This window comes from Mesorhizobium sp. FG116 (assembly GCF_057809835.1).
The window spans coordinates 1-44,636 of record NZ_JBMDKS010000033.1 but is presented as its reverse complement, the minus strand read 5'-3'; the positions used below and the strand labels follow the sequence as shown (position 1 = coordinate 44,636).

The following is a 44,636-nucleotide window of genomic DNA, read 5'->3' as shown; positions in this document are numbered from 1 at the left end:
CCGTTTGGACGAAAATCACCCCTTGAACAGGGTCCTAATTCCACGAAAAAACACAAACAGTGGCACCAGCCTGACGCGATGTCGGGGTGAGGTCTCACCGCCGCCGAAATCCAGGATCGTCATCACATTGCGGCGCGTGGTGCCGGTCAAGATCGTCCCTCAGGTCGACATTGACCGGCAATTCGAGCCATCAGACTGCAACGCCGAGTCCTAGGATTTCGTTCAGTAGGTGCTGACTAGGCCGATCGCCGCGTGATCAGTGCCCGATCTACGCCATCCCGAGAGCGGCCTTGTACAAGTCCAGGATAGCCTCTTCCTCTTGCCGCTCCGCCGCATCCTTTTTGCGGAGACGGATGATGGTTCTTACTGCCTTGGTATCGAAGCCCGTTCCCTTCATCTCCGCAAAGATCTCTTTTATGTCCTCTTGGATCTGGGACTTCTCCTCTTCGAGGCGCTCGACCCTTTCGATGAATGCACGAAGCTGCCCTGCCGCGACAGTCTGGCTGGTCTCTGTGATCTCGTCTGCCATGTAAACTCCACTCGATGCTTGTGTGCCCTTCTAATCATCCGGTTTATCAGGAGGGCTCCCGATAGCGAATCTTTAGGCTATCCCTAAGAAAACTCTGCTTAATTGCCTTTCGGGAGACCTAGCCAAACGTGTGAAAATCGTCGGCGATGGTCTTCTTTTCTTCCTCGAGCCGCTCGATGCGCTCGATAAAGGCACGCAACTGGCCGGCAGCAACGGTCTGGCTGGTTTCGGTGATGTCGTCGGCCATTTCATTCTCCGCGTTGTTTGGAATTGCCGCGACTCGCGAGAGCAGCAGCCACTTTTCGTGGGGTTCGATGCCCGACAAGGTGCTGGCTGGTCAAGCTGTTTGTGAGGCACTGGCAGGCTTGTTGAGAAGCCTGCCTTACCTGGTCTGGTGGCTGGCGCTAGCCGAACACGACAAGCAGATCCTTGGCATCGATCTGGTCGCCGGTGCGCACGAGTACTTCGGCAATGACGCCGTCGCGTTCCGCATGCAGCGCGGTTTCCATCTTCATGGCTTCGATGGACAACAGTACATCGCCTGCCTTGACCGCCTGCCCGGCCGCCACGGCGACCGTCGAGATAACCCCAGGCATCGGCGCGCCGACATGGATGTCGCTGCCCGGTTCGGCCTTGCGCCGGGCCTTGACGGCGGAAGCACCGTGCGCCCTGTCCGGCACCTTGACCCTGCGGGGTTGCCCGTTCAGTTCGAAGAACACCGTCACCATGCCCTTGTCATCGACATCGCCGATGGCCAGGCAGCGGATGACCAGCGTCTTGCCCTTCTCGATATCAACGAAGATCTCGTCCGTTGACTGCATGCCGTAGAAGTAGGTCGGCGTCGGCAGCACGCTGACGGGGCCGTAGGTCTCCTGTGCTGCCGCAAAGTCGGTGAACACTTTCGGGTACATCAGCCATGAGGCGAATTCGAATTCGGAAAGCTTGCGGCCGAGCTTCGCCTCGACCTCCTTGCGGCTGGCGGCAAGGTCGGCCGCCTTGAGCAACGAGCCTGGCCTGGCCGTCACAGCCTTGCCACCCTTCAGCGCCTTCTTTTGCAACTTCGCAGGCCAACCGCCCGGGGACTGGCCAAGATCGCCGCGCAGCATGGCGACGACCGAATCCGGGAAGGCGATGTCCTTGGCCGGGTTCTCGACGTCCGCCACGGTGAGGTCTTGGCTCACCATCATCAGCGCCATGTCGCCCACGACCTTCGATGAGGGCGTCACCTTGACGATGTCACCAAACATCAGGTTCACGTCGTGATAGGCCTGCGCCACTTCGTGCCAGCGCGTTTCCAGCCCGAGCGAGCGAGCCTGCTCCTTCAGGTTAGTGAACTGGCCGCCCGGCATCTCATGCAGATAGACTTCTGAGGCCGGCCCCTTGAGATCGCTTTCGAAGGCGGCGTACTGGTTGCGTACTGCTTCCCAGTAGAACGAGATTTTCCTGATCCAATGCGGATCGAGACCGGGATCGCGATCTGTGCCGCGCAGAGCCTCAACGATGGAGCCGAGGCATGGCTGCGAGGTGTTGCCGGAGAAGGCGTCCATTGCGGCGTCGATGGCATCGGCACCGGATTCCACCGCGGCCAACACCGTAGCGGCCGAGAGGCCCGAGGTGTCATGCGTATGAAAATGGAGAGGAAGGTCGGTTGCTTCGCGCAGAGCCTTGAACAGGACCTTGGCGGCCGCCGGCTTGAGCAGGCCGGCCATGTCCTTGACCGCGATGATATGCGCGCCTGCCGCTTCCAGTTCCTTGGCAAGCGAAACATAGTATTTGAGATCGTATTTGGCGCGGGCAGGGTCGAGGATGTCGCCGGTGTAGCACATCGCCGCTTCGCACAATTTGCCTTCGGCGACGACTGCATCCATCGCGACGCGCATGTTGTCGACCCAGTTCAGACAGTCGAAGACGCGGAACAGGTCGATGCCGCCCCTGGCGGCCTGCTTGACGAAATGTTGGACGACATTGTCGGGATAATTGGTGTAGCCGACGCCGTTTGCTCCGCGCAGAAGCATCTGCAGCAGAATGTTCGGCGCCCGCTCACGGATCAGCGACAGCCGCTCCCATGGGTCTTCGGTCAGGAAGCGCATCGCCACGTCGAAAGTCGCTCCGCCCCAGCATTCGAGCGACAGAAGTTGCGGCAGCGCGCGCGCATATGTACCGGCGATACGGGTTATGTCATGCGTGCGCACACGGGTGGCGAGCAAGGACTGGTGGCCGTCGCGCATCGTCGTATCGGTCACCAGAACCTGCTTCTGCTCGCGCATCCATTGCGCGAACTTCTGCGGTCCGAGCGTGTCGAGCTTCTGAAGCGTGCCGTCAGGAACTGGACCCGTGAACCACGGAATAACGGGCGCCGCCGCGTCCGGGTTAGGCTTGGGGCGGCCGCGCGCTTCCGGGTGTCCGTTGACCGAAACGTCGCCGAGATAGTTCAGCAACTTGGTGGCGCGGTCCTGCCGCTTCACATGCGTAAACAGTTCAGGCGTCGTATCGATGAACTTCGTCGTATAGGAATTGTCGCCGAAGCGCGGATGATTGATGATCGCCTCGAGGAAGGTGAGGTTTGTCGCCACGCCGCGGATCCGGAACTCGCGCAAGGCCCGGTTCATGCGTGCGATGGCCTCACCCGATGTCGGTGCCCATGCTGTAACCTTCTCAAGCAGCGGGTCATAAAAGCGCGTAATGACCGCGCCTGAATAGGCGGTGCCGCCATCAAGGCGTATGCCGAAGCCGGTCGCCCCGCGATAAGCGGTAATGCGCCCATAATCCGGTATGAAGTTCTGTTCCGGGTCTTCCGTGGTGATGCGGCATTGCAAGGCATGGCCGTTGAGACGGATGTTTTCCTGCGCCGGCACGCCCGATTGCGTTTGGCCGATTGCAAACCCGTCAAGAATGTGGATCTGCGCCTTGACGATATCGATGCCGGTCACCTCCTCGGTGACTGTGTGCTCGACCTGGATGCGCGGGTTAACCTCGATGAAGTAGAACTTGCCGGTATTGACATCCATCAGGAACTCGACGGTGCCGGCTCCGATGTAGCTGGTCTCATCGGCGATCTTCAGCGCATAGCCGCACAGTTCCTGGCGCTGTGCCGCATCGAGGTAGGGGGCAGGGGCGCGCTCGACGACTTTCTGGTTGCGGCGCTGGATGGAACAATCGCGCTCAAACAAATGCACGGCGTTGCCATGGGTGTCGCCCAGTATCTGCACTTCGACATGGCGCGCGCGTTCGACCAGCTTTTCGAGATAAACCTCGTCCTTGCCGAAGGCCGCCTTGGCTTCGCGCTTGCCTTCCATCACCTCGCGGGAGAGATCGCTCTCCGAGCGAATGGCGCGCATGCCGCGTCCGCCACCGCCCCAGGAGGCCTTGAGCATGAGCGGGTAGCCGATATCGGCCGCGAGCTTCTTTACGGCATCCATATCGTCGGGAAGGGGATCGGTTGCGGGAACGACTGGTACCCCAACTTCGATGGCAAGATTGCGCGCGGCGACCTTGTTGCCGAGACGGCGCATCGTATCCGCCTTCGGGCCGATGAAGGTGATGCCAGCCTCGGCGCAGGCGTCAGCGAATTCAGGGCTTTCCGAAAGAAGGCCGTAGCCCGGATGGATTGCGTCGGCTCCGGAAAGCTTGGCGACGCGAAGGACTTCCTCAATCGAGAGGTAGCTCTCGATCGGACCCATATCCTTGGCAAGATGTGGGCCACGCCCCACCTGGTAGCTCTCGTCGGCCTTGAACCTGTGCAGCGAATACTTGTCTTCTTCCGCCCAGATCGCCACGGTTTTCAGGCCGAGTTCGTTGGCCGCACGGAAAATGCGGATGGCGATTTCAGAGCGGTTGGCGACAAGGATCTTCGCGATGGGCAATGGGGCACTCCGCAAGCAAGGGGTCAAAAGGCGCGCATGAATAGCGCGAAATTGCTGCGGCGCAAACGGGAATGACGCATCGTAAGGGATATATCATTCCAAAACGAAAATGCCCGGCGCGGAGCGCCGGGCATTTCCTGCAGGTTTGCTTCTTCCAGGCTTATTTCAGCTGGAAGTAGTTGTACTTGCCGTCGTCGCCCTTCTTCCACTGGTAGACGACATAGTCAGCGTCGGTGCGGTCACCCTTTTCGTTGAAGGACAGGTCGCCGAGAACGGTCTTGAACGGACCCTTCTCCTTGATCGCCTTGGCAACTTCCTGGGCGTCGTTGGTGCCGGCTGCTGCTGCTGCCTGTGCAATCACCTGCGTGGCTGCATAGGAATACAGCGTGTAGGCTTCAGGCTCGAAGCCGGCAGCGCGGAACTTCTCAACAACGTCCTTAGCGGCCGGGTTCTGGCGCGGGTCGGGACCGAAGGTGTTGTAGGTGCCGGCAACGGCGTCGCCAGCGATGGAAGCGAGCTCGTTCGACACGATGCCGTCGCCCGAGAACAGCGGAGCCTTCAGGCCCTGGTCAGCCGACTGGCGGATGATCAGGCCGGCTTCGGTGTGCAGGCCACCCCAATAGATCAGGGTCACGCCGGCTTCCTTCATCTTGGCGATGAGGGCCGAGAAGTCCTTGTCGCCGATGTTCACGCCTTCGTACATGACTTCCGTCACGCCGGCAGCGTTCAGCGCCTTCTTGGTCTCGTCGGCAAGGCCCTGGCCGTAAGGCGTCTTGTCGTGGATCACGGCAACCTTGGCGTCCTTGAAGTTGGCGGCGATATAAGCGCCGGCAACCTGGCCCTGCTGGTCGTCACGGCCGCAGACGCGGACGGTGTTCCACAAGCCACGCTCGGTGAAGGTCGGGTTGGTAGCAGCCGGCGTCACTTCGAGGATGCCATTCTCGGCATAGACTTCCGAAGCAGGAATCGACACGCCCGAGTTGAAGTGGCCGACCACGAACTTGATGCCGTCGGCAACGAACTTGTTGGCAACCGAAATGCCCTGCTTGGGGTCGGAAACGTCGTCGCCGACGCTGACCTTGATCTGCTCGCCGTTCATGCCGCCCGCAGCGTTGATGTCTGCAGCAGCCATCTCCGCACCCTTCTGCAGCTGAGCGCCGAACGCGGCGTTCGGGCCGGTGATCGGGCCAGCAACGCCGAGCAGAACGTCAGCCCACGCCGAGCCGCTGAACGCGACCAGCGCGGTCAGGGCTACCGCGGACAAGAGTGATTTCTTCATTTAAACGCTCCCATTTACGGGGTGGGCGTGGATGATACTTTCATGCGATGCCCACCCTAATCGCAGAAAGCCAACTTTGCCGATTTTCAGGCGGTTGTCACGTCGATTCATCTTCGAAACGACGTTAATGGTGAACCTTAACTCTTTGATTTCCAGCTAAGGGGCGACACTTTCTCGTAAAGCCAATTGTATTGCGTAACCATCTGGTTAGTGCGCTTGTACTGGTATCCGAGAAAGGCCAGGATCATCAGAACGACGGTGTCGACGACATAGTACTGCGGCGAAAACATCGTGCCGTTGAAAAGGGCATGATGGATGAAGCGGATCCCGATACCGAGGCCGAGAACGTAGAAGAAAAGGGCCACCTGCGATCGCCATGTCTGAGCGCAGGCTTTGCCTGTCATCCACGCAGCCCATCCGCCGAGAAGGCAGGTGACGAAGAAAAACTGCCAGATCGAGGGCTCTTCGTAGAGAATGCCTTGCATGATGATACCTCCAGATTCAGTGCCTGCCGCCTTCGAGATAGGCAGCGCGCACTTCCGGGTTTGCCAACAGGTCCTTGCCGGTGCCGCTCATGGTGACGTTGCCGTTGACCATGACGTAGCCGCGCGTGGCGAGCTTCAAGGCGCCGAAGGCGTTCTGCTCGACCAGGAATACCGTCAGTCCCTGTGTGCGATTGAGTTCTCGAATTGCATCGAAGATTTGCTTGACGATCAGCGGTGCGAGACCGAGCGACGGTTCGTCAAGCAGAAGCAGCTTTGGCCTTGCCATCAGGGCGCGGCCGATCGAGAGCATCTGCTGTTCTCCGCCTGACAGGGTGCCGCCGCGTTGCCCAATACGCTCCTTGAGGCGCGGGAACAGCGTGAACACCTTCTCGACGTCCTCGTTGTAGTATTTGAGGTTGTCGAGGCTGGCGCCCATTTGCAGGTTTTCCATCACCGTCATGCGCGGGAAAATCCGGCGGCCTTCCGGCGACTGCGCAATGCGCAAGCGTGCGATTTCGTGGGTCGGCATTTGCGTTATGTCGGTGCCGGCAAAGGTAATCGTGCCGGCACGCGCTCTCGGAGCGCCGAAGATGGTCATCATCAGTGTCGACTTGCCGGCGCCGTTGGCCCCGATCAGCGCCACGATCTCGCCTTCGTGGACCGAAACATCGACACCGTTAAGCGCCTTGATGTTGCCGTAGAAGGTCTGGACACCCTTAATGTCGAGCAGCGGTGCGTTGGCCATTATTTGCGCCCCCCGCGCTTAGCTGCCGCAGCGGATGCGGCCTTCTTGTCCAGAGCTTTCGCCTGACCAATCCAGTCTTCCCGGGCGATACGGCCGTCAAAAGCGAGGTAAGCCTCCACTGCTTCGATATCGGCTTTCTTCCATGCGGCGATCTGGTCGAAGTGGAAAATGCCGTGCTCGTTGAGCTTGCGCAGGTTCACCGGGCCTATACCGTTGATCGCCAGGAGATCGTCAGGCCTGCCACCGCGCGGTGCGGCCAGACGGTTCGAGATCGCTCTTGCTGCCGTTTGTGCAGCGGGTTTTGCCGCCGCCTTCGCAGCGGGCGCCTTTGCCGCCGCCGGCTTGGCTGCTGTCGGCTTGGCTGCGGCCTTTTCAGTCTTCTGGACAGCGGGCTTGCTGGCCGCTGGCTTTGAAGGCTCGGCTTTGACTACCTGTTTGGCGGCGGCCGGTTTTGTCGCCGGCTTGGCTGCTGCCGATGCCGTCGGTGTGGGCTTTGCCGAAACTGCGGCAGCCTTTGCCGTTCCCGCCTTGGTAACAGCCGGCTTTGATTTGGCGACCGGTGCTGCGGCCTTCTTAGCCGGCGTCTTCGATGCCGGCTTTGCCTGGACGGCAGGCTTTGCATGCGCCGCTTTCGAAGCGCCTTTCTCGACCGTCACGCGCTCGCCATCGCCGTGAACGACCGTGTCGCTCAGCGGTCCGGCAAGCATGGAAGCAGATGCACCGGGGCCATGACTGGCATCGGGGCCGGTGTCCAGTTGCTCGATGACATCCTCGTCGCCGACAGCCGTGAGCACGTCTTCGACTTCCTCGTCGTCGACGCCGAGATAGGCCGCGATGACCCGGGGATCGGTTCGCACCGATGTCGGATCGCCGTCCGAAATCTTGCGGCCATATTCAAGCACCACGATATGATCCGAGATTTCCATGACCACGGACATGTCGTGCTCGATGAGCAGGATGGATGTTCCGGTGTTGGCCTTGATGTCGTTGAGCAGGCTGTTGAGTGCCAACGATTCTTTCGGATTGAGGCCGGCGGCCGGTTCGTCCAGGCAAAGCAGTTCCGGATCGGTGCACATGGCGCGCGCGATCTCGAGCCGCCGTTGCGCACCATAGGGCAGGTCACCTGCCGGATCGTCGGCGCGATCCACCAGATTGGCCTTTTCCAACCAGAATTTGGCCTTCTCGATCGACTCCGCCGAGGCCTGGCGATAGCCGCCAATGCCAAGCAGACCCAGGATCGTATAGCCGGAAGCCTTCATCAGTTTGTTGTGCTGGGCGACCAGGAGGTTTTCCAGAACGGTCATGCCGGAGAAGAGTCGGATGTTCTGGAAAGTTCTGGCAACCTTGGCCTTGGCCGTGATCTGGAAGTCAGGCATGCGCTCGAGCAGGAACTCGCCCCCGGCTCTGCCGGTAAAGCGGATCATGCCTTCAGTCGGTTTGTAGAAGCCTGTGATGCAGTTGAACACGGTTGTCTTGCCGGCCCCGTTGGGGCCGATCAGGGCCGTAATCTCGCCGCGCCGGGCCTCGAAGGACAGGTCGCCAATGGCTACCAGTCCACCGAACTTCATCGAGAGATGCTCGACCTGAAGGATCGGGCTGGTTGAAGCTGCACTCGTGCTCATCAGCCGTGCCCTTCCTTTGTAAATTCACCTGACACGGCTTTTCGTTCCTTGAGGAAGGCTGTCGGTTCTCGACTGCCAACAAACCCGCGAGGCTTCCACACCATGACGATCACCATGGCGACGCCGAACAGGAGCATGCGGTAAAGCTCAGGCGTGAAGTCGGGTCCAAAGATCATCTTGAGGAACTGCATCTCGCGCAGGATTTCGGTGCCGCCGATCATCACGGCCGACGCAACGGCGATGCCGCCCAGTGATCCCATGCCGCCCAGAACGACGATGGCAAGGATGATTGCCGATTCCAGGAAGATGAAGGATTCGGGGCTGACGAAACCCTGCCGCGCGGCAAAGAACGAGCCGGCAAATCCGCCGAACATGGCACCGGTGGCGAAGGCGGTAAGCTTGGTGGTGGTGGTGTTGATGCCAAGCGAACGGCACGCGATCTCGTCTTCGCGCAGCGCTTCCCATGCGCGTCCAACCGGCATCGAGCGAAGGCGTATCGTGACGAAGGCCGTCAGGATGCACAGCGCGAGGATCAGATAGTAGAGGAAGATCTTATAGTAGGCGCCGGACTGGGGGATTTCCAGAACTTTGGCGATGTAGTTCGGATCGGAGACGTTGAAGGACATCAATCCGAAGAAGCTCACCTTCGGGACGCCCGAGACGCCGGCCGCGCCGTTGGTGACTTCGCGCCAGTTGATCAGCACGAGGCGGATGATTTCGCCGAAGGCCAGCGTCACGATGGCAAGGTAGTCGCCGCGCAGTCGCAGCACCGGAAAGCCGAGGATGATGCCCCACATTGCTGCCATTGCACCGGCAGCGGGCAGCAGGATCCAGAACGACCAGCCGAAATGCGTGCCGAGCAAGGCATAGGAGTAGGCGCCGACCGCATAAAAGGCGACGTAACCCAAATCGAGCAGGCCAGCGAGGCCGACGACTATGTTCAATCCCCACGCCAGCATGACGTAAATGAGGATCTGGATGCCGAAGTTGTCGACCCATTTCAGCGAGCCCTGGAAGCCGAACATCAGCACCATTGCAATGGGGTAGAGAACGAGAACTGCGAAGCCCAGCGAGTAGGAGTGGGCGCCGATGAAGTTGCGGAAGTAGAAGATGACCCAAGCCAGAACATAGATGATGGCGGCGCCGCGCAGCATGCCGAGGTAAACCGCCCAGTACGGGCCAACTGCCGCCTCGAGCGTGCTTCCGGCCAGGAAAAGAACCGCGCCGACTACCAAGGCGATCACCAGATTGCGCTTGCTGAAGAAGCGGAGCGCGACGCTGGTCGGGCGAAGGCCGGTCTTGGTGTCCGTCATCTTTTGCGCCGCGAGGAACGGCGTCAGGTAGACCACCTGCAGAAAACGGCCCAGCGCAGTCAGCAAAACCACAATCGCGAGCAGGCCCCATCTCGGGACGATGATGAGCTCGTTGTGGATGTTCTGGTCGGTCTTGAGACCGATCAGAAGCACGAACATGAAGAAGGCGATGAGGCCAGCGTAAAACGCTTCGCGCAGGCCTGTGGAGACGTTGCTTGCACTGCCGGCAAGTTTGCTCGATTCAGCTACGGCCATGGTTCTAGACCTTTTCGACTTCTGGCCGGCCGAGAATGCCGGAGGGCAGGAAGATCAGCACGATGGCCAGGATCGAGAAGGCTGCCACGTCCTTGTAGTCAATCGAGAAATAGGCGGACCAGATGCTCTCGATGAAGCCGATGGCAAGGCCACCGATGACCGCTCCGGGGATCGAGCCGATACCGCCAAGCACTGCAGCAGTGAAGGCTTTGACGCCGGGAACGAAACCGTCCGAGAACACGACCACGCCGTAGTACATCAGGAAGAGCGTGCCTGCGACCGCGGCAAGCGCTGCGCCGATGATGAAGGTGATCGAAATGGTGCGGTCGACATTGATGCCGAGCAGCGCCGCCATTTTCTGGTCCTGTTCGCAGGCGCGCTGCGCACGGCCCAAAGCCGTCTTGTTGACCACGTACCAGAAGATGACCAGCAGGATGGCTGTCACAACCACAATGACGATCTGCTTCAGGGAAATGCTGATGCCATAGATGTTGTAGACTTGGCTGATCATCGGCGGGATCGGCTTGTTGCGCGGGCCCTGGGTGACCTGAACAAAGTTCGAGAGCGCTATCGACATGCCGATGGCGGTGATCAGCGGTGCCAGACGGAATGAACCGCGCAGGGGACGGTAGGCGGTCTTTTCGATGACCCAGTTGTACAGGCTCACCAGGAGCATCGACACGACCATCATGATCAAGAGAGCGATCACGACCGGTACCGAGTAGAATATCGCGCCGAGTATCAGGAACACGATCAGCGCCGCGAAGGCGCCTACCATGAAGATATCGCCGTGGGCGAAGTTGATCATGCCGATGATGCCGTAGACCATCGTATAGCCGATCGCGATCAGGCCATAGATAGACCCCAGCGTCAGCCCGTTGATAAGCTGCTGGATGAAGTACTGCATATTTAAACGGCTCCCCTGGAATGTCGCCGTCGCTGGCGCATTCCTTTTCGTATTTCCCCTAGTCCTAAAGTTTCAAGCCCGGATTGCAACTCCATTTTTCACGTCACACGCTGCGACTTTGAAGGTGCTTCCGGGCATCCATCGCGAGGTGCAACTGGTTGCTGGACTGGCGCGGAACCTATCATTGGCACAACGCAATGTCATTGACGATTCCAGGCGCCTACCCACCTTAATTCGAAGAAAACTGCGATTACCTACCTGGCTTTGATGGATTGTTGCATGGCTACAGATAGTCAGGATTAGTCGTTTTTGTCCTCTGTGTGGCGGCTTCATTGTGTCTTAAAGACTATTTGACGACAAATCCGTGTGCAAACGGGTCGCGATCATCAATGAAAATTGTGTTCAATCCGGTCATGCGGGCCCACCCGCCGATAGAGGGTATGATGGCCGGCTTGCCGGCCACTGAAACTTCTTTTTCTACCCTGCCTTTGAACAGGGAACTGATGATCGATTCATGGATGAAGTTGTCGCCCTCCTTCAATTTGCCCTTGGCATGCAACTGCGCCATGCGGGCCGAAGTGCCGGTGCCGCATGGCGAGCGGTCGATCGCCTTTTCACCGTAGAAAACGGCGTTGCGTGCGTCGGCTTCCGGGTGTGTCGCGGCTCCGGTCCAAAGCATATGGCTGAGTCGGTTGATGCCGGGATTTTCCGGATGGGCGAACTTGTACTTTTCGTTCAGGCGCTGGCGCACCACCGGGCTCCAGGCAACGAGGTCGCCGGCTGAATGGTCCGCCATATCGCGGTAGTTCTTTTGTGGATCGACGATGGCGTAGAAGTTGCCCCCATAAGCGACATCAACGCTGATCTCGCCCAGCACGGGGCACTCGACCGTCAGGCCCTCGGCATAGAGGAATGACGGCACGTTGGTGATGCGCACTTCCTCAACGTGCTCGCCAACCTGCTTGTACTCGGCAATGACCAGCCCGGCCGGTGTGTCGAGGCGCAGTGTTCCCGGCGTCTTCGGCTGCACCAAGCCATGTTCGATGGCAAAGGTGACTGTGCCGATGGTGCCGTGACCGCACATGGGCAGACAGCCGGACGTCTCGATGAAGAGGATTGCGATATCGCAGTCGTCGCGTGTCGGCGGGTAGAGAATAGAGCCCGACATCATGTCATGGCCGCGCGGCTCGAACATCAGGCCGGTGCGGATCCAGTCATATTCAGCGAGGAAATGCGCGCGCCGCTCCATCATGGTGGAACCCTGAAGGCGTGGGCCGCCGCCGGCGACGAGGCGTACCGGATTGCCACAGGTATGGCCGTCTATACAGAAGAAGGAGTGACGCGCCATTTTGTTGTCCTCGTTAAAAGCGGCTTGGAGAAAAAGGCGTCAGGTCAATAGCGGGAGCCTGCCGCAGAATAAGGTCGCGCACCAGCCGCCCCGTCGCTGCGGCCTGGGTGAGGCCGAGATGGCCATGGCCGAAAGCATAGGTAACACAAGGCGCGCTTGGCGCCTTGCCGATGACCGGGAGCGAGTCTGGTAGAGAGGGGCGGTAGCCCATCCACTCTCGGCCGCCCTGCGGGTCCAGCCCGGGCAGGAACTGCCTTGCCTTGGCGAGCAGCGCCTTGGCGCGGGCATAGTTGGGCGCGCGCTTGATGCCGCCCAGCTCGACCGCGCCACCGACGCGCAAAGCATCCGCCAGCGGCGTGATGACAAAGCCGTGGCCCGAGAAGATCAACTGGCGCTTCACGTCGAAGGCGCTCTTCGGCAGCGTCGTGTTGTAACCGCGCTCCGTCTCGAGCGGGATACTGTCGTGAAGGTTTCTGGTGAGTAGATGCGACCATGCTCCTGCGGCAATGATGAGCTCCCTTGCCCTTTTGCGGGTGCCGTTCGCAAGTTCGAGTACGGCTTCGACATCGTTGGCGGCGACGCTTGTAATATTGGCCTGCTCGAACTTCGCGCCCATGCTTTCGGCGTAGGTCCAGATCGCCTTACCGAGCAGTTTCGGGTCATCGACCGTCTTCCATCCAGGGACGAACGTTCCCTTGATGAAACGCGGCGATAGCCCTGGTTGCAGGTCCGCCAAGTCCTTGCCTTCGACGTGCCTGTATTCGATGCCGAAGCGGTCGCGCGCGGCCCAACCTGAGAGCGACGACTGAAACTCAGGTTCGCTTTCGTAAAGCTCAAGCGAGCCGTCTTCGTGCAGCATGGATCGTGTGCCGGACCGCTCCATGAGGGCGAGCCATTCGGCCTCGGCTACCTTCATCATGCCAGCTTGGGTGGAGAGTGCGGTATCGTATTTTTCGGGAGCGCCGGCGCGCCAGAAGCGCCACAGCCATGGCGCCAGCTTTGGCAGATAGGCGGGCGGGATAGCCAAGGGCCCGAGCGGATCGGCGAGCCACTTCGGTAGATTGCGCATCATGCCTTTCTGGGCAAGCGGCAGGACATCTGAAAAGGCGAAGGCGGCGGCGTTGCCTGAGCTTGTCTCTTCGCAAATGCCGGTGCGGTCGAAAACGGTGACGCTGCGGCCGGCTTCCGCCAGAAATGCAGCGATACAAATGCCGATGATGCCGCCACCGATGATGGCGACATCGAGATTTTCTGTTCTTTCAGGCTCGGACATTTGCTTCTTGGCAGCCCGGTATCCGCGTTCAGAAGTTCGGCAGCTTCGGGCGGGCAGCGAGTGCATCCTTGATGATCTTTTCCACCGCCTTGCGGCGGTCGCCCGATAGCGGTTGGCGCGGCATGCGGACCCGGTCATTTGTGCCGATGGCGTGCACTTCCGCAAGCTTGATGTTTTGGACCAGATAGGTCGAGACGTCGAGATCGAGTAGCGGGCGGAACCAGCGGTAGATGGCGAGCGCCTCATCGCGGCGGCCCTGCTTCATCAATTGGTAGATGGCAACGGTCTCACGCGGGAAGGCCACGACGAGTCCGGCGACCCAGCCGACAGCGCCAATCGCCAGTGCTTCGAAGGCGAGGTTGTCGACGCCGGTAAAGAGGTCGAACCGATTGCCGAACCGATTGATGATCTCGGTCGAGCGGCGAATATCGTCGGAGGATTCCTTGATGGCCACGAATAGCTTGTCCTTGGCCAATTCCTCCATGTCGTCCACGGTCACGTCGACACGGTAGGCAATCCTGTTGGAATAGATCATCACCGGCAGGCCACCGGCAGCGGCGACTGCCTTTAGCGCATCCACCGTTTCCTTCGGGTTGGTGTGGTAGATGGGGCTCGGCACGATCATCAGGCCGTCGGCGCCTTCCTTGGCGGCTCGCTTGGCGAGGCTGGCCGCTTCGCGCGTACCTGCCTCATTGATGGTGAGCAGAACCGGCTTCTTGCCGGCAATCTTGCGCGCCGTCTTGAAGACCTCGATCTTTTCGTCGTGCGAGAGCATCGGCCCTTCACCGAGAGAGCCAGCCACAATGATGCCGTCGCAACCAGCGTCCATCTGCAAGCCGAAGCAGCGTTCCATCTCGGCGTGGTCGAGGCGGTCGTCCTCAGTGAATTTGGTCGTAACGGCGGGAATGACTCCGGTCCACATCGCAGCTCTCCATCTGATATATCAGATGTATATCTATATTGGGCAAGGCTGTCAATGTGAATCTGGCTGTGATATATCAGAAACATATCAAGGAGATTTCATTGGCATTGACCGAGGAAAGCACAGGTTCCGAGCCTGCAGCCGCCAGGGCCTATCATGCGTTGGAGCGCATGATCGTGACGCTGGAACTCTCGCCCGGAGGTTTCGTCACCGAGGGTTCGATCATCGATAAACTCGGGCTTGGCCGCACTCCTGTGCGCGAGGCGATCCAACGGTTGGCATGGGAGGGTCTGCTCGAGGTCAGGCCTCGTGCCGGCATCGCAGTCGCTGCACTTCATGCCGGTGACTGGTTACGGGTCATCGACGCGCGCCGTGGCGTTGAAATCGTCCTTGCCCGTTCCGCTGCGCGCTTTGTCACGCGCGAGGCTGCGGACCGTTTCCATGCAGCCGCGCTTTCCATGCAGAAGGCGGTCATTGCTGGCGACGTGCTGGCCTTCCTCGGTGCCGACAAGGCGATGGACGAGGCGTTGGCGCTTGCGGCCGAAAATGTCTTCGCCGCTCGCGTCGCAGCGCCTTTGCAGACGCACAGCCGCCGCTTCTGGTACCGCTACAGGGCCGATACCGGTCTTGCGGATTCCGCGGCCCACCATGTCGCTCTAATCCAATCCATATTGGACGGTGACGAAGAGGCCGCCGCCGCAAATGCGGACCGCCTCATGAGCCTGTTGCGTTCGTTGGCCGAGGCAGCGGCGACGCGCTGATGCGTGCCGCCTTAGAATGATCGCCAAATGAAAAACGGGACGGCAATCGCCGTCCCGTTTTGGTTTCTTGTCAAGCGACCCTGATGTCACTTCATCGTCGGCATGGCGAACTCTGCACCCTCTTTCACACCCGACGGCCAGCGCGAGGTGACCGTCTTGGTCTTGGTGTAGAAGCGCACCGAATCCGGGCCGTACTGGTTGAGGTCGCCGAAGCCGGACTTCTTCCAGCCGCCGAAGGTATAGTAGGAAACCGGCACCGGGATCGGCACGTTGATGCCGACCATGCCGACCTGGACGCGCGCCGCGAATTCACGCGCCGCATCACCATCGCGGGTGAAGATGGCAACGCCGTTGCCGTATTCATGCTCGGACGGCAGGCGAACCGCTTCCTCGAAATCATGAGCGCGAACCACCGACAGCACGGGGCCGAAAATCTCTTCCTTGTAGATCCGCATGTCCGGCGTCACTTCGTCGAACAGGCAGCCGCCCATGTAGAAGCCGTTCTCGTAACCCTGCATCTTGAAGCCGCGACCGTCGACGGCCAGCTTGGCGCCTTCCTTGACGCCGATCTCGACATAGTTGCGCACGCGCTCCAAGGCAGCCTTGGTCACCAGCGGGCCGAAATCGGCTGCCGGATCGGTCGAAGGTCCGATCTTCAGGCTCTCGACGCGCGGGATCAGCTTTTCCATCAGCTTGTCGGCCGTTGCCTTGCCGACCGGCACGGCAACGGAAACCGCCATGCAGCGTTCGCCCGCCGCGCCATAGCCTGCGCCGATCAGGGCATCCACCGTCTGATCCATGTCGGCGTCGGGCATGATGATCATGTGGTTCTTGGCGCCGCCGAAGCACTGCACGCGTTTGCCGTTGGCGCAGCCGCGCGAATAGATGTACTCGGCGATCGACGAGGAGCCGACGAAGCCGACTGCGGAAATGTCCTGATGGTCGAGGATGGCGTCGACCACTTCCTTGTCGCCGTTGACGACGTTGAGGATGCCTGCCGGCAGACCGGCTTCAAGCATCAGCTCGGCCAGTTTCATCGGCACGCCCGGATCACGCTCGGAAGGCTTGAGGATGAAGGCGTTGCCGCAAGCGATGGCCGGCGCAAACTTCCACATCGGGATCATGGCGGGGAAGTTGAACGGCGTAATGCCGGCAACCACGCCAAGGGGCTGGCGGATCGAGTAGAGGTCGATGCCGGGGCCTGCGCCTTCCGTGTATTCGCCCTTCATCAGGTGCGGAATGCCGAGTGCGAACTCGACCACTTCGACGCCGCGCAGGATGTCGCCCTTGGCGTCGGGAATGGTCTTGCCATGCTCGCGGGCGAGCAGTTCGGCCAGCGCGTCATTGTCGCGCGCCACCAGTTCCAGGAACTTCATGAAAATGCGCGCGCGGCGCTGCGGGTTGGTTGCCGCCCATGCCGGCTGTGCCGCCTTGGCGTTGGCGACCGCCTGGTCGAGTTCGGCCTTGGAGCCGAGCGCCACCTTGGCGCGCACGCTGCCGTCCAACGGCTGGAAAACATCGGCTTCACGTCCCGAAGTGCTCTTGACGTGCTTGCCGCCTATTAGGTGCCCGTAGTGATCCATCTTATCGCTCCCAGAAATTCGATGCTGCATTCTCTGCTTTCGCCTTCGCGATGGCAACGTGAGCGGAAACGCAACCGTTGTGCATTTAGTGTAGAGCGAACTTGTATCGCGCATCATTTTCTGCATATGGATACCAGCCATGAATTGGGATGATGTGCGCGTTTTCCTGGCGGTGGCCCGCGCCGGGCAGATCCTTGGCGCTGCAAGGCGGCTGGAGCTCAACCATGCGACCGTTTCGCGCCGGATCGCCACGCTTGAAGAAGCGCTGAGGGCCAAGCTGTTCCGACGCCTTACCACTGGCAGCGAGCTTACCCCTGCAGGCCAGCGCTTTCTGGAAATCGCCGAACGCATGGAGGCTGATGTCATCGCCGCGCGATCTGCCGTGGCAGGCGAGGGCGACGATATTTCAGGTACCGTGCGCATCGGCGCGCCGGATGGCTTTGGCGTCGCCTTCCTTGCCCGGCATCTTGGCGAACTTACCGCCCAGCACCGTGAACTGACGATCCAGCTGGTGCCGGTGCCGCGCTCGTTTTCGCTGTCGCGGCGTGAGGCCGACATCGTGATTACGGTCGAGAGGCCGACAGAAGGGCGGCTGGTTGCCGGCAAGCTCGTCGACTATTCGCTCGGCCTCTTTGCCTCGCGCTCCTATGCCGAAGAACACGGCTTGCCCAAATCCGTTGCCGAACTCTCCGGCCACACCCTTATCGGCTATGTCCCGGACCTGATCGTCAGCCCTTCGCTCGACTACGAGGCCGAATTCAGCGCCGACTGGCGTTCTACCTTTGCCATTTCCTCGGCACTTGGCCAGGCAGAAGCCGTGCGTGCTGGTGCAGGCATCGGAATCCTGCACACTTTCGTTGCCCGTTCGATGCCGGAGCTGGTGCCAGTCGAGATCATCGCACCCATCCGCCGCGCGTATTGGCTGGTCTATCACGAGACGGTGCGGCCGTTGCGCCGGGTGCAGACGGTGGCAAGCTTCATCAGCAAGGCGGTGGAGCGCGAACGGGCGCTGTTCCTGTAGGGTTGCCGTTTCATTCGAAGGAGGTCCCCTTGAGATTGAGCGCTCTTTTCGCCGCCGGTTTGCTGCTTGCGCCGTCCGTCGCCTCAGCAGATGAGGTCAAATGGTTCGTCCCGCCGGGGGAGACCGAAGGGGCTGTCCTGATCTATGGAACGCCTGATAGCGGCTATGCACCGCTTTCGTTCCGCTGCGACGGCAAGGGTGGCGCTCTGGACGCGACCATTGAGCACGAACCGATCAATGCGACCAACGGCGTTAAAGTCGAGGTGTTTTTCTCTGCCGGAGACATCGAAATACAGGTAGCGACGACCGGTACGAGGCTCGATATGGACGACCTCTTCATCATCGAGGGGAAGACGCCGCTCGACAAGCGTTTCCAGGACATGATCACGTCTTCCGGCCCGTTGACCATGACGGTCGAAGACGGTGCCGAGGAATATCCGCTCGACGGCGCCAGCGATCCGGTCCGTGAATTTTTCAAGCTGTGCGGAGTGAAATAGCGGTCCTGGAGGCCCATCGAAAAATCTGAAATTTAATCTTGATTGTTTTTATCCACTTTAATATGACGGTCCGCACCGATCACCTTGGCGCTGGAGCGAACCTTGTCGAACATGATGGAGATCGAACGTCGCCAGGAAGAGGCCCAGGCCCATATCCGTGCGACGATCATGAACGAGTTCTGCCGCGTCATGAACCAGAGCGGCTTGCCGCCGATGGCGGTCATGCGGCTTGCCGCGCAGGCCGTCGGCTCCATCTATCGCGAAGTGGCCGAAACCCATTCAGGTCCGAATGCCTGCCCCTGCAACTGGCGTCCCAACGAACAGACGGACGTCGACGTGCTGTGCACGGCGCTGCTGGCCGCAATCCGCTTCAAGCCGGTTCAGGATCTGCGGGCGATGAGGCCGATAGGTTCGGCCTGACCGCCAACCTTAAGCGCCCTTGCGGGCGACAACCGGGACATAGTGTTCCAGATCGGGCGCGGGGAAGCGCACCGTCTCGCCGATTTCGGCCGAGCGATACAATCCCATCAGCATCTCGACTACGCCCAGACCGTCCTCGAACGTTTCCAAGGGCTTCTCGCCCTTGCGGAAGCATTCGACCATGTGGCGGTTCTCGTCGGTATAACCGTAGATGCCGGGCTCATCCTCCAGCACCGGCATCAGGCCCTGTTCGGCATTCTGCTTCTCGACAAGGTCTTCGCCTTCCGAGCCGGTGACAGCGCGCGACATGAAAACCTTAAGCCCGGTGGCCAGCGAGTTGAACTCCATCGCATATTCCGGGCCGAGCAGTTCAAGCTGGATGCGCAGGCCGGCGCCAACATAGGCCCATGAGGTCGTTGCCTCGATCATCAGTTCGTTGCCGTCCTCGTCTTCCAGCGAAATCGTTCCGCGCGCGAAGTCTTCGGAAGGCCGGTTGCGGTAGTCGACCTCAGCGCCGAAACGCGAACGCAACTGGTCGGCGTAGGCGGGCCGCGTCCATTTCAGGTTGGCGACGGTGCCGTTGACGGACTTGATCTTCAGCGAGTTCCGCGGCGCGCCCGGCGCGGTGAGCAGATGGCGGGCCACCTCGACCGAATGGCACATCATGTCGGAAAGCACGCCGCCGCCCTGCTTGTCGCCCTGCCAGAACCAGGGTTCATGCGGCCCGGAATGCTCTTCCGCCGCGCGGGCAAGATAGGGCCGCCCGGTGGCCGACGCGGCGCGCCGCCAGATGATTTCCTTGCCGCGCAGAACCGGCGTGCAGAACACCTGGTTTTCCAGATAGCCGTGATTGAGTTTTGCGTCCTCGGCCAGATGCAGCATCTCGCGTGCTTCGCCGATGGTTCGCGCCAGCGGCTTTTCGCAGGCAACCGCAATCACCGCGCTTCGGCCAGCCATGACTTCGGCATGGATGACGCGCATGGTGTCGAGGCGGGTGTAGTTGGGCGACAGGATCCAGATGGCGTCGACATCCTTGGCGCGCACCAGCGATTCCAGGCTGTCGTGGCTGCGGCATTCGCCAAGGCCGAGTTCGGCTACCTGTTCGACGAAACGCTGGCGCTTTTCGGCGCTGCGGCTATAGACGCCGGTGACCTCGACATTGCGCACGTTCAGCATCGCCTTCAGGTGGAAATGGGCGATGAAGCCGCTGCCCACGAAGCCCACCCGCAGTTTTGCTTTCGGCAAGTCGGTCATTCGTGGCGTCCTTTCAGTGGTGTTTGGGCGGCGCGGTGGTGCCGCGTATCTTGAGCGTGGTCGGCAGCACCAGCGGCTGGTCAGGCGCAATGCCGCCGGCAAACATGTCGAGCAACAGGCCCATGGCCCGCTTGCCGATCTCCGCGCGCGGCTGGGCCACTGTCGTCAGCGGCGGGAAAAACGCCTCGCTAAGGTAAAGGTCGTCAAAGCCGACCACGGAAACGTCGCCCGGCACGTCGCGGCCCAGCCGGCGCAGCTCGTGGATGGCGCCGAAGGCCATTTCGTCGTTCGCGAGGAATATCGCGGTAGGGGGTTCGGCCAGCGACAGCAAGCGCTGGCAAGCGTCGCGGCCGGATTGCAGCAGGTAGTCGCCGCGCTGCTCATAGCCATCCGGTATCGCAAGCCCGGCATCGCGCATGGCGGTGCGATAGCCATCCCGGCGCTTGATGCTCATCACTTCCGGCACAGGTCCGGAAATGTGAGCGATCCGGCGATGGCCCAGTCCGATCAGGTGTTCCACCGCTTGGCGCGCCGCGGCTACATTGTCGATCTGCACATGTGGGAACCGTGCTTCCTCGATCATTTCAAGCGCCACCACGACCGGCAGGTCGGCAGGCAAGCGATCACGAAAACCTTGTTCCGGCGGAAGCGAGCCGGTCATCAGGATCATGCCGTCGGCATGTCCGTCGCGCAGCATGTCGAAATACTCGGTCTCGTGCGTAGGGTCGTTCTCGGCATTGCCCATCAGAACGGAATAGCCGGCAGCGCGGGCCGCAGCCTCCACGCCTTTCAGGATGTCGAGGTAGAACGGGTTGCCGATGTCGCGCACCACCAGAAGCACGGCCATGGATCGGCGGGTGCGCAGATTGCGGGCGCTGACATTGGGCCTGTAGTTCAACTGGCTCGCGGCTTCGCGTATGCGGCTCAAGGTAGGTTCGGCCACCAATCCGGTATCGGCGAGCGCACGCGAGACCGTCGCCGGCGAAACGCCCAGCCGCTCGGCAATGTCCTTGATCTTGGGCCGGCCGGTCATGCGCGCATCGAACGGCCGCGGCCGTAGAACAGCATCAACACCAGAAGGGTGATGCCGAACACCATCTGGCGGCCCGATTCATCGATGTTGATGGTGACCAGTATGCTTTGCAGGATGACCAGCAGCAGCGCGCCGGCCATCGTTCCGGTATAGCCGCCCTTGCCGCCGGAAAGCGGCGTGCCGCCGAACACCACGGCGATGATCGAGGGCAGCATGTACTGTTCGCCGACATTGGCAAATGACGAGCCCGAATAGCCGAGCAGGCAGATGCCGGCGATTGCCGCAAAGATGCCAGAGAGCACGAAAAGAGCGATGCGAACCACTTTCACCGGCACGCCGGCCATGAAGGCCGCCTGCTCGTTGGAGCCGATGGCGTAGATGCGGTGGCCGAACACCGTGCGGCCAAGCAGGAACGCCATGAACAACCCGATGGCAACCCATAGCCACAGGATGCCGGGTACTCCGAACAGGAACGGCTGCGAGACGAAGCTGGCGAGGCCGGGTGAGGCGCGGCCGGACGGAATGCCTTGCCGGATGACGACGAGCAGGCCTTGCAGCACGCCAAGCATGCCAAGCGTCATCACCAATGGCGGAATGCGCAACAGCGTCACGCCGATGCCGTTGAACAGGCCGAAAAGAGCGCCGGTGGCAACGCAGCCGAGGATGGCCAGCGGGATGCCGGAATTCTCGCCGGCCATCAAATTGCCGGCGATGATGGCGCTTAGCGACACCACGCCGCCGACCGAAAGATCGATGCCTTCGCGGCCGCCGAGGATGACGAGGTTCTGGCCTGCGGCAACAATGCCCAGAAGGGCTGCCACGATCAGCAGGCGCATGATCTGCTGGCCGGATGCGAAACCGGGCGACAGCGTTTCACCCAGCAGCAGAAGGGCTGCGATCAGGATCAGCGCAACCACGAGCGGCTGCTTCACGAAACCGGCCACGCGGGCTGTTACCGGTATGCTGTTCGTGGCGGCGGGTGCGGTGTTGCTCATGCGCGCGCCCTCCGTCCAACCAGAACGCCGGTCATCAAGGCCAGCAGGATGGCAAGGCCCTGTACGAGGTTTTGCCATTCTGATGGTGTGCCGACGAAGAACACCAGCGAATTGATGAAGCCGATGATGAGTGCGCCGATGATCGAGCCGACGACGGTGCCGTAGCCGCCTGCGAGCGCGCTTCCGCCGAGCACGACTGCGGCGACGGAGAACAGGGTCATCTTGCCGCCAACGAGCGGGTCGCCGCTTGCCGTATCGCCGGTGATGCAGAAGGCGGCAAGTGCTGCGAACACGCCGCAGAGCGCATATCCGCCCATGCGGATGGCGGTAACCGGCAATCCGCTTTGGTAGGCTTCCTGCTGTCCGTCGCCGACGGCAAGCAGCCTGAGCGAAAGGCGCGTGCGCACCAGCACGACAAGCAGGATGGCAAACGCCACCACCGCATAGAACACGAACGGGATTTCGAGGATGCGTCCGCCATAGGTGCGCCAGAATGCGGTGGGCGCAGGCGTACCGGCCACCGGTTGTATGTAGAGCGCCAGGCCAGTGAAGAAGATGGAGGTTGCAAAGGTTGCGACGATTGCCTGCAAGCGCAAGGCAGCGACAACCAGTCCGTTAATCAGGCCACAGGCGAGACCCGTCGCTATGCCGATGACCAGCGCCGCCATGACGCTCAACCCGTCGCCGCCCATCGCCGTCATCACGGCGACGATCACGACATTCACCAGCGAAACAATGGCGCCGGCGGAAAGGTCGATGTCACCGGCATAAATGACGTAGGTCTGTGCGACGGCGAGAAACATCAGCGCCAGATAGGTCTTGATCAGACCCGTAACGCCGACCAGCGAAAGGCTGCGCGGCTGGAACCAGCCATTTAGCAGCATCAATACAACGAGGATGATCAGGGCCGGCAGGAAAGGATAACGCTCGAACGCCCGCTTCAGGGCACTGCGGCTTTGCGGACGGGCAGGGGCGGAGGCCATCGTCATCATGCAGCCTCGTACGCAGCTTGATAGAGGTTGTAGCGCGTGCGATCCGCGCCGGTCAGCTCGCGGCGGATGGAGCCGCCGTTGAAGACCAGTATGCGGTCGGAATTGTCGAGCAGTTCGGCGTCTTCCGAGGCGTAGAGCACGATGCCCATGCCTTCTTCGGCAAGTTTTCGGATCAGCGCGAACAGGTCGTTCTTGGCGGAAAGGTCGATGCCCTTGGTGGGGTCGTCGAGCAGGAGGATGGCAGGGCGGTCGATCAGCCAGCGCGCGATCACCACCTTTTGCTGGTTGCCGCCCGACAGAGAACTGATCGGAAAGCCGAGGCCGGCGAATTTTGTGCGCAGCGCCTGCAGCGCTGGCAGCGCCTTGCTGGCCGATGCCGCCGGGCGGGCAAGCGCCATGCGGTCGCGCAAATAGTGGATCGGCATGACGTTTTCGAGAATGGGCCTGCCCGTAATGACACCCTCACGGGACCGGTCTCCCGAAACATAGGCAACGCCTTGCCGGATGGTTTCGCGGGGGGTTACCGGATTGAGCGGCTTGCCGTCCAGATCGACCTTGCCGGATGTCGGGGAAAGCGCGCCGAACAGCGCTTTCAGCACCGCCGACTGGCCTTGGCCATGCAGGCCGCCGAAGCCGAGGATTTCGCCCTTGCGCACGGCAAAGCTGATGTCGTTGAAGCCGCGTCCCGTCAGGTTCTGCACGGAAAGGGCAGTTGCGGCTGCACCGGTGGGAGCGGCGTGCGCTGGCGGCTTTGCGGCGGCTTCGTCATGGCCGCCAACCATCATGGTGATGATTTCACCCGGGTTGGTTTCAGCAATAGGCGTTGTCCCGACGATCTTGCCGTCGCGGATGATTGTCGCCCTGTCACCGATGGCGAAGATTTCGTCCATGCGGTGCGATATGAAGATGATGCTGCGCTGCTGCTGTTTCAGCGTGCGCAGGATTTCGAAGAAGCGTTCAACCTGTGCACGGTCAAGCGCCGACGTCGCTTCGTCGAAAATGACGACCGAGGCTTCGGTTGCAAGCGTCTTCATGATCTCGACCAGTTGGCGCTGGTCGGCGCGCAGGTCCTGGATCACGGCGTCCAACGAAAAGCCGTCGCCGGTAACGCCATCGAACATCGCCACATAGTGTTGGGCGCGCTCTTCAAGCACGTCACGGTCGACAAAGATGCCGGCGTGCGACGGCAGGCTGGCGAGACTGATGTTTTCCGCAACGGTGCGGTGCGCGGCGAGCGAGAGTTCCTGGTAGAAAATCGCGATGCCATGCGACTTGGCCGATTGCGGCCCGGTGATGGTGATCGGCTGGCCGTCGAGCAGGATCTCGCCGGAATCCGGCTTGACGCTGCCGGCGACGATTTTCGACAGCGTGCTCTTGCCGGAACCGTTCGAGCCCATCAGCACGTGCACTTCGCCGGCTTCTATCTCGAGGTCCGCGTGGCTAAGCGCCTTCGTTGCGCCGTAAGCCTTGCTGACGCCGTTGAGTTTCAGCTTGATCATTGGAGCGTCCCGTAGATGGCAGCAGGGCGCGCGGATCAATCAATGACCCGCGCGTCCGTCCCGGGAGGAAGCTTACTTGAAGAGCTTCTCGGCGTCTTCGATCGAGAAGGAAGACGTGTAGGAATAATAGCCCGGCTTGCCTTCAAGCGCCTTGGCTGCGTCGGCAAGGTTGGAACTGTCGATGAAGGGGATCGGCAGGTACATGGCGTTCTTGTACTGGCCAGCCGTTGCAGGCTCCTTCAGTTCCTTGCCCTGCAGCATCAGCACCGCGACGTTAAGTGCCGAAGCCATCACGCCCGGAGGGTTGACCGAGGCGCCGGAGTTCAGCTTGTCTTTGGTCCAGATGTCGATGAAGTCCTTGCGGATTTCGCCGGTGGCCGCGATGGAACCGGTCTTGCCGGCATCCATGATCGACTTCCAGGCGCCGGCCGCCATGCCGTCCTGCACCCAGACGCCATTGATGTCGGGGTAGGTAGCGAGCAGGTTCTGCATAGCCTGCTGGCCCTGCGCCTGATCCCAGTTGGCGTTGACTTCATTGACCAGCTTGATGTCGGGGTGCTTGGCGAACACTTCCTTGTAGCCGGCGACGCGCATTTCGTTGGCTGGGTGACCGGCGACGCCGTTGATGGCCACGACATTGCCCTTGCCGTTCAGCGTCTTGGCGAGCCATTCGGCGCCCGCAGCACCCCATGCCTTCTGGTCGATGCCGACATAAAGCGCATCAGGCGACGACACTTCGGCGTCCGTGGCGATGACCAGGATTCCGGCTTCCTTGGCTTGCGCGAAGACCGGATCGAAAGCCGTCGGGCTGTTCGGATTGATGATGATGGCGTCCACGCCTTCGCTGATGAAGTTGCGGACATGGGCGATCTGGCCGGGCACGTCCACGTTGGCGCTCTGCACCTCGACGGTGACGTTGATGCCCTTTTCCTTCCACTTCTCGGCGGCGGCCTTGGCCTCGTCGATCATCTGCGTGCGCCATTCGGAGCCGACCCAGCCGTTCGAAAGGCCGATCTTGACGTCCTTGGCGTAGGCAGAAAGGGCGGAGAAGGCGATCGCCGTGGCGGCGACGGCAGACAGGATAAGCGCTTTTTTCATGTAACATCCTCCCAGAAGCTCAACTGTGAAATGGAGCTTAAATTGAAATGAAATCGATTTCAATGGCTGTTTTCGGGTGTTTTTGACGATTTTGGGAGTCCTCGCCAGACTTGCCGCGTCAGGCCGGCCGCCAAAACGACGGCAGGCAGCCGCTAAAAGGCTGGAAAAGCAGGATAAAAGTTGGGACGGAGCCAAAAACACAACACCCGCCGGGGGAGGAGGTCCGGCGGGTGTCGTATGGTTCGGTCAGCGATCGGGAGGAGGTGAAGGCTGACCGTATCCGCTCTGGCCTGGGAGGAGGATGGCCTCGGCGGAATTCGATGATTGGAAGCTAGGCCTGTTGACCGGTTGGTAAAAGACTCATTTTTGCATGGCAGCATTGCGTTTTGTGCAACGCAGCATGCGCGCGGCGCAATGTCGCCGGTTTGCCCGCTGGACAAGGATAGCAAGCGTCATCAATCGCTTATCTTTTCCAGCCGCGAAATCCGCACCAACGCAACCTTGCGTGGTGGGTTTGACCCTGAGACCAAGTGTCCCGGTCGAGGGGTCAAGGGTCGCATATGACGGTGGCTGCTACGTTTTGTTCCTTGCGCAAGATCAAAGACCAAGGTTTCATCATAGACTAGCGAGGGTAGGTAACTCCCTTGCAATCGATTGCTTTTCTCGCACAGGCGGAACGACATGGTCTCGCAACTGACGACATCCGAACGGCAATATGCGCTGGTCACACTTCTCCTGCTCGGCCTTGGCGGCCTGGCGATGGCGGCCATGGGGCGCGGCGATCCAATCGCCGTGCACGGCTATATCGTCCTGCTTTTCGCCATTGGGTTGTCCTTTGTGGTGATGGCCGGCTACTACGCGCCGGAGCCCGACAAGGACCGCCTGTCGCGTTACTATGACGACCCCACCCGGGTGGGCATCGTTTTGTCCATCGCCTGGGCGGTGGTTGGCATGTTCGTCGGCGTCTGGGTTGCCGCCTTGCTGGCCTGGCCCGACCTTACCTTCGATCAGGCATGGGCAAGCTTCGGCCGCCTGCGCCCGGTGCATACTTCGGGCGTCATCTTCGGCTTCGGCGGCAACGCGCTCATCGCCACCTCGTTCCATGTTCTCCAGCGCACCACGCGCGCGCGCCTGCCCGGCCAGTTCGCGCCGTGGTTCGTGCTGCTTGGCTACAACCTGTTCTGCGTCGTCGCCGCCAGCGGCTACCTGATCGGCGTCACCCAGTCGAAGGAATACGCCGAGCCCGAATGGTATGCCGACATCTGGCTGGTCGTCGTGTGGGTGACCTATTTCCTCATCTACCTGCGCACGCTGGCGCGGCGCAAGGAACCCCACATCTACGTGGCCAACTGGTACTACATGGCCTTCATCCTGGTGGTTGCGATGCTGCACATCGTCAACAACATCGCCGTGCCGATCTCGTGGGGTTCCGCGAAGAGCTATTCGGTCTATTCCGGCGTGCAGGATGCGATGGTTCAGTGGTGGTACGGCCACAATGCGGTGGCCTTCTTCCTCACCGCCGGCTTCCTGGGGATGATGTACTATTACATGCCCAAGCGCGCGGGCAGGCCGATCTTCTCCTACCGGCTGTCGATCATCTCGTTCTGGGGCATCACCTTCTTCTACATGTGGGCTGGCTCGCACCACCTGCACTACACGGCTCTGCCGCAATGGGTGCAAACGCTCGGCATGACGTTCTCCGTGATGCTGCTGGTGCCGTCCTGGGCGTCGGCCGGCAACGCGCTGGCAACGCTCAACGGCGCCTGGCACAAGGTGCGCGATGACGCAACGCTGCGCTTCATGATGGTCGCCGCAGTCTTCTATGGGCTCTCCACCTTCGAAGGCTCGTTCATGGCCATTCGCCCGGTCAACTCTTTGTCGCACTACACCGACTGGACCGTTGGCCACGTCCATGCGGGTGCGCTCGGCTGGGTGGCGATGATCACCTTCGGGTCGATCTATGCGCTGGTGCCGTGGATGTGGAAGCGCGAGGCGATGTATTCGCCCAAGCTCATCGAGGTGCACTTCTGGCTCGCCCTGTCGGGCACCATCGTCTACGTCTTCGCGATGTGGAATTCGGGCATCATCCAGGGCCTGATGTGGCGCACCTACAATGAAAGCGGTTCGCTCACCTATTCCTTCATCGATTCGCTGGTTGCCATGCATCCCTACTACATCGCTCGTGCTTTCGGTGGGCTGCTGTTCCTGCTCGGCGCCATCGTGGCGGCGTACAACGTCTGGATGACGATCCGCCAAAGCAAGCTCGAAGCGGCGCAGGGCAAGGAAGATGCCGATATCCCGCTGTTTGCCCGCGACGCAGTCCAGGCCGGAGAGTAACCGACCATGAAAGAGTTCTTTCACCGCAAGATCGAACGCAATGCCATCGGCTTCGTCGTGGCGATCGTGGCAGTCGCCTCGATCGGCGGCTTCATGGAGATTGCGCCGCTGTTCACCATCCAGGAAACGGTGGAAGAGGTGCCCGACATGCGCACCTACACGCCGCTCGAACTGGCAGGGCGCAACATCTATATCCGCGAAGGCTGCTATGCCTGCCATTCGCAGATGATCCGCACGTTGCGTGACGAGGTCGAGCGCTACGGCCCCTATTCGCTGGCGGTCGAATCCAAATACGACCATCCAATGCTGTGGGGGTCGAAGCGCACCGGCCCGGATCTTGCCCGCCTCGGCGAGAAATATTCCGACGCCTGGCACGTCGCGCACCTCATCAACCCGCGCGATGTCGTGCCGGAATCGGTCATGCCGAAATATGGCTGGCTGATGCGCAACGAACTGAAGATCGATGATCTTGGCGAGCATCTTGCGGCCCAGCAGACGGTCGGCGTGCCCTATACGCAGGCGATGGTCGAGAATGCGGTGCAGGATGCGCGCGGCCAGGCCTCGCCGGACAGCAATGCGGCGGCTGGCGTCGCGGAGCGATATGGCGAAGCGACCCATGTGCGCGCGTTCGACGGCGATCCGTCGCGTCTTACCGAAATGGATGCTCTGGTTGCCTATCTGCAGATACTCGGCAAGCTGACCGACAAGGCCTATCAGCAGGCTGCAACGGCGGAGGTGGAGTAATGGACTTCGATCACGATACGCTGGTAGCGCTCTCGAAGAGCTGGGGGCTTTTCTATCTCCTCGCCATGTCGGCGGCGGTGATGGTCTATGCGTTGTGGCCGTCCAACCGCAAGCGCTTCACCCATGCCAAGATGAGCATTCTCGACAACGACGACAAGCCGCTGGAATAGGCCGGAGAAAAACGATGGAGCTTGAAAAGCGCGATCGGGTGACTGGCCGAACGACCACCGGCCATGAGTGGAATGGCATCGAGGAACTCGAGACACCGATCCCGAGGGTGGTCTTTTTCTTCCTTGGCGCTACGGTTCTGTTTTCGCTGATCTGCTGGGTGCTCTATCCGACCTGGCCGCTCGGCTCGACCTTCACCAAGGGCCTGACCGGGTTCGACCAGCGAAACCTCGTCACCGAGCAGGTCGCCAAGGCCGATGCGGAGCGCGCTTCGGCGTGGGCCGGCAAGGTCGAGACCCTGAGCTATGCCGAGATCGAGGCCGACCCGGCGCTGATGCAGCCGGTGAAGGAGGCGGGCCGCACCCTGTTCGTCGACAACTGCGCCGTCTGTCACGGCGTCAGTGCGACCGGCGGTCCGGGCTTCCCCAATCTCACGTCGAAATCGTGGCTGTGGGGTGGTGAACCCGAAGCGATCGAGGAAACGATCAAGGTCGGCATCAATTCCACCAATGACGACACGCGCGTTTCGCAGATGATGGCCTTCGGCCGCGACGGCGTGCTCGCGCCGGAGCAGATTTCAAATGTCGTAACCTACGTTCGCTCGCTGTCCGGTGCCGAGGGCGATGCCGCCAAGATCGACGCGGGCAAGGAGGTCTTCGCCGCCAATTGCGTGGCCTGCCACGGCGACAATGCCAAGGGCAGCCACGACGTCGGCGCGCCCGACCTGACGGATCATTTCTGGATCTACGGCGGCGATGTCAATTCCGTCTACACCAGCGTCTATTCCGGCCGGCAGGGTCACATGCCGCACTGGGGCGCGCGCCTCAGCCCGCTCCAGGTCAAGCTCCTGACCGTTTACGTTCACTCGCTTGACGGAGCGCCGCAGTGACATCGGCAAGCGCCGCAACGCCATCCCAAGACAGCCCGCAACGCCGGCGCAGGCTGGCAGTATGGGGCCTGGCCGCAACGGTGTTGGCGGTGTTTGTCGCAGCAAACGCGCATCTGGTCTATGTTGCGGTCACCTCGCAGCCCGACTGCGTGCCGCACGCAAAGGAAGTCGGTGTCGACGGCGCTCCCCTCAGGGCAGCGCGATCGGCCTGTTGAAGCTGAAAGGATAAGGCATGGCCACCGCCGAACCGTCCGAGATCATCATTCCGCTGGCCGAGCAGCGCCGCCGCCATCTTCCTGCAAGCGCTGCCTTTGCATGGCTTGGAGCCGGCTGGCGCGATCTGTGGCGACACCCCGGCCCGAGCCTTTTTTATGGCCTTGTCGTGTTCGCGATTTCCGTCGCGATGGTATGGTGCCTGTTCGCCCTCGGGCTGGACTACATCCTGTTTCCTGCACTGGCGGGGTTCATGGTGGTCGGACCGTTGGTCGCCATCGGTCTTTACGAGAAGAGTCGCGCCCTCGAAGACGGCGAGCCGGTCAAGCTTGAAAGCATGCTGTTCGTCGTCGCCAAGTCGGGGGCGCAGGTGCTTTATACCGGCGCGATCCTCTGCCTTTTGATGCTGCTCTGGATGCGTGCGGCCGTCATCATCTATGCCTTGTTCTTCGGCGTCCGCCCGTTCCCCGGTCTTGACCACGTTGCCGGAATGCTCGCCACGACGCCGGAAGGTTGGGGCATGCTTGTCGTAGGTACCGTGGTTGGCGGCCTGTTCGCGGCCTTCTCCTTTGCCATCAGCGTATTTGCCATTCCCATGCTGCTCGACCAGAAGCTCGATGCCTTCACCGCGATGGGCACCAGCATTTCAATGGTCTGGCGCAACCTGCCGGTAATGGTAATGTGGGGCGTGATCGTGCTGGTCCTGTTCCTGCTTGCGGTCGTTACCGGGCTTGTCGGCCTGGTCATCATCTTCCCGCTGCTTGGCCATGCCACCTGGCATGCCTACAAGGCAATCAGATGAGTTGCTGTGCGCCCGGCGTAGAGGCTGCTGCCGAACTCGGGCGCGATCCCTCGGCAGAAGAGCTACGGCTGGCCAGCCGTGATCTGGGCGATGGTCTTTTCCAGACCGATCTTTCCGTTCCCGCCGTCCATTGTGCGGCGTGCATTCGCACTGTCGAACGCGGGCTTGGCAAATTGCCCGGCGTCGAAAGCGCACGCGTCAACCTCTCGACCAAGCGCGTTGGCGTCAAATGGCGGGGCGACGTCGCACCGCAGATGATCCAGACTCTCGCTGGTCTCGGCTATCCCGCGCATCTCTATGAAGCAGAGCAGGACAAGCGCGATCCCGAACTTTCGCGCCTTATCCGCGCCGTCGGCGTCGCCGGCTTCTGCGCCATGAACATCATGCTGCTTTCAGTGTCGGTCTGGTCCGGCGCCGATGCGGAGACGCGACAGGCTTTTCACTGGATTTCGGCCGCTCTGGCCTTGCCGGCGCTCGTCTATTCCGGGCAGGTTTTCTTTCGCTCGGCATGGGGCGCCTTGAAGGTCGGCCGCACCAACATGGACGTTCCGATCTCCATCGGCATTACGCTTGCCTATTCGCTCAGCCTCTACGACACGGTCCACAATGGAACCCATGCCTATTTCGACGCCGCCACGACGCTGGTGTTCTTCCTCCTGATCGGGCGAACGCTGGACCATGTCATGCGCGAGAAGGCGCGCGCCGCGGTGCGCGGCCTCGTGCGGCTGAGCCCGCGCGGCGCGACCGTCCTGCGTGACGACGGCAGCCAGGATTACCTTCCGGTCAGCGAAGTCGAGCCCGGCATGCGCATCCTGCTCGCCGCAGGCGACCGCATTCCGGTCGACGGTACGGTCGTGGAAGGTTCATCGGAACTCGACTGTGCCATCGCCACCGGCGAGAGTGCGCCACTTCATGTTGGTCCCGGCTCCGAATTGCGCGCGGGTACGCTCAATCTCACCGGCCCCCTGACGCTTACCGCGACTGCCAAGGCGCAAGACTCGTTCCTGGCCGAGATGGTGCGTTTGATGGAGGCAGCCGAAGGCGGACGCGCTCGCTATCGGCGCTTGGCCGACCGGGCCTCACGGCTTTATTCGCCGGTTGTCCATGTAACCGCATTCCTGACGTTCCTTGGTTGGATCGCCGCGACCGGCGACTGGCATCAGTCAATCAGCATTGCCATTGCCGTTTTGATCATCACCTGCCCCTGCGCGCTCGGGCTGGCTGTGCCGATCGTGCAGGTGATTGCAGCACGGCGCCTGTTCGAAAACGGCGTCATGGTCAAGGATGGCTCCGGCATCGAACGGCTGGCCGAAATCGATGCGGCTCTGTTCGACAAGACAGGCACGTTGACGCTTGGCCGGGCGCGGCTCGTCGATGCGCAGGCCGACGACAAGGCAATGCTTGATGTCGCGGCAGCGCTGGCCGCAAAGTCGCGTCACCCGTTGTCGCGGGCCATTGCATCCGGTGTCAATCGAGATACGGCAATCCTGCTTGCTGACATCGTCGAACATCCCGGCCTAGGCATTGAAGCCCATGCGGGAGTCGACATCTACCGTCTGGGCCGTGCCGAATGGGCGCTTGCTGGAGGGGGTGAAGGTCAGGGAACCGTGCTGGCCCGCAACGGTGGACTTGCCGCGAGCTTCGTATTTGAGGACGCCCTTCGCCCGTACGCTGGCGACGCCATTGCCGCCTTGCAAGCCGAGGGGCTTGATGTGGCGATATTGTCTGGCGATCAGCCTGCCACTGTTGCGGCCACTGCCCGGCAACTGCGTGTCCAGAACTATGAAGGCGCGCTGCTGCCCGGCGCAAAACTCGACTACCTTGCCAATCTGGCCCAGCACGGCAAGCGCACCTTGATGGTGGGCGACGGGTTGAACGATGCCCCGGCGCTCGCCGCCGCGCATGTGTCGATGGCGCCGGCAACCGCTGCCGACATAGGACGCAACGCCGCCGACTTCGTTTTCCTGCATGAAAGCCTGTCGGCGGTGCCGACTGCGCTTGCTGTCGCCCGGGAGGCAGGCCAGTTGGTGAGGCAGAATTTTGCGCTTGCCATCATCTATAACGCCATCGCCTTGCCGATCGCGATCGCAGGCTATGTGACGCCGCTTATCGCCGCGCTTGCCATGTCGCTGTCGTCAGTGCTTGTAGTGGCCAATGCACTTCGCCTCAGGGCTGGCAAACTGCCCAAGCCAGCCGACAAGGCGCGCCCGTATCAAGCGTCAAAAATTCAATCGATAGTGCCGGCTGAATGAGCAGCCTTGTCTTCCTCGTGCCTCTGGCGCTTATCCTGGGTGGCGCTGCCCTTGGCGGCTTCCTATGGTCGCTTCGCAGCGGCCAGTATGACGATCTTGACGGAGCGGCCGCGCGCATCCTCCTCGACGACGACGAGGACGACGAAAGGTAGGGCTCTTATTGCCGGCCCTGTTCGGACGCGAGCTTGACTAAGTCGAGTGCTTCTTCGCCGACTATGCGTTGTTCGGCGTCTATCACCGCGCGCCAGACGAAGTTGCCGCGCCGCACGGTCAGCCGTTGCTGCCCTTCGTCGGGGCCGGCGCCTGCTTCGACCGTGCTTGTCACCAGCCCCAGCCGCATCATCCTTTGCAGTTCGGCCACGGTCAGGTGCAGCCTTGCGGCCAGGATCGCAGGATCGACGAAGAAATCTCCCTTGGCGTCACGTTCCAGTTTCATGCTCGATCTCCGGGCGATGGAATGTCCCAGCCTTCCAAGACTTCCTGGTGCAGAATATATGGCGCTTTCCGACGCTGTTTGCCTTTTCGCAAATACATAGATTGCAAATCTATGTTTTACATGACCCATGAGAAGATCATGGGTGGGAGACCCTTCGATGCGCCAGCGCGAACGAGCTGGATGGCAAGCAGCTAATGATAGGTCCATGGATGGCCGCGCTGCTGCCTACAGCCTCGCCGTTCTGATCGCGCAGGGGTGCGGCAACATGCTGGCGCCAGCCGGTTGGGAGGTGCTTGTGCTTTGTGACCATCTCTGCGCTGAACCGCATCCCTGCCGATCTGGCAGGCATGACTCCAAGGATGTGCGATCATGATGGGGGCGGCGCTTTCGCGCTGGACTATGGCGTATTTTGCCGCCGCGCTGGCGTGCCTCCTTGGCGCCCAGACCATGATGGCCATGGGCCTTGGATATCCCGCGACGGCGGTGGAAGACCCGCAGACGCTTGCGCTCGTGCATATGATAACCATCGGCTGGCTCAGCCTCTTGATGTGCGGGGCATTGTTCCAGTTCGTGCCGGTTCTGGTGGCGCAGCCGCTTGTCGGCGCACGGTTCGTGCTGCCGGCGCTGGTCAGCCTTGTCGCTGGACTTGCTTCGCTTCTCGCAGGCTTCCTGCAACTCTCCGGCGATCTGCAAACCGACCTGCCTTTGCTGCCGATCGCCGGTATTCTTTTGCCGCTGGGCTTCGGCCTTGCCATCGTCGTTCTGGGCCGCACACTTCTGCGCGGCAGGCCGTTGCCGCTGCCCGCCCGCTTCGTCGCCGCGGGTCTGGCCTGTCTGGTCGCCACGGCTTCGATTGGCGTTCTGTTTGCCCTGTTGCTGTCAGGGCTCGATATGGCGGGCGCTGAGATCGACTGGACCGGCGAAGTCTTGCCGCTGCATGTGACCGCTGGCTTCGGCGGCTGGCTGACGATGACCGCGATTGGCGTCAGCTATCGGCTTTTGCCGATGTTCATGCTGTCGCCGGACAAGGAGCGCGCCACCGGAAAAATTGTGCTCTGGAGCAGTTGCGCCGCGCTCGCGCTGGTTCTGGTCGTGGTTCCGATTGAGCGCGTGTTGGGCGGTCCGGGAATTGCGTGGCATGCCGCCTGCCTTGCCATGCTCGTCGCCGTCGTTTTCTACGGCGTCGATCTGGTCTTCTTCTACCGCCATCGCAAGCGGCGAAATATCGAACTGAACAGCCGTTCGGCCATCGGGGCCTTTGCCGCGCTTTACCTGTCGGTCGCCTTGCTTGTCGGGTTGGTCGCGACCGGTACGCTTGGCCAGCACATCGCGGCTCTCGTTTATCTTGTCGCCTTCGGCTGGCTGAGCGGCCTTGGCCTGTCGCAACTTTACAAGATCGTCCCGTTCCTCACATGGCTGGAATGCTACGGCCCGGTGATGGGTCGCAAGCCGACGCCGCGTGTTCAGGACCTCGTCGTGGAAAAGCGCGACATTCCGTGGTTCGCCTTGTATTTCGCCGGCGTGCTTGCAGGTACGATCGCGCTTCTTGCGGGCATGCCGGACCTGTTTCGGCTGGCGACGCTAGCAACACTTTGCGCAACGGTGGCGCTGGTGGTTGAAATGGTGCTGGTACGCCGCCTGTTCAACGTAGCCGTTGCCACGCGTTTGCCCGAGGGCACCTCGAGGCCCCGGCTTTTTCTTTCATCCGCGCGATGAACCCGACTGGAGAATTTCTCATGAGCATGCCCTATTACGACCTCGATGTTCGGCCGATCCTGCGCGAAGGCGGTGAACCATTCAGCGTCATCATGCAGGCCGTGTCAGCACTTGCTCCAGGACAGAGCCTTCGCCTTTTCGCCACCTTCAAGCCGCTGCCGTTGTTCCAGGTTCTCGGCGCGCGCGGGTTCGATGCCTCGGCGCGCGAGATCGGCAGCGGCGAGTGGGAGGTGATTTTCACTCCGAGCGAAACCGCGGCAGCGCCGGCTGCGAAGCCTGCCGCTGCTGCCTCTGCGTCCAATGATGCTTGGCCTGCTCCGGTCGATGAACTCGACAATCGCGACCTAGACCCGCCCGAGCCGATGGTGAAGACGCTCGAAGGCGTGGAGGCGCTGCAACCAGGCCAGACCATTGCCGCGCTTTTGCCGCGTGAGCCGGTCTTCCTGCTTGAGGAACTTGAGGCGCGCGGCCATAGCTGGCGCGGCCAGATGGAACCGGAAGGCCACTACCGGGTGGTGATCCGCGCAGGGAACCCTCGGCGCTAAAGATGGCAAGCAACGAAGAAGCCGAGCCGCTGGCCGCCGATGTGATCGAGGCGCTGCGCGTGGTGATCGACCCCGAACTCGGCGAAAATGTCGTCGATCTCGGCCTCATCTACGACGTTTCCATCGCCGAGGGCGGGGTCGCGCAGATCGAAATGACGACGACGACCAAGGGCTGCCCGGCAACCGGCTATCTTAAGGAAGCAGTGGAAAGTGCGGCATGGTCGGTGGCCGGCGTGCACTTTGCCGAGGTCAAGCTTACATACGAGCCGGCCTGGATGCCGGAAATGATGAATGACAGTGCGCGACAGCGGCTGGGTCTCGCCTGATGGAAGAACGCATATGAACGACACCACCCGTACCAAGAGCAAGATCGTTATCGACGGCGTGCCCTTGCCCGATCTCCTCGACGAGCAGATGGTCCATGATGTCGTGCACGGTTTCTACGACCAGATCCGGCGCGACGAGTTGCTCGCACCTGTCTTCAACAGCCGCATTTCCCCGGACGAGTGGCCACACCATCTCGCCAAGATGTGCGACTTCTGGTCCTCGGTACTGCTCAGGACGTATCGATATGACGGCCGGCCGCTGCCGCCGCACCTGGCGATCCCCGGCCTCGGCGAAGAGCATTTCCGACGCTGGTTGACGCTGTTTCGCGCAACGGTTCATCGCGTTTGCCCGCCCGAGGTTGCCGCCCTGTTCATGGATCGTGCGCTGCGCATCGCGCACAGCTTCCGCCTCGCCGTGGCCTTCAGTCGAGGCGAAAGCACGGTCGACATTCAGCCGATATTCGAAGAGAGCTTGTAGGGTCTCGGCCTCACCCCTAACCGGGGCCTGTCTGGAGATGGACTAACATGCGGCTAACCGGTTTCTCCGACTACGCGCTTCGGATGCTGATGTTTGCCGCTTCGGCAGAAGGCCGGCTCATCACCATCGAAGAAACGGCGCGCACCTTTCGCTTGCCCAAGACGCATCTCAACAAGGTCGCGAATGTCTTGACGCGCGGCGGTTTTCTCGTCGGCATTCGTGGCCGGGCTGGCGGATTGATGCTGGCGCGCCGCCCGGAAGCGATCCGCATCGGCGACGTCATGCGGCTGACCGAGCCGGATTTTGCGCTTGTCGAATGTTTTTCCACCGGCAACCAGTGCGTCCTCACCAATTGCTGCAAGCTTTCGGGCGTGCTGAACGAGGCGTTGGCGTCGTTTCACAGGACCCTGGATAGCTACACGCTTGCCGACATCGTGCTGGCTCCGACGGATTTCTTCCCGACTGGTCCCTTTTCCGGGAAGTCCCGTGCTTTAGAGGCAGCGCGATAGCAACCGCCGGAGCGAGCGCAGCAAGCTAGCCTATTTGTCGGATTGTCCCTCGGCCAGCAGGAGCAGCTTGTGCGGCTGCACCACGGTCACCTTCTGGCGTCCGCTTTTCACCAGGCCCTTCTCCTCCCACGCCGTCATCAGCCGGCTGACGGTGTGCAAAGTCGTTCCGGTCATGTCGGCTATGTCCTGGCGTGACAGCGGGAAGTCGATCAACAACCCGTCCTCGGTCTTCCTGCCCGTCTGCTGCACCAGTTTGAGCAATGCGTGGGCAACACGGCGGTCCACCTGTTCGGTAGACATTTCGATCACGCGCGCATGCGCGTCCTGCAGCCGCGCACCGACGGCTTTGTAGGTATTGGCGCCGAAGCTCGGAAAGGCGGCTGCGAATTCAGACCACAACCGGCTCGGCCACGACAGGATCACGCAGTCGACCGCGGCGACTGCGGTTGCCGGATAGGTCGTGCGGCCGAGCGCGTGGGCAATGCCAAGCAATTCGCCGGGGCTGATGTAGCGTACGATAACCTGCTGGCCATCGGGCGTGGTCTTCACAACGCGAACATGCCCGTCGAGCAGCAGGAAGAAGGCGTGTGCCTCGGCTTCCTGTTCGAAAATGGCCGTATCCTTGGCCACCCGCATCGAACGAGCTTGCCCCAGCATGGTGTCCAGTTCGGTAGCCTGCATGCCCTGGAAGGGAGCCAGGTCGGCGATCAATGTTCGGTCGAGGCGGCTCAAGTCGCTCTTTCCTGTTGCGGTCGAAAAGCGCCCCAGAGGGCGCCTGCGTCAACCGGCACCACCATTATCGGTGATCCCGGCTTTGTTTGCGTTCTCGCAACGTTTATCACTCCACTGCGGCTTAGACACCATCTCAACGTCGCACAAAATGAAAGGCAAGATCATGAGAAACAAGATCGCTATGGCTGTTGCAGTCGCCGCCCTGATGATGGCAGGCGCTGCCCAGGCTGCGGACCATCAGGTCCAGATGCTCAACAAGGGTGACAAGGGCGCCATGGTATTCCAGCCTGACTTTATTCAGGCGCAACCCGGCGACACCGTTACTTTCGTGCCGACCGACAAGGGCCATGACGCCGAGAGCATCAAGGGCATGATCCCCGATGGCGCCGAGCCGTTCAAGGGCAAGATGAACGAGCAGATCACCGTTACGCTCGACAAGGAAGGCGTCTACGGCGTCAAGTGCACGCCGCATTACGGCATGGGCATGGTGGCTCTCGTCGTCGTCGGCAAGCCGGTCAATCTCGATGCCGCCAAGGGGGTCAAGCAGACGGGCAAGGCAAAGAAAGTGTTCGAAGCCCTGTTGGCCGAAGTGCCGGCTAATTAAAGCCAGTCATGGTGCCGGTGAGCGGTCGTGGGATCGCGCACTCCAGAACTGCATTGGAGCATCCCCGGATCGCACGCCGGTTGTGAGCGCTCCGCCGGCAAGGCAAACTCCGGGGGGAATTTGCCTTGCCGTTTTATTGAAATGAACGACATGGCCATTCCTCGCACCAGACCCGGCAACTATCCGGCGATCCTCTCCTACGGCTTTCGCCCGTTCTTCCTTCTTGGTGCGCTGCATGCCGGCGCTTCCATCGTCTTCTGGCTGCCGCTGTTTTATGGCTCGGTCGAAATCTCCAGCGTATTCGTGCCGGTCGATTGGCACATCCACGAGATGTTGTTCGGTTATCTCGCAGCCATCGTCACCGGCTTCCTTCTGACGGCAATTCCTAACTGGACCGGCCGACTGCCGGTTCAGGGTTTGCCGCTTCTGGGGTTGGTGGTTCTGTGGCTGGCTGGTCGGGTTGCGGTCGCTTTCTCAGCCGAGATCGGCTGGGCAGCCGCGGCGGTCATCGACTGTGCCTTCCTGCTGGCGGTCGCCGCGTCTGCGGCGATCGAGATCATTGCCGGCCGCAACTGGCGCAACCTCAAGGTTGTGGTTCCGGTCAGCGTGCTGTTCCTTGCCAATCTGGCCTTTCATCTGGAAGCTCATTTCGAAGGGATTTCCGATGTTTCGCGGCGGCTTGGCATCGCAGCGGCCATCGTCCTCATCACCATCATAGGCGGTCGCATCATTCCGAGCTTCACGCGCAACTGGCTGGTGCGCGAAAATCCGGGACGCCTGCCGGTTCCGTTCAACAAGCTTGACGCAGCCATCATCATTTTTTCGGTGCTGGCGCTGGCGGCATGGACCTTTGCCCCCGGATCGATACTGACCGGCTGGATGATGATTGTAGCTTCCGCTCTTAATCTTCTGCGTCTCGCCCGCTGGGCCGGCGAGCGCACCTTGCGCGATCCGCTCGTAACCGTGTTGCACGTCGCCTATCTGTTCATACCTGCCGGGTTCCTGCTTGCAGGGCTTCCGGCGCTTCTGCCGGATAGCGTTCCGCCCGTGGCCGGCCTGCACGCATTCGGGGTCGGCGCGGTCGGCTCGATGACGCTCGCGGTCATGACGCGCGCCACGCTTGGGCACACGGGACGCGAACTGCGGGCCAGTGGTGGTACGCGCGCAATCTATGTGCTTGTCGCGCTAGCCGCACTGGCTCGCATCGCCGCTGCATTCGTGCCCGATATGACGATGCTGCTCGACATGTCAGCCGGGCTGTGGGCAGCCGCGTTCCTCGGTTATGCCGCCATTTTCGGCGGCATGCTGGTCAAGCCGAAACTGCGCGCACACTAGGTCGTGGACTCATAAATATGATGGAAATGGCGCCTGGAACGGCAATAAGATGCAAGGAGAAGCGCGAAGGGCGATGTGGACCATCGGCCGAGCGGTTCGACGCGGCAGCTTGCAGCCGTTCCGGCGTCCTTCGGATGTGGTCCATCTGCCCGGCTACTTTGTCAAAAGAGCTTGAAAATGAATGACATTTCCTGCGCTCTTTTTCCTCGTATCCGAACAGATGGCCTCACACCATTTCGATCAGATTTATGAGTTCACGACCTAAAGCGTTTCAAGAGCCTCACGGCTCGTGCAGGCTTTCGTCCAGTCCGCGCAGCAGCGGGTAGAGGAAATAGGAGATGATGGTGCGTTGGCCTGTCTTGATCTCGGCCTGCACCGTCATTCCGGGAATCAACCGGAAACCTTGCGGCAGGTTGCGCAAATTCATGTCGCCAAGCGCCACCCGCACCTTGTAGAAGGGTGCCGTGTTTTGCTGATGCTGTTCGCCTTGCTGGCCCGGCGCGAACGCGTCCTGGCTGATGTTGCGAACCTTGCCGTCGGCCGTTCCGTGTTTCTGAAACGGGAAGGCGTCGAACTTGACCCTTGCGGTGTCATCGCTGGCGATCTGGCCGATGTCCTTGGACGCAACCGCAACTTCCGCCTCAAGCGGCACATCAAGCGGCACCAGCGTAAACAAGGGCTCTGCGTCACGCACCACGGAACCGATGGAGCGCTGCGCAATGTCCAGAACGGCGGCATCGGCGGGTGCGGTCAGCACTGCCATCTGCTGGCGCAGTTCGGCCTTCTTCAGCTCTTCCGAGGCAGCGCCCCGATTGTCGCGCAACTCCACCAGGTTCTCCATTGAAGCGCGGCGGAAATCCTCCATGAAGGCCTGCCGTTCGGCCTTGGCCTGCTCGAGGGTCTGTGCCGTCTCCAATTGATTGCCGCGAATGCGGCCGATGCCGGCCTCAAGGTCGAGACTGACGTCGCGCCCCTGCAGATAGCTCAGGCGCGAGCCTGTGCCCTGGTCGAAAAGGGTTTCGCGCATCTGGTCGATTTCATGTAGGCCTGCCAGCCGCTTGACCAGCACCGCTTCCTCGCTGTGGCTCGCGGCAAGGGTCGCTTCCGCATGCGCGATCTGCGTGTCGTAGTCGCGCAGCTTGGCATCGTAGAAGGCCTTGCGCTGGCTGAACAATTGCGCCTGTAGCAACTGGTCGGCGCGCGCACTCTGCGGCACCGAATAGGTCTTTCCCGCAAGTTCTGCCTCGATGCGTTCGATCTGGGAATCGAAGCCCTGGATCTTGCCCAGCAACTGGCTGCTGTCAGCCGTGGCAAAGGTCGGGTCAAGCGTCGCCAGGGTCTGGCCGGCGTGCACGGTGTCGCCGACTTTCACATCGATCGTGCGGATCACCGAGGTTTCCAGCGGTTGCACTACCAGCATCGGCCGCGTCGTGATGAGCTTGCCGGGGGCGACGACGATCTCGTCAATGCTCGACAGTGAGGCCCAGGTGATGGCGCATGCAACGAAAAACAGGATGCCGTAGAGCGTCATGCGCGCCAGCCGGGGAGGCGGCCTCTGCTCAAGCTCGACGGCGTCGGGCTGGAACTCGAGTATTGCCGGAACCGGCGGTGCCTGAACTATGCGCAGGACGGGCGGCTCCACCGGAGCAGGAACGGGCGTGGTGTCGGTCTTGGCGAGCGAGAGCTTGGCGCGGGAGGCTTTCATACTGCAAGCCTCGTCTGCTGGTTCCACAGATGCCGGTAGGTCGTGCAGCGCGACAGCAACTGGTCGTGGCCGCCAATATCGGCGAGCTTGCCTCGGTCGATGACCAGGATGGCGTCGGCGTCGGCAAGCGTCGACAGGCGGTGCGAAACGATGATGACCGTACGACCCTCGGCGATCTTGCGGATGCTCTGGCGAACGATCATCTCGCTTTCCGGATCAAGCGCGCTGGTCGCCTCGTCGAAGATCAGGATACGCGGATCATTCACCAGCGAGCGGGCGATGGAGAGGCGCTGCTTCTGTCCGCCGGACAGGTTTTCGGCATTTTCCTCGATCATCGTATCGTAGCCTCGAGGCAACTGCTCGATGAACTCTTCGGCACCCGCCAGACGCGCCGCCTCGACAACCTGTTCAAAGGTGGCGTCCGGCCTTGCCGCCGCGATGTTCTCGCGAACAGTGCCGCGGAACAGGAAATTGTCCTGCAGCACCACGCCGACATTCTTGCGCAAATGGACGAGGTCGATTTCGCGCACATCATGGCCGCCGATGCGAATGATCCCCTGCTGGATCGGATAGAGCCCCTGCAAAAGCCGCGTCACCGTGGTCTTGCCCGAGCCGCTGCGGCCGACGACGCCGAACACGCTGCCGGCGTTGATCGCGAACGAGACGTTGTCCAACGCCAGAGGCATGTCGGCGCGATAGCGGAAGGACACATTCTGGAACTCGATGGCGCCGGCAATATCGGGCCTCAAGCCCTCGGTGCGACCGCTGCGCTCGACGCGCTGGTTCATCACTTCGCCCAGCATGCGGACCGAAAGCGCGACCTCCTGGTATTCGTGCACCATCGTCACGATCTGGACGAGCGGTCCTGAGACGCGGCCGGCCAGCATATTGAAGGCAACGAGTGCGCCGATGGTCATGTTGCCGTCGAACACGGCCAGTGCGCCGAAGCCGACGATGGAAACGCCCATCAGCTTCTCCATGAAGCCGGTAACGGACTGCGCCACCGTGGAAATCTTCTCGACATCGAAGCGCGTGGTCACCGTCTGGGCGGAACGGTCGTCCCAGACGCGGCGTTGCAGCGGCTCCATGGCGAGCGATTTCACCGTGCGCATGCCGTGAACGGTCTCGACCAGCATGCCCTGGCGGATGCCCTCGGCTTCATAGAGCGCGTTCAGCCTCCGCTTGAACGGGCCAACCATCAGCGCCACGACGATGGCGATGGCTGCGCTGAACAGAAGCACCAGCGTCGCGAGCTTGGCGCTGTAGAGGAACAGCACCGGCACGAAAACCAGCAGCGACAGCGCATCAAGCATGGTCAGGAACAGGCGCCCGGTCATGAATTCACGAATGCGGCCCGCCTGCTGCATATGCTTGACCAGAACGCCCGCCGAACCCTGTTCGAAGAAGGTGATCGGCAGGTCGAGCAGGTGCTTGAAGGTCCGCGTCGCCACCCTGATGTCGATGCGGTTGGTGGCGAAGATCAGGAGATAGCGGCGCAGGAATACGAAGGTTGCGTCGAACAGAAGCGCCACGCACACGCCGATGCTCAAAACGTAGAGCGTCGAATAGCTCTCGTGGACGAGCACCTTGTCGATGACGAGCTGGAAAAAGATCGGTGTTGCCAGGCCGATGGCGTAGAGGAACAAGACTGCGATGGCGACGTCGGCAAACAGCCTCCGCTGCTTGACGATTTCGGGCAGGAACCAGCGGAAGCTGAAGGGCTGATCCGGGTCGCTCAGCGCATAGGTGCGCTTGGCCAGCAGAAGTTCGCCGCTCCATCTCGCGCAAAACTGGTCGAGCGGCACGGCAAGCAGTTCCGGGCGCGCCGCCAGCGGATCGAATATCTGCACGATATCCTCGCCGGCCTCGGTGCGCGCGGTGCCGATAATGGAGACCCAGTTGTCGTTGTCGAGGCGGGCAAGCGCCGGATAGGCCTTGCCGAGCTTCATCAGGCCGTTGCGACCGACCTTGGCGAATTTGGCGCGTAGGCCGGCTTCCCGGGCCATGCGCAGTATTAGGGTCGGAGATGCCGGCTCACTGCCCACGGCATAGATCGCCGCCAACCTCTCGGGGCTGCCGTCCAGCCCGTGATGCCGCAACAAGCCGGCCAGGCAATACAGCCCTGTCTGCGGCATCGAATCCATGGCCGGAAGCCCCCGCTACGATCAGGTTTCGATCAGCTGAAGTTGGGTGAGCCGTTTACGCCACGGCCATGCTTCTCGGCTTCCGCGGGTGCGACTGGCGTCTTCTTCACCGCGCCGGCGTCGATCAGGCCCTGCAACACCTTTTGCATCAACTCGACGCTGTTGGCGAAGGCCTCAACCGGCATGATGACGCGCTGGCGGAACACCGGCTTTGGAGAATTGGTATGATCACGTTCGCTCGGCGACAGGCTGACAAGGTCGATGCGCACGATGGTGCCGCTGACAGTGACCTCGCCGATACCGTCGGCGTACAATTCCTGGTGCATTGCGTGTCCTTCCTCTGGGCCGGATGTCCGACAGTGCTTGTCGCGTAGTGGAATATACTACGCGGCAAGCTGTCCGTTGAACATTACATCGACCCAGTAGTTGGACGCATTCCATGTGCTGGTCGGGAATACAGAGCTACTTCCATAGGCGTAGACCCCGGCATTCACGGGTGCAGTAAGGGGCCCATTTGTGACAGGGGCGGTGAAGTAGTTGTTGTTCGCGGAGTAGAAGCCGTTGGTGTGGTACGAAACGACATAGGTCTGACCGGCCGAGATCTGGATCGGCGTGTTGAAGGTCGCCGATTGCCAGCCGCTTGCCGTCTCGTTGGTGAAGGTCAGCGTTCCCATCAGGCTGCCGGTCGAGGTCCACAGGCTGCCGGTGTGCGTGCCCGTATTCTGCGACCCCTTGTAGAACTTGATGCCGGTGATGGTGCCTGCCGTCGAGGCTGTAAACTTCATGCCAAGCTCGACCGAATTCGGATCGTTGTCAGCGATGATCGCTGGTGTCGAGTTCGATGCAAACAGACTCTGCGTGGCGGGCGGGGGTGTTGTGACGTTGAGAGACACGGTTGCGGACGATGCTCCGCCCTTGCCGTCGGAGATGGCATAGGTGAAGCCTGCCGCGCCGGTGTAGCCGGCGGTCGGGGTGAAGGTGACGGTGTTGGTCTGGGCGTTGAAGGT

45 protein-coding genes are annotated in these 44,636 nt (G+C 61.3%); 20 read left to right on the top strand and 25 right to left on the bottom strand.

What is annotated here, in order from left to right; genetic code table 11:
* The coding region (locus ACODTY_RS20665; protein ID WP_488996079.1) for a hypothetical protein at window positions 1-214 on the top strand (214 nt) is incomplete at its 5' end.
* Between the two features lie 54 nt (window positions 215-268).
* Here the strand turns inward: ACODTY_RS20665 and ACODTY_RS20660 are convergent.
* The 12 genes from ACODTY_RS20660 to ACODTY_RS20605 all read right to left on the bottom strand — a co-directional run bounded on the left by ACODTY_RS20660 (window position 269) and on the right by ACODTY_RS20605 (window position 14,541).
* A complete protein-coding gene (locus ACODTY_RS20660; RefSeq protein WP_488996078.1) occupies window positions 269-529 on the bottom strand; it encodes a DUF2312 domain-containing protein in 261 nt (86 codons plus the stop codon).
* 118 nt (window positions 530-647) lie between these two features.
* Complete coding sequence (locus ACODTY_RS20655; protein WP_488996077.1) at window positions 648-776, bottom strand: GapR family DNA-binding domain-containing protein; 129 nt, start codon at window positions 774-776, stop codon at window positions 648-650.
* Between the two features lie 157 nt (window positions 777-933).
* Complete coding sequence (gene pyc / locus ACODTY_RS20650) at window positions 934-4,392, bottom strand: pyruvate carboxylase (protein WP_488996076.1); 3,459 nt, start codon at window positions 4,390-4,392, stop codon at window positions 934-936.
* A 160-nt stretch (window positions 4,393-4,552) separates the two neighbouring features.
* Entirely contained in the window at window positions 4,553-5,671 is a 1,119-nt protein-coding gene (locus tag ACODTY_RS20645) for a branched-chain amino acid ABC transporter substrate-binding protein (RefSeq protein ID WP_056237126.1), read from the bottom strand.
* A 137-nt stretch (window positions 5,672-5,808) separates the two neighbouring features.
* A complete protein-coding gene (locus tag ACODTY_RS20640; RefSeq protein ID WP_488996075.1) occupies window positions 5,809-6,156 on the bottom strand; it encodes a DUF6867 family protein in 348 nt (115 codons plus the stop codon).
* A gap of 16 nt (window positions 6,157-6,172) precedes the next feature.
* On the bottom strand, window positions 6,173-6,901 hold the full coding sequence (locus ACODTY_RS20635; RefSeq protein WP_488996074.1) for an ABC transporter ATP-binding protein: 729 nt from the start codon (window positions 6,899-6,901) through the stop codon (window positions 6,173-6,175).
* A complete protein-coding gene (locus ACODTY_RS20630; protein ID WP_488996073.1) occupies window positions 6,901-8,523 on the bottom strand; it encodes an ATP-binding cassette domain-containing protein in 1,623 nt (540 codons plus the stop codon). The genes ACODTY_RS20635 and ACODTY_RS20630 overlap by 1 nt, the downstream gene beginning before the upstream one ends.
* The gene (livM, locus tag ACODTY_RS20625) at window positions 8,523-10,091 is read right to left on the bottom strand and encodes a high-affinity branched-chain amino acid ABC transporter permease LivM (RefSeq protein ID WP_488996072.1); all 1,569 of its coding nucleotides are present in this window, start codon (window positions 10,089-10,091) and stop codon (window positions 8,523-8,525) included. Before livM ends, ACODTY_RS20630 begins: the two co-directional genes overlap by 1 nt.
* A gap of 4 nt (window positions 10,092-10,095) precedes the next feature.
* Window positions 10,096-10,998 (bottom strand): branched-chain amino acid ABC transporter permease, encoded by a 903-nt coding sequence (locus ACODTY_RS20620; protein ID WP_488996071.1) that lies wholly within the window; start codon window positions 10,996-10,998, stop codon window positions 10,096-10,098.
* A gap of 346 nt (window positions 10,999-11,344) precedes the next feature.
* Window positions 11,345-12,346: a 4-hydroxyproline epimerase gene (locus ACODTY_RS20615; protein WP_488996070.1), complete on the bottom strand. Its 1,002-nt coding sequence runs from the start codon at window positions 12,344-12,346 to the stop codon at window positions 11,345-11,347.
* 13 nt (window positions 12,347-12,359) lie between these two features.
* Window positions 12,360-13,619 (bottom strand): NAD(P)/FAD-dependent oxidoreductase, encoded by a 1,260-nt coding sequence (locus ACODTY_RS20610; RefSeq protein WP_488996069.1) that lies wholly within the window; start codon window positions 13,617-13,619, stop codon window positions 12,360-12,362.
* Window positions 13,620-13,647: 28 nt separating this feature from the next.
* The gene (locus tag ACODTY_RS20605) at window positions 13,648-14,541 is read right to left on the bottom strand and encodes a dihydrodipicolinate synthase family protein (RefSeq protein ID WP_488996068.1); all 894 of its coding nucleotides are present in this window, start codon (window positions 14,539-14,541) and stop codon (window positions 13,648-13,650) included.
* 101 nt (window positions 14,542-14,642) lie between these two features.
* Between ACODTY_RS20605 and ACODTY_RS20600 the strand changes: the two genes are divergently transcribed.
* Entirely contained in the window at window positions 14,643-15,302 is a 660-nt protein-coding gene (locus ACODTY_RS20600) for a GntR family transcriptional regulator (protein WP_488996067.1), read from the top strand.
* Between the two features lie 86 nt (window positions 15,303-15,388).
* Here ACODTY_RS20600 and ACODTY_RS20595 read toward each other — a convergent pair whose 3' ends face one another.
* Window positions 15,389-16,885 carry a CoA-acylating methylmalonate-semialdehyde dehydrogenase gene (locus ACODTY_RS20595; RefSeq protein WP_488996066.1) on the bottom strand — a complete coding sequence of 499 codons (1,497 nt, stop codon included), beginning with the start codon at window positions 16,883-16,885 and terminating at the stop codon, window positions 15,389-15,391.
* A 139-nt stretch (window positions 16,886-17,024) separates the two neighbouring features.
* Between ACODTY_RS20595 and ACODTY_RS20590 the strand changes: the two genes are divergently transcribed.
* From ACODTY_RS20590 to ACODTY_RS20580, 3 genes are all read left to right on the top strand, one after another.
* Entirely contained in the window at window positions 17,025-17,906 is an 882-nt protein-coding gene (locus ACODTY_RS20590) for a LysR family transcriptional regulator (RefSeq protein ID WP_488996065.1), read from the top strand.
* Between the two features lie 35 nt (window positions 17,907-17,941).
* Window positions 17,942-18,403, top strand: coding sequence for a hypothetical protein (locus tag ACODTY_RS20585; protein ID WP_488996064.1), 462 nt, complete (start codon window positions 17,942-17,944; stop codon window positions 18,401-18,403).
* A gap of 102 nt (window positions 18,404-18,505) precedes the next feature.
* The gene (locus ACODTY_RS20580; RefSeq protein WP_156464948.1) at window positions 18,506-18,823 is read left to right on the top strand and encodes a hypothetical protein; all 318 of its coding nucleotides are present in this window, start codon (window positions 18,506-18,508) and stop codon (window positions 18,821-18,823) included.
* 9 nt (window positions 18,824-18,832) lie between these two features.
* On the opposite strand, the gene ACODTY_RS20575 is transcribed toward ACODTY_RS20580, so the two are convergent.
* The 6 genes from ACODTY_RS20575 to ACODTY_RS20550 all read right to left on the bottom strand — a co-directional run bounded on the left by ACODTY_RS20575 (window position 18,833) and on the right by ACODTY_RS20550 (window position 25,694).
* Window positions 18,833-20,077, bottom strand: a complete 1,245-nt coding sequence (locus ACODTY_RS20575; RefSeq protein ID WP_488996063.1) for a Gfo/Idh/MocA family protein — start codon at window positions 20,075-20,077, stop codon at window positions 18,833-18,835.
* Between the two features lie 13 nt (window positions 20,078-20,090).
* The gene (locus tag ACODTY_RS20570; RefSeq protein ID WP_488996062.1) at window positions 20,091-21,110 is read right to left on the bottom strand and encodes a LacI family DNA-binding transcriptional regulator; all 1,020 of its coding nucleotides are present in this window, start codon (window positions 21,108-21,110) and stop codon (window positions 20,091-20,093) included.
* The gene (locus ACODTY_RS20565) at window positions 21,107-22,105 is read right to left on the bottom strand and encodes an ABC transporter permease (protein ID WP_488996061.1); all 999 of its coding nucleotides are present in this window, start codon (window positions 22,103-22,105) and stop codon (window positions 21,107-21,109) included. The genes ACODTY_RS20570 and ACODTY_RS20565 overlap by 4 nt, the downstream gene beginning before the upstream one ends.
* Window positions 22,102-23,088, bottom strand: coding sequence for an ABC transporter permease (locus ACODTY_RS20560; protein ID WP_488996080.1), 987 nt, complete (start codon window positions 23,086-23,088; stop codon window positions 22,102-22,104). Before ACODTY_RS20560 ends, ACODTY_RS20565 begins: the two co-directional genes overlap by 4 nt.
* Window positions 23,089-23,093: 5 nt before the next feature.
* On the bottom strand, window positions 23,094-24,596 hold the full coding sequence (locus ACODTY_RS20555) for a sugar ABC transporter ATP-binding protein (protein WP_488996060.1): 1,503 nt from the start codon (window positions 24,594-24,596) through the stop codon (window positions 23,094-23,096).
* Window positions 24,597-24,668: 72 nt separating this feature from the next.
* On the bottom strand, window positions 24,669-25,694 hold the full coding sequence (locus tag ACODTY_RS20550; protein WP_488996059.1) for an ABC transporter substrate-binding protein: 1,026 nt from the start codon (window positions 25,692-25,694) through the stop codon (window positions 24,669-24,671).
* A 681-nt stretch (window positions 25,695-26,375) separates the two neighbouring features.
* Here ACODTY_RS20550 and ccoN point away from each other — a divergent pair.
* The 8 genes from ccoN to ccoS are packed head-to-tail and all read left to right on the top strand — an operon-like array spanning window position 26,376 to window position 33,251.
* A complete protein-coding gene (gene ccoN, locus ACODTY_RS20545; RefSeq protein ID WP_488996058.1) occupies window positions 26,376-28,031 on the top strand; it encodes a cytochrome-c oxidase, cbb3-type subunit I in 1,656 nt (551 codons plus the stop codon).
* A gap of 6 nt (window positions 28,032-28,037) precedes the next feature.
* The gene (gene ccoO / locus ACODTY_RS20540) at window positions 28,038-28,775 is read left to right on the top strand and encodes a cytochrome-c oxidase, cbb3-type subunit II (protein WP_488996057.1); all 738 of its coding nucleotides are present in this window, start codon (window positions 28,038-28,040) and stop codon (window positions 28,773-28,775) included.
* Window positions 28,775-28,945: a cbb3-type cytochrome c oxidase subunit 3 gene (locus tag ACODTY_RS20535; RefSeq protein WP_082549497.1), complete on the top strand. Its 171-nt coding sequence runs from the start codon at window positions 28,775-28,777 to the stop codon at window positions 28,943-28,945. The genes ccoO and ACODTY_RS20535 overlap by 1 nt, the downstream gene beginning before the upstream one ends.
* Before the next feature lie 14 nt (window positions 28,946-28,959).
* Window positions 28,960-29,832, top strand: a complete 873-nt coding sequence (gene ccoP / locus ACODTY_RS20530) for a cytochrome-c oxidase, cbb3-type subunit III (protein ID WP_488996056.1) — start codon at window positions 28,960-28,962, stop codon at window positions 29,830-29,832.
* Window positions 29,829-30,047: a hypothetical protein gene (locus ACODTY_RS20525; RefSeq protein ID WP_488996055.1), complete on the top strand. Its 219-nt coding sequence runs from the start codon at window positions 29,829-29,831 to the stop codon at window positions 30,045-30,047. The genes ccoP and ACODTY_RS20525 overlap by 4 nt, the downstream gene beginning before the upstream one ends.
* 17 nt (window positions 30,048-30,064) lie before the next feature.
* Window positions 30,065-30,847 carry a DUF2189 domain-containing protein gene (locus ACODTY_RS20520; RefSeq protein WP_488996054.1) on the top strand — a complete coding sequence of 261 codons (783 nt, stop codon included), beginning with the start codon at window positions 30,065-30,067 and terminating at the stop codon, window positions 30,845-30,847.
* Window positions 30,844-33,099: a cation-translocating P-type ATPase gene (locus ACODTY_RS20515; RefSeq protein ID WP_488996053.1), complete on the top strand. Its 2,256-nt coding sequence runs from the start codon at window positions 30,844-30,846 to the stop codon at window positions 33,097-33,099. Before ACODTY_RS20520 ends, ACODTY_RS20515 begins: the two co-directional genes overlap by 4 nt.
* The gene (ccoS, locus tag ACODTY_RS20510) at window positions 33,096-33,251 is read left to right on the top strand and encodes a cbb3-type cytochrome oxidase assembly protein CcoS (RefSeq protein WP_488996052.1); all 156 of its coding nucleotides are present in this window, start codon (window positions 33,096-33,098) and stop codon (window positions 33,249-33,251) included. The genes ACODTY_RS20515 and ccoS overlap by 4 nt, the downstream gene beginning before the upstream one ends.
* A 5-nt stretch (window positions 33,252-33,256) precedes the next feature.
* Here ccoS and ACODTY_RS20505 read toward each other — a convergent pair whose 3' ends face one another.
* Complete coding sequence (locus tag ACODTY_RS20505) at window positions 33,257-33,535, bottom strand: DUF6522 family protein (protein WP_056237063.1); 279 nt, start codon at window positions 33,533-33,535, stop codon at window positions 33,257-33,259.
* Between the two features lie 369 nt (window positions 33,536-33,904).
* On the opposite strand from ACODTY_RS20505, the gene ACODTY_RS20500 reads away from it, so the two are divergent.
* Genes ACODTY_RS20500 through ACODTY_RS20480 form a run of 5 tightly spaced genes read left to right on the top strand, consistent with a single transcriptional unit; the run spans window position 33,905 to window position 37,109 of the window.
* Entirely contained in the window at window positions 33,905-35,251 is a 1,347-nt protein-coding gene (locus ACODTY_RS20500; RefSeq protein WP_488996051.1) for a hypothetical protein, read from the top strand.
* A gap of 20 nt (window positions 35,252-35,271) precedes the next feature.
* A complete protein-coding gene (locus ACODTY_RS20495; protein WP_488996050.1) occupies window positions 35,272-35,796 on the top strand; it encodes a DUF2249 domain-containing protein in 525 nt (174 codons plus the stop codon).
* Between the two features lie 2 nt (window positions 35,797-35,798).
* Complete coding sequence (locus ACODTY_RS20490; protein ID WP_488996049.1) at window positions 35,799-36,122, top strand: metal-sulfur cluster assembly factor; 324 nt, start codon at window positions 35,799-35,801, stop codon at window positions 36,120-36,122.
* Between the two features lie 13 nt (window positions 36,123-36,135).
* Window positions 36,136-36,600 carry a group III truncated hemoglobin gene (locus tag ACODTY_RS20485; protein WP_488996048.1) on the top strand — a complete coding sequence of 155 codons (465 nt, stop codon included), beginning with the start codon at window positions 36,136-36,138 and terminating at the stop codon, window positions 36,598-36,600.
* 47 nt (window positions 36,601-36,647) lie between these two features.
* Window positions 36,648-37,109, top strand: coding sequence for an RrF2 family transcriptional regulator (locus ACODTY_RS20480; protein ID WP_488996047.1), 462 nt, complete (start codon window positions 36,648-36,650; stop codon window positions 37,107-37,109).
* A 30-nt stretch (window positions 37,110-37,139) separates the two neighbouring features.
* Here ACODTY_RS20480 and ACODTY_RS20475 read toward each other — a convergent pair whose 3' ends face one another.
* Window positions 37,140-37,841, bottom strand: a complete 702-nt coding sequence (locus ACODTY_RS20475; RefSeq protein ID WP_488996046.1) for a Crp/Fnr family transcriptional regulator — start codon at window positions 37,839-37,841, stop codon at window positions 37,140-37,142.
* A gap of 163 nt (window positions 37,842-38,004) precedes the next feature.
* Between ACODTY_RS20475 and ACODTY_RS20470 the strand changes: the two genes are divergently transcribed.
* Together ACODTY_RS20470 and ACODTY_RS20465 are read left to right on the top strand one after the other, a co-directional pair.
* Complete coding sequence (locus tag ACODTY_RS20470; RefSeq protein ID WP_488996045.1) at window positions 38,005-38,445, top strand: pseudoazurin; 441 nt, start codon at window positions 38,005-38,007, stop codon at window positions 38,443-38,445.
* Window positions 38,446-38,595: 150 nt separating this feature from the next.
* Window positions 38,596-39,780: an NnrS family protein gene (locus ACODTY_RS20465; RefSeq protein ID WP_488996044.1), complete on the top strand. Its 1,185-nt coding sequence runs from the start codon at window positions 38,596-38,598 to the stop codon at window positions 39,778-39,780.
* Between the two features lie 280 nt (window positions 39,781-40,060).
* Here ACODTY_RS20465 and ACODTY_RS20460 read toward each other — a convergent pair whose 3' ends face one another.
* The 4 genes from ACODTY_RS20460 to ACODTY_RS20445 form a co-directional block, all read right to left on the bottom strand.
* Complete coding sequence (locus ACODTY_RS20460; protein ID WP_488996043.1) at window positions 40,061-41,485, bottom strand: HlyD family type I secretion periplasmic adaptor subunit; 1,425 nt, start codon at window positions 41,483-41,485, stop codon at window positions 40,061-40,063.
* On the bottom strand, window positions 41,482-43,629 hold the full coding sequence (locus tag ACODTY_RS20455; protein WP_488996042.1) for a peptidase domain-containing ABC transporter: 2,148 nt from the start codon (window positions 43,627-43,629) through the stop codon (window positions 41,482-41,484). The genes ACODTY_RS20460 and ACODTY_RS20455 overlap by 4 nt, the downstream gene beginning before the upstream one ends.
* A gap of 32 nt (window positions 43,630-43,661) precedes the next feature.
* Window positions 43,662-43,955 (bottom strand): hypothetical protein, encoded by a 294-nt coding sequence (locus tag ACODTY_RS20450; protein WP_488996041.1) that lies wholly within the window; start codon window positions 43,953-43,955, stop codon window positions 43,662-43,664.
* A gap of 57 nt (window positions 43,956-44,012) precedes the next feature.
* A partial coding sequence (locus ACODTY_RS20445; RefSeq protein WP_488996040.1) for a DUF4082 domain-containing protein occupies window positions 44,013-44,636 on the bottom strand: 624 nt, incomplete at its 5' end.

Coding starts and splice junctions, on each gene's coding strand:
- ACODTY_RS20660 (WP_488996078.1), bottom strand. CDS start 529: ATGGCAGACGAGATCACAGAGACCAGCCAGACTGTCGCGGCAGGGCAG.
- ACODTY_RS20655 (WP_488996077.1), bottom strand. CDS start 776: ATGGCCGACGACATCACCGAAACCAGCCAGACCGTTGCTGCCGGCCAG.
- ACODTY_RS20645 (WP_056237126.1), bottom strand. CDS start 5,671: ATGAAGAAATCACTCTTGTCCGCGGTAGCCCTGACCGCGCTGGTCGCG.
- ACODTY_RS20640 (WP_488996075.1), bottom strand. CDS start 6,156: ATGCAAGGCATTCTCTACGAAGAGCCCTCGATCTGGCAGTTTTTCTTC.
- ACODTY_RS20635 (WP_488996074.1), bottom strand. CDS start 6,901: ATGGCCAACGCACCGCTGCTCGACATTAAGGGTGTCCAGACCTTCTAC.
- ACODTY_RS20630 (WP_488996073.1), bottom strand. CDS start 8,523: ATGAGCACGAGTGCAGCTTCAACCAGCCCGATCCTTCAGGTCGAGCAT.
- livM (WP_488996072.1), bottom strand. CDS start 10,091: ATGGCCGTAGCTGAATCGAGCAAACTTGCCGGCAGTGCAAGCAACGTC.
- ACODTY_RS20620 (WP_488996071.1), bottom strand. CDS start 10,998: ATGCAGTACTTCATCCAGCAGCTTATCAACGGGCTGACGCTGGGGTCT.
- ACODTY_RS20615 (WP_488996070.1), bottom strand. CDS start 12,346: ATGGCGCGTCACTCCTTCTTCTGTATAGACGGCCATACCTGTGGCAAT.
- ACODTY_RS20610 (WP_488996069.1), bottom strand. CDS start 13,619: ATGTCCGAGCCTGAAAGAACAGAAAATCTCGATGTCGCCATCATCGGT.
- ACODTY_RS20605 (WP_488996068.1), bottom strand. CDS start 14,541: ATGTGGACCGGAGTCATTCCCGCCGTTACGACCAAATTCACTGAGGAC.
- ACODTY_RS20595 (WP_488996066.1), bottom strand. CDS start 16,885: ATGGATCACTACGGGCACCTAATAGGCGGCAAGCACGTCAAGAGCACT.
- ACODTY_RS20590 (WP_488996065.1), top strand. CDS start 17,025: ATGAATTGGGATGATGTGCGCGTTTTCCTGGCGGTGGCCCGCGCCGGG.
- ACODTY_RS20575 (WP_488996063.1), bottom strand. CDS start 20,077: ATGACCGACTTGCCGAAAGCAAAACTGCGGGTGGGCTTCGTGGGCAGC.
- ACODTY_RS20570 (WP_488996062.1), bottom strand. CDS start 21,110: ATGACCGGCCGGCCCAAGATCAAGGACATTGCCGAGCGGCTGGGCGTT.
- ACODTY_RS20565 (WP_488996061.1), bottom strand. CDS start 22,105: ATGAGCAACACCGCACCCGCCGCCACGAACAGCATACCGGTAACAGCC.
- ACODTY_RS20560 (WP_488996080.1), bottom strand. CDS start 23,088: ATGGCCTCCGCCCCTGCCCGTCCGCAAAGCCGCAGTGCCCTGAAGCGG.
- ACODTY_RS20555 (WP_488996060.1), bottom strand. CDS start 24,596: ATGATCAAGCTGAAACTCAACGGCGTCAGCAAGGCTTACGGCGCAACG.
- ACODTY_RS20550 (WP_488996059.1), bottom strand. CDS start 25,694: ATGAAAAAAGCGCTTATCCTGTCTGCCGTCGCCGCCACGGCGATCGCC.
- ccoN (WP_488996058.1), top strand. CDS start 26,376: ATGGTCTCGCAACTGACGACATCCGAACGGCAATATGCGCTGGTCACA.
- ccoO (WP_488996057.1), top strand. CDS start 28,038: ATGAAAGAGTTCTTTCACCGCAAGATCGAACGCAATGCCATCGGCTTC.
- ACODTY_RS20535 (WP_082549497.1), top strand. CDS start 28,775: ATGGACTTCGATCACGATACGCTGGTAGCGCTCTCGAAGAGCTGGGGG.
- ccoP (WP_488996056.1), top strand. CDS start 28,960: ATGGAGCTTGAAAAGCGCGATCGGGTGACTGGCCGAACGACCACCGGC.
- ACODTY_RS20520 (WP_488996054.1), top strand. CDS start 30,065: ATGGCCACCGCCGAACCGTCCGAGATCATCATTCCGCTGGCCGAGCAG.
- ACODTY_RS20515 (WP_488996053.1), top strand. CDS start 30,844: ATGAGTTGCTGTGCGCCCGGCGTAGAGGCTGCTGCCGAACTCGGGCGC.
- ccoS (WP_488996052.1), top strand. CDS start 33,096: ATGAGCAGCCTTGTCTTCCTCGTGCCTCTGGCGCTTATCCTGGGTGGC.
- ACODTY_RS20505 (WP_056237063.1), bottom strand. CDS start 33,535: ATGAAACTGGAACGTGACGCCAAGGGAGATTTCTTCGTCGATCCTGCG.
- ACODTY_RS20500 (WP_488996051.1), top strand. CDS start 33,905: ATGATGGGGGCGGCGCTTTCGCGCTGGACTATGGCGTATTTTGCCGCC.
- ACODTY_RS20495 (WP_488996050.1), top strand. CDS start 35,272: ATGAGCATGCCCTATTACGACCTCGATGTTCGGCCGATCCTGCGCGAA.
- ACODTY_RS20490 (WP_488996049.1), top strand. CDS start 35,799: ATGGCAAGCAACGAAGAAGCCGAGCCGCTGGCCGCCGATGTGATCGAG.
- ACODTY_RS20485 (WP_488996048.1), top strand. CDS start 36,136: ATGAACGACACCACCCGTACCAAGAGCAAGATCGTTATCGACGGCGTG.
- ACODTY_RS20480 (WP_488996047.1), top strand. CDS start 36,648: ATGCGGCTAACCGGTTTCTCCGACTACGCGCTTCGGATGCTGATGTTT.
- ACODTY_RS20470 (WP_488996045.1), top strand. CDS start 38,005: ATGAGAAACAAGATCGCTATGGCTGTTGCAGTCGCCGCCCTGATGATG.
- ACODTY_RS20465 (WP_488996044.1), top strand. CDS start 38,596: ATGGCCATTCCTCGCACCAGACCCGGCAACTATCCGGCGATCCTCTCC.
- ACODTY_RS20460 (WP_488996043.1), bottom strand. CDS start 41,485: ATGAAAGCCTCCCGCGCCAAGCTCTCGCTCGCCAAGACCGACACCACG.
- ACODTY_RS20455 (WP_488996042.1), bottom strand. CDS start 43,629: ATGGATTCGATGCCGCAGACAGGGCTGTATTGCCTGGCCGGCTTGTTG.
- ACODTY_RS20450 (WP_488996041.1), bottom strand. CDS start 43,955: ATGCACCAGGAATTGTACGCCGACGGTATCGGCGAGGTCACTGTCAGC.